Source organism: Serratia sp. UGAL515B_01 (assembly GCF_033095805.1).
Classification (GTDB): Bacteria; Pseudomonadota; Gammaproteobacteria; order Enterobacterales; family Enterobacteriaceae; genus Chania.
In genome coordinates this window covers 3,917,486-3,975,156 of the sequence record NZ_CP109901.1, presented here as the reverse complement: position 1 = coordinate 3,975,156, position 57,671 = coordinate 3,917,486, and the positions used below count along the sequence as shown (strand labels likewise).

The window sequence follows — 57,671 nt, the reverse complement described above, 5'->3', positions numbered from 1 at the left end:
AACCAGATGAAGCTAATAACTAAAAACTTCCGTCTTAATGCGCTGGCTAATCAGTATGCAGCGGCGCTATACAACCGCATAACGCAGCAGAGCGGCGGCGAGTTCTTTACCATGAAAGCCGGTGAGCAGGCGATAAGTGTGAATATCCTCGGCGGTGTGTCTGGGGTTCGTATGCTGGTGGATAGCTACTATCTGGAAGCACTACAGCAGAATTACCCGCAGTGGGAGCGATTGGCGATCCATCTGTTTGATCAATACCTGGATGGCAATGATCTGACGCCTGCCGGGTGGCACATCTGGCAGAGCATGGTTAACGACATGAGCGCAACCCTGGCAAGGAATGGAGGGGGGCTTGATGCGTAACATCGACCTGATCCGCGAGGTCACCAAGGCGGCGGCGGGGCGCTGGCCTGATGTACTGCCGATGGTGGGGATTGACGTTCCCGCCAGCCCACGCGCACAGGTAGCCTGTCCTGCATGTGGTGGACGTGATCGTTTCCGGTTCGATGATAACGGGCGCGGTTCTCATTTCTGTAATCAATGCGGCGCGGGTGACGGCTTAGATCTCGTTCGGAAGGTGAACCAGTGTAACGCCACCGAAGCTGCACGGTTGGTTGCTGACGTGCTGGGTATTGATTACCGGGCAGCAGAAAACGGCAACAATGCCACCAGCCAGAATAGCGCCACCGTGGACGCAGACCGGCAGCACCGGGAGGCAGAGCGCCAGCAGGCAGAAGCCGCCGAGCAGGAGCAGAAACGCCAGAAGTTTACCCGCCGTTATACAGCGTTATACAACAGCGCTTCACCGGGTGAATCGGTCTATCTCACCGCCAAAGGGCTGACCGGGTTCACCTTCCCCATGCTGGCAGATGGGCGCTTGCTGGTGGTTCTCACCGATGAAACCGGCACCGTAACGGCAGCGCAGACCATTAGCGCCACCGGGGAAAAGCGGCAGGTAACGGACGGGGCCAAACGTGGAGCATTCCATACCCTGGCAGGCGCACCAGAGCAGCCGCTCACGATCATTATTGCCGAAGGTCTAGCAACCACCTTAACCGCTCACTTGATGCGCCCTGATGCGCTGACGGTGTCCGCTATCGATGCCGGGAACCTGGTACACGTTGCGGAGGCGATGCGCCGTAAGTATCCAGCCGCGCAGATCATCATTGCTGGTGATAATGACTGGCACCTACCGGGCGAACTGGACGAGCACGGCAAGCCGAAGAAGAACAGCGGAAAGATAGGCGCAGAGAAGGCCGCTGCCGCTGTCTCTGGCTGGGTATCACTGCCACCGACAGAGCATAAAGCCGATTGGGACGACTACCGGCAGGAAAACGGCCTGGAAGCCGCTACAGGCGTTTTTAATGAATTCATGTATCAACCAGAGGGGGAGAGCGTGACCGCTGAACTGAAAGCCATTGATGGCGGTAAACAGGACGATACCAAGCGCGATCCGTTAAAGCCTCACGTAGTCAGCCGGAAAGATGGCGTTTTCTGGGTGACACCGAAGGTGGATACAGAGAGCGGGGAAGTGATTAACCATGAAAGCTGGTTATGTTCGCCGCTGGAAGTGATCGGCACTGGACGTGACGACAAAGACCAATATCTTGTTATTCGCTGGCTACCGGCGGGGGAAAGCAACCCCACTACCGCCGCGATCCCCCTTGCTGATATTGGTGAGCGGGAAGGCTGGCGCACGTTGAAAGCGGGCGGCGTGAACGTAACCACAAAGAACACTCTCAGGGCCATCCTGGCCGATTGGCTACAGTGTGGCGGCTCCCGTGATATTTGGCGCGTGGCGCAGGCTACGGGCTGGCAGTGCGGGGCATACATCATGCCAGACGGGGAAATCATCGGCACACCTGAAAGGCCGGTACTGTTCAATGGCCGCAGCGCCGCCGCTGCCGGGTACACCGTCAAGGGAACGCCGGAAAGCTGGCGTGATTCGGTGGCCCAGTTGGCGCGGGGCAATCCCTCCATGATGGCCGGGATCGGTGCGGCACTGGCTGCCCCCCTTATCGGGCTGGCAGGTGTTGACGGTTTCGGCATTCACTTTTACGAGCAATCAAGCGCCGGCAAGACGACCACCGCCAATCTGGCCAGCAGCTTGTACGGTGAACCGGACGCCTTACGGCTAACGTGGTTCGGTACCGCGCTGGGGATTGCCAACGAAGCCGCCGCGCACAATGACGGGCTAATGCCGCTCGATGAGGTAGGCCAAGGGGCTGATCCTGACAGCGTGGCGAAATCGGCCTACACCCTTTTTAACGGCGTGGGAAAACTCCAGGGAGCCAAAGAGGGCGGAAACCGGGATTTGAAGCGCTGGCGAACCGTGGCCCTCAGTACCGGGGAAATGGACATTGAAACCTTCATTGCTACCGCTGGCCGGAAGGTGAAGGCGGGGCAACTGGTGCGCCTGCTTAATATCCCACTGGAGAAGGCGCACCAGTTCCACGGCACGGCAAACGGTAAGGCCCACGCCGACGCCTTGAAAGATGCCTACCAAAGCCACTACGGAGCCGCTGGGCGTTTCTGGATCAAATACCTTGCCGACCACCAGCAACAGGCTATCGCCGCCGTGAGGGAGGCGGAGAGCCGTTGGCGCTCACTGATACCGGCAGACTACGGCGAACAGGTTCACCGGGTAGCCGCTCGTTTTGCCGTATTGGAAGCCGCCCTGGTGCTGGGCAATGTGGTGACTGGCTGGGATGTGCAGGAGTGCCGTGACGCGATACAGCACAACTTCAACGCCTGGATCAAAGAGTTTGGCACCGGCAACAAGGAGCACCAGCAGATTATCGAGGCTACCGAAGCATTCCTAAATGCCCACGGCTTGAGCCGGTTCGCGCCCCTTCCCTATGACCCCCAGAGCTTACCTATTCGTGACTTGGCCGGGTACCGGGACAAGGGGAAAAGTGATTGTGACGCCATGGTGTTCTACACGTTTCCGGCAGCGTTTGAGGATGAGATAGCGCGAGGGTTCAACTCGAAGCATTTTGCCAAGGCACTGGCAGAAGCCGGGATGCTGACACCGCCAGCCAGTGGGAGAGGCTTTCAACGGAAATCACCGCGCATTGATGGGCGGCAGATCAACGTTTATGTGATCCACCACCTACCGGAGAGCGACCCTCCAGAGGAATAACTTTTCTTACACACGAGAAAATCATGTTGGTTCAGTTGGTTCAGTTGGTTCAATTTGTAAAGATGTCTGTTTTTAAAGGATATTATTTTTCAAAAGTGCCGATTTTGAACCAACATTGAACCAACAAATGCCCGTTTTGAACCAACAAACGAAGGTGATTAACCCGATTTTTAAGGACATACACCGATGAACACCATGCAAGAACAGTTACAGCAGGTTAAGCAGCAGATGAGCCAGCAGGGCAAAAAAGCCGGGGCGGCAGCACCTGCCGGTAACCACAAGAAATCAGTAGCACCGCAGAAGACCACCAGCGCCACGGAGAAAGACGCAGCGGCTAACCCTTGGAATGTCACAGCCAAACACACGGAGGCACCGCAGCAGCCCGGAGAGGTGGGAAAAAACACCAAGGAAGCAGGCAAGGTAAGCCAAAACAAAAAGAAGATCGGGAAGCTGGCGGAGCACTGGCCGAAAGGTTTTACCCTGGCTGGCGTTCGTCCGTTGAGTATTGGCATCCAGGGGGCGCTGATTAACGACGCCAAAGCGCGGGACTTACCGATCACTGAGAACCAAATTCGTTATTGCTTGAGCGCCTACACTAAGCGCCCGGCCTACATGAAAGCCCTGGCCGCTGGTGGCCCACGCTATGACCTGAACGGCCAGCCATGCGGCGAGGTATCGACAGAGCACAAGGAGGAAGCACGGCAGAGATCAAACAACCAGCAGAAAACGAGAAACCTTGAAAAAGGGGAATAAATTTGTACTTAAAAGATAAATATTTTTGTTTTTTCATGATTATGAGAAGAGGTAAAAAAGATGATTGTTGAGAAACTAGCCTACAAAGTTACATTGAGAGCCGAAGATTTCCTCTCCGGCAAAAAGAAGGTTGAGGAAGGGGTAAAGGGCTTAACTGGCAAAATCTCCGAAGGAATGGAGGGAGCCAGTGAAAGCGCAACAGCGGTAGGAACGGCAGTAAAAAAAACCGGGCAGCAATTAACAAAGACAGCTAATGATACGCGCCGACCTTTTAGCATTATGAAGGATGGTTTTTCGTGGGCAAAGAAGGAGGCTAAAGAATTCCGCAAGGAAAGCAACAGTGCTTTTGGTGACATTCAGGTGGGAATGGCTAAATATTTGGGGTTATCACTAGGGGTAGAAGTAGCAAGAAGAACATTTGCTTCATCAACAGGCGATCTGGTGAATCTTGGGAATGCGGCTAGTTTTCTGGGTATGGAAGCCAAGCAAGTAGATGGATTCACAAAGGCAGCCGAGTCGGCTGGAAGCTCAGCCGAAAATATGTTGTCAGTTTTGGGAAGAGTGAAAGACTCACAAAACTGGAAAAAAAGCCCGATAGGTGACCCAAGTTCATTTACGGCGGGGATCTACAAGATACAAGGTGAAGCCAAGGCGCTAGGGAAAGTAATAGATATACTTAACGCCCCAGACCCTGGCGAGGGGGTAAAGCGTTTAAGCGAGGCATTAAGTATTTTGCCCAAATCAAAAGCTCAGCAACTAGCAGGATCCCTTGGGGGTCTTGATACTGGAATGTTTGAACTTTTGTACTCTCGCAACCTAGACAAGCTGCAGGAAAAAATGGCGTCACAATCAGATAAAACGCCCGAGATGATCCAGAGAGCCAAAGAGGTTAACGCTACCATGGTTCAATTGAGCGCTGCCGTTAAGGGGGTTGGCGATTCTATGGTTGAGTCTTTTGGTAAAGATGCTGTCAGAGGGATGGAAACCTTTAGCCAATATATCAAGGATAATAAAGGGGAAATACTTGGATTTTTCAGTGATGTTAAGGATGGAATTAAGGGTTTTTCTGATTTTGTCGGTGGGGCAGGTAATGCCGCGTCAACTGTAGGGGCTGCGTATGCACTGAAAAAGGGGGTAGGAGCAAAAAGCTTTTTAGGAAGAGCGGGGATGTATGGGCTTGCTGGCACACTGCTTTATGATCCGATCGACAGTGTCGCAAATGATTATTTAGGAGATACTGACGCAGGTAAATTCGCTAAAAATCACGGTGTTTTCTTCTCTTCAGACTACAAGGTTTTTTTTAATAAAGAATCTTATGAGAAATACCAATCAGCACTTGATGCTAGCAAGGGGAAATCAGAACAAAAATCCAAATCATCAAATATAAAATCTAGGGGCGTACGTAATAACAACCCTGGCAATTTAGATTATGTTGGGCAATCTGGAGCTTCGCTAGAGCGTGTCGGTGGTCGTTTTGCGAAATTTGACACGCCAGAGGCTGGGCTAAACGCAATGTCTAACCAGCTCATGAGGTACTTTGAAGGCAAGACAACAGGTAGGCAGCTTAAGACAATAAGTGACATTGTATCTACTTGGGCACCTAGAAAAGAAAATGATACAGCAGCTTATATTGATGCGATCTCCAAACGAACAGGAATACCTGCAAACAAAGAGTTAAACCTAAGGGACCCCAGCCAGATAGCAGCATTGATGAACGCAATGATTCATCATGAGAATGGGGGTAACCCCTACAGCCAAGAACAAATAACAAGGGCTTCGCTGTATCCTATGTTACGGAGAGGTATCCCCGACTATAAAGAATTTGCTAACCATCACCAAGATTTAGCAAGGAATGCCTCTATTTATGGTTCGCCGCAGCAGCCTGGGAATATAGACAATAGTGAAACCAATTCTACACATATTAATTCAGTGTATGTAACCACTCCTGCCTCAAGCATGGATGAGTTATCCGAGGATATAAAAACGCAAGTAAGAAGAAGTAAAACTAATGACGTTTTCAGGTCGGCCAACCGTTAGCGGGCTACAAAACATGCCTTATAGGACGGTTCACGCCGTCCTTTCAATTTTCATATTGACCTAGTTAATTAGGCTTTAATAGCAAATAACTCACTATGTATGAGCGGAGGTACAATTTGTACAGCAAGAAAAACATTAAATATGTGTTCACTAATACAAGAAAATCATTTGACGCCGAAGGCAGCAATAAACTTGAAGTCAGCAATGCCAAATCATCGTGTAGGATCGATGTTGCAGGCATGGAGGGGGGGGTGCGTGCTGAAATTGTTCTTTATGGGTTAGGTTATGATCTGCTAGCTAAACTATCAGCCGACGGGGTAGGGGTTTTTTTTGACACCGAAACCGTTAATGTTGAAGTTTTTGCGGACAATAACAAAGTATTTGCAGGAAATATCTACGCTAGTTTCGCTAATTTAAACGATCTCCCAGACTCCTCACTCATTCTTAGCGCCGCATCTGGCGGAGATCTTCAGGATAAGCCTTCCGCCGCATTTTCTAGACCTGGTGCCGTTCCTGTTTTTGACATCTTAGAATCAATCTGCAGAGCCAACGGATACGGGCTAATAGGTCGCGGAATAAAAGGAATAATACACAACAACCCGCATTTTGATGGATGCGCACTAGATCAGATCCGGGGGATTTGTAAAGCTCACGAACTACTATTTAATATTTATGACAATACAGTTTTTGTATGGACTGAAAAAGGAACCATAGACGATGTTGTGCCGCTTGTATCACCGGAACACGGCCTAATTGGTTACCCTGTTTTTAGTCAGTACGGGATCACCTTTCAAACACAGTTCTCTACATTATTGGTTCAAGGTCGGGCCATTGAATTACAAACATCATTACCGCATGGTAGCGGACGTTATAAGCTGGCAAACGTTCAACATTTCCTAAGTTCTTGGACAGAGGGGGGCAGGTGGCATAGCGTGTGCATGGCGTACAGAGATTAAAATTTGTCGCTACCATAATGAATTGTATCTAGGGGCATTGTTGCCCCATTAATTATTGCCACCAGCGATAGCAAGTGCAGGTCAGCAGCGGTTTATCGAAGCAGCCGGACGGACACCATGTTTTATCTATAAGAACGCATATTATTTCGTATTCAAAAAATCCGGGAATTTGGCTGATGAGAGAGCAGACCAGGAGCTACACGGAGGCGCTACCCTGCATCGGGTTAACGTACCTGGGTAATATGCGCCGGGGGCTGGCAGATGTGCCAGACGGTTACGCAACCCACACCACAACCGAAAGCGGGGTATTGTGGATCACCAGGAATGGCGACAGATACGTGGCCACTATCAACGGGCATTCGCTCACGCTATCACTGACAACCACACAGGCCGGTTACGGTGTACGGCACTGGTACTTATGCCCGCACTGCCACCAGCGATGTGCGAAGCTCTATATCGGGCGTAAAGATATAGCTTGCCGTAAGTGCTGGGGTATCCACTACGCTAGCCAGAGCGAGGACAGGTTAGCCAGAATGCGCCGGTTAATCAGAAGCAAGCGCCTTGCCATCTGGCCCCATGACGCACCGGAGCTAATGAACCTGTTCAAGGCTCCTTTCCAGTTCTACAAACCAAAGGGCATGAGGTGGGAAACGTTCGAGCGTAAGCGAACGGAACTGTCCAGGCTTGAGGAAAGGTACTGGAAAGCATTTGCGCCGATAATCGACCAGATGACTGTTAGAATTAGCGGGCTTTGATTTGTGAGTGACCAATAGTCACGCTCAAACGGGTAAATCCGATCACCATCTGGAGGCAATGCCATGTTAGACCGCCAAACCATAGAGCAGGCGCTAATCAGCGCAGCACAACAGCAAGGCTTCACCCTGAACGGCAAAGATATGTTGGATGTCCGAACCAGTGTAGCGGCATCACTAGCCGCCAAGGAGCGCCACCAGCAGAGGATGAATACACCGGCCTACCAGTGGAAGAAGCCAGCGCCGAGGCGGTAAAAGCGCCATAACTCATTGATTTATCAGAGACCGTCACTTTGGTTTTCATGCTTTCTAGGGTGTGTTGTGTAGTTTCATAGAAAGCGTCATTGTGCGCCCTAGTGCTATCTACTGCGTTATTCTTGCATCTACTGATACTTACTTATATCTAGTGACGTTTACCGCTGTTTGTGCAAAGATTGTATTGTGCAATACAGAGCATAATTCACCCAATCGTAAACCAACCAGAGGAGGAAAAGTTATGCCACGTACAACCGCAAACGCCCTCTTAAACAACGTCTGGGGTGATCGAGGGTTCCCTGTAGATCCTGTGTGGATTGCTAATGAATTAGGCTTGGATGTTGTTGAAACTCAGATTAGTAATGAAGTTTCTGGCGCTTTACTGAAAGAAGCGGAACAAGACCCTGTTATCATCTTGAATCAGAACGATAGTAATGTTCGCAAACGCTTTACATGTGCACATGAGTTAGGGCATTACATTCGGCGCACAGAAAACGGCACATCTTTGGAATATCAATTCATCGACTATCGCGGCAAGCTTTCATCTAAGGGGATTGATCCAGAGGAAATATTCGCTAATCAGTTCGCCGCCTGCCTGCTAATGCCAGAAAAAGAGGTTCGGCGATTAGCAGAGGCCAAGTATTCCCCTGTAATGATGTCATCCTATTTTGGTGTTTCTGACGATGCGATAAGGTTCAGGCTCAGCAAGTTAGGGCTGCGCTAAATCCCTATGTCATCCAGCGATAATAGTGTAATCATTAAGATACTCCAACAAGCGGCAAGGCAAGCCAGAGGTGAGCCTGCCGAAGTTTCCTCCCCGAAGGTTACTCAGCTTTCTTACATCAACGACGAAGATCCAGCCAAAGCCCACCAGCGAGCAAAAACCAAAGACTTAAAAACAGATATAAAGCTTAAAAAGCTTTTCGCCAAATGGTTCATCGGGATTTTGATTGGTCAGCTTTTTGTGATGAACGGTATTTTCATTTTCATTGGTGCAGGGCTGCTTCATTTCAGTGATTTTGTTATTAATCTCTTTATGGGCGGTACTCTAGCAGAGGTTTTTGGGATCGTTTTAGTGATGGCACGATACTTGTTTTCAAAGCATGAGTAATTCGCCCGGTTAGTATCACAACAACACCATAACTCATTGATTTTCTCGATAGCGCAAAAATGCGCTTGGCATACGTGACTATAAAGCCAGCGCGGCATTAATCAGACTGGCGTTATTCCCCTGCCGCTTCCAGGCACTATAAATATCCTTATCCCATGCCTTAGCGCCTTTGGTCTGATAACCAGCATCATTCAACCGTTCAGCGATGATCCGTCCATTGTCTAAACCTTCCCTGATAGTTTGGGCCACGATAGCAATCACGGCCTTTTCGTTGTATGGGTGCGGAGGAATGCCAGACTTACCGACAATCAGCGCCGCCGCTGCCGTTTCCATTCGCTCCACCAGCGCCAACATACGCTTATCAGAATCAGCCACAGGGCGATTTAGTTTGCTTCTGATGGCATCGACCAGCCAAGACGACTTATCGCCACCTGATGCCGCCACGGCCTGATTAAAGTCATCCTGTAAATCTGCCGGAACCCGGAACGCCACTAAGTTGGATTTGCTCACGGTCACACCTTGATAGCCAGTTGATAGGCATACAGTGTACTACTGTATAACAGCGTTATACATAGCTGATGTTGGCAATTTACCGAGAGCCATAACCGGGCCAGCGTGTGAAATCAGCGCGTGAAAGTTTCTTTCCTGGCTGGTGGAGTTTCGCGCCCAATACGCGCCCGTGAAGATTTTAATTACGTCACTACGCGAGAGAAAATGGACTTTATGCAACAGTACGCGCACGCGCTTGAGGAAAGGAAGATTTATCGGTGATCACCACGCGAGCAGAGGAAAGGAGTTTCACGACAAGTACAAGCGCAAGGCACTGAACCAACACGAAAACCCCCTTTGTTGGTTCAAAACGGCCTTGTGTTGGTTCACTTTTTGAAAATAAAGTCATATAAAACAACAATCTTTACAAATTGAACCAACTGAACCAACTGAACCAACATACTTTTGTTTATATATAGAGAAATATCAGGGAAGAAAAAACGCTTTCAAACGGTGGAATGCGGCTTTGCGGGGAGCGCACCCCTTAAATCTGTGATGTTTGTCACAAAGTGGTTTTTGCCGCTTTTGGGGATTGGTGGAATTCACGCCTGTAATGTTGGTTCGCAGAAGAGAGGTTCGCACACAGGTTCGCACCGAAAACGCACTTTCATGATGCGAACCAAGCATAGTGTTTCAAGGGGTGATATCGGTTGCTACCAATATCAGATCTTCCGCCCTTCCAGATGACACCTGTAAGCAATTCCGCCATGCTCGCCAATAAGCCAATCCACCGCTTGTCCTGAGAGTCGATTAATTGACACATTTGATACCAATCCCCACACCTTATTATCTCTTGACCCTTCCACCTTGTACTCGATTTTTTTGTCTGTAATAGCCGGGCTTAAGACTCGGAACCAGGTATCATCCCGGCCCTGTGGCTCACCATCAATATCAACAATCACGGCTTCGACAAACCAAGTAGCTGACTGGCCATTACCAACACACGAGTCGCCTGAGGCAATGCGCATATCAAAACATAACTTATTCTGTGACAAGTAAGGGGGCGGCCAAATTCCGGCGGCAGTTTGATCACTTTTATTCTGCGGTTCACATATTATCAGGGATGGTTCTGAAGCAATCGCCGACAGACTCATTAGTAAGGTAAGCGCGAGGTATTTATAGTTCATATGGTTATTTATTCATATCCGTAGTTAGTATTGTAAGGTTATAAAATGGGGTAATGGCTTAGGTCAAGTCTTACGCTGCGCTAAATAAGGTTGGTATTGGTCAGCTTTTTGGTGGTTGCCAAGCGACAGGTTGCCAAGTCGGTTGCCACCGAAAAGGCTATTTCAGAGCGGCAACCATTAGCCGGTAAATTTGATACTGCTTAATACGGAATGAATCACGACTAGTTTCCAAATGCGAGGTTTCCAAACAGGTTTCCACCGAAAAAGGGTTTCGAATTAGCAGCCTGGAGGTAATAAATTTTGGAATACTTTGGAAGAATGAAGTTAGGGCACAGCAGCATCAATAGCACCTAACCCGCCTACTGTCTTACATTGGATGGCTTCTCCAGCCTCTAAAGTGATTGATCGCGTCCAAATTAAATTTTGCCTATTTTGTTTTATTAAGATTGTCATTTTTGGGTATGTGCAAGCACTACCGGCAGAGAGAAATCCTTTACGTGACGGGCCTCTCAGCTGTTTTTATGTGCCATTTATGCGTTGAGCGTGTAAAACTAAAATCTAGCCGGTGACGATGAGTCTACAGGGCATCACGACCGATACATTGGTACGCACAACAGAGGTACGCAGGTAGGTACGCAGCGAAAAGGCATGTTTTAAAGCGCATACCGCTGCCGGTCTAGTTTTGATGTGACGCATCACCAGGGCAATTACTGAACATTTGCCGGTTACTCTATTGGTATTTATTCTGCAGGTATCCACCGAAATGATGTATTTTGGCAACCAAACATCGATCTTGATGCGTAGCCAACTACTGGATGTTATCTATCTCCATTCCAGAACATCCGAATCAAAAACTATCGTAACCGAGGAAATATGATGGATGAAAATAACGGATTTCAGCTTGTGCCTAACAAGTGGGTTTCTGAACGGCTTCTGATAACACTTACCGGCCTAACGACACACATGATCCAGTATGCCAGGCGTACATCATGGATGGAGGGCCGCGAGTATCGGCATATATCAGCGGATATGCAGCCGAAGCAAAACAGCACAATCATGTATAACAGGATAGAGATTGATAATTGGGTAGAGAGACAAAAGCCAGCGACCCGCAGGAAAATCAATAAGTGAATCGCTACCCGGCCTTATCAAGCCTATGAGGAATTACTATTACTGCTGTAGTAGTATTAGTTGATTCGGATTGCCTCACCATCAATCGCGTCTAGCTTACCCCCCTCATCACGCAGCACCTTACAAGAACCCGGCAAGCCATAACGGGAGCAATTACACCAAACACCCGCACCGTCACCTGATTGTGTAGTGTCCTGCCGCCGTTCGTAGCTGATTACCTTTTCTAACAGGCCGTCTTTAGTCATTGCCTCCAGCGTTCGCCGGGTAGATTCGATCTGATGGCGGTTATCATGCGAGGTTATACCGTGGAGCAGATAGGCCAAGCCAGACACGTCGAAAGGTGGGAGCCCAATCTCACCCGTCACCCATTTGGCGTTGTCCGGTTCAAAGTAGCTAAGTATTTCTTTTTTGCGGCTGGTCACTCTCATGGCTGGTGGGTTCCTTAATGTAGGTTACATCTATCCTACAATAAGAAATCACAACCGGGGAATTCTTCACCATGATGCGGGATTATCCCGTATGTACCCAAATGGACGATGACGGATCTCAGGGGTGGGATTGGTTGATGAGGATAAGCAGGTTTACCCTGGAAGGTTGCGGTGTTGGTGAGAGGGTGAAAAGTAGGCTAAAGTGATGGTGATTTTTGCCTATGGGACTACATAAGGGACTATGAAACGCTTGTGGCAATATTAAAATCATTAAATAACATGGTTTTGATAGTTTATTTCAAATACGGTGATGGTATCTGAACGACCTATATGTCGCTATCTCTGCATATCGCTTAAACTCCAAAGACCTTGTAAACCGGTGTGCGGAGCCAAAAACACATTACGTTTTCCGAGCCATTAAAGCATTGCCCCCGCATAGTCAAGCTGACGCCAAGCCTCATAGACCACCACTGACACCGCGTTTGACAGGTTCATGCTTCGGCTCTGAACCTGCATGGGAATGCGGATTTTATGCTGTGTGGGCAATGCATCCAGAATGCTGGCCGGTAGACCTCGTGTTTCCGGGCCAAACAGCAGGTAATCGCCGGCCTGATAGCTAACTGCGCTATGCGCTGGAGTTCCTTTGGTCGTTAAGGCAAACAGACGCTGTGGATTTTCACTGGTGAGGAATGCAGCATAATTTGTATGGCGCCGGATACTGGCAAATTCATGATAGTCCAAACCAGCCCGCCGTAGACGTTTGTCGTCCCAAGGGAAGCCCATCGGCTCGATCAAGTGCAACTGGAAACCAGTATTGGCGCACAAGCGAATGATATTGCCGGTATTGGGTGGAATTTCGGGTTCAAATAAAACAATATTCAGCATGTCTTGGCCCATCATCAAGAAGAACGCAGGATAGCAAAATATTTTCTTGCTGGCGATTAGCGCTGATGCAGCGGCAACCACACGATCAGTCGCAGCCCCCCCAATGGACTGTCATCTGCCCTCACCCACCCGCGATGTTGGGTAACAGCAGCCTCTACAATAGCCAACCCCAACCCAGTGCCACCGGATTGACGATCGCGTGCTTCATCAGTACGGTAAAACGGCCTGAAAATCTGCTCACGATCCACGGGACTAACGCCTGGGCCATCGTCATCTACCACAATCGTTATCCCTTGATTATCTGCGTTAAACGATACCGCTATACGCTTATGCGAGTAGCGTAGAGCATTACGCACGATATTCTCCAGAGCACTATCCAAAGCGCCTGAGTTGCCATAAATCGCCCAAGGGGCCGGAGGAGAGGTAATCTCCAACTGCTTACCCATTTGTTCCGCTTCAAAACGAGCGTTATCCAGAACATCGGCCCACAGCTCATCAGCCTTCAACAGTTCCCGTATTAACTCGCTTTTTTGTTGCCCGCGAGACAATACCAGCAGATCGTTGATCATCGAATCTAGCCGCTGAGCCTCGGTTTCAATCCTTGCCAGCTCATGGCCTTCGCCGTGACGACGGCGCATAAGAGCTGTAGCCAATTGTAAGCGTGTCAGCGGGGTACGTAACTCGTGGGAAATATCGGAAATCAACCGCTGCTGGGCGGTCACCATCCTTTCTAGAGCGCTCACCATCTGGTTGAAACTGGCACCCGTAGCCAGAAACTCCTGCGGCCCGGACTCCAGTTCTGGATGTTGCTTCAGATTGCCGCGCGCGACATCATCAGCCGCATTTTTCAGTTTACGGGCCGGTTTGGCCAAGCTCCAAGACAGCCATAGCAACAGCGGAGCACTGATCAACATGGTGACGATCAGTAGCAACAATGGCCGGTCGAACATTAAGTTAATAAAATCGGACTGTAGGCTATTGGCTGGACGGATCAGGTACAACTGATAATTATCTTCACCATCGCGAACTGAAAAGGGGCCGACTAATTCGAGGCGGCCATATTTTTTCTTTTTCGGATAGTCCGAGTTATCAGACTGACCGATGAAGTTGCGTACAATTTGCATTTCGTGGCGCTGTGCACCGATCACTCGCCCTTCACTGGTTACCAACAGCAGACGCTGTCCTGGCGGTGCCCATTTTTCGATGGCGCGAAATAGGCGGCGCCACCACATCAGATCGTTAGCAGGGTCATTCTGCAGTTCGGCTTCTACGTGTTGCTCCAGCATCAGCCCCTGACGCTGTTCGCTGTCTAGCAGTGAGGTCATTTGGCGAGAGTCAAGCTTGGGCACCATCAGCACCAACATCAGCACCAGGGCCAATGTAAACCAGAAAATGGCGAAGATCCGTGCCGTCAAGCTGTTAATCATGTTGCAGATACCATCAGGTAACCTCGCCCACGCAGTGTTTTGAACCATGGGTGACCATCTTTACGATCCGGCAATTTACGCCGAAGGTTGGAGATATGCATATCAATCGCACGATCAAACGGCGTTAGGCGTTTGCCAAGTACTTCTTGGCTCAGCAATTCACGTGAGACTACCTGACCCAGATGCTGTGCCAGTAGATACAATAAAGTAAATTCGGTACCTGTCAGATCGAGTACTTGTCCGTCAAAACTGGCTTCCTGGCGACCAGGATTTAGTTGCAAACCGTCTACATCGAGACTTGGAATGCTGTTGTCTGCGCTCTGTTGTTGCTCACTCCAGTTTGAACGGCGCAGAATGGCCCGGATACGCGCAATCAGTTCGCGATCATTAAAGGGTTTCGGCAAATAATCGTCAGCACCCAGTTCCAAACCAAGTACCCGGTCCAGTTCACTACCTCTAGCCGTCAGCATAATAACGGGCGTCTGGTGATGTTGACGTAATTCTTTCAACGTATCTATGCCATTTTTCTTTGGCATCATGACATCAAGCAAGAGTAGGTCGATGGAACTGTCCAGCAGCGACAGCGCCTGTTCACCATCGTACGCTACAACGATCTGAAAGCCTTCCATTTCAAGCAGTTCTTTCAGAAGCGAAGTCAGCTCGCGGTCGTCGTCAACTAACAGAATTTTATTCATTATGATTTACCTCCTGACGCAAAATACGCCATCAACTGTTGGCATTCCATGACTTTACGTAGTTTTACATGCACTGACGCAGGTTTGCAGGTGCAGCAGTACACTGCTCCTCGTTGATTCGTAAAGTGAGCAAGCACGAGGAGTAAAAATGCTTAAGGTAGCCATGGTAGTTATAGCATCAGTGCTCGCAATGGGTTATTCCTCCGCTTTTGCTGCCAATACTACACCGGAAACTGTCCAATCTCCCGCTCTTGATCCTTTGCGTGAAATGCAAGCCCAACAGCACATGTTTGATGGTGTTACCCTCACTGAACAGCAACGTCAGCAAATGAGAGATTTAATGCGCCGGGCACGTCACCATCTGCCAGGTGTCAATGTAGCTGAAATAGAAGCCATGCATAAGCTGGTAACCGCAGACGAATTTAATGAAGCCGCCGTCTATGCTCAGGCGGAAAAGATGGCCCAGGAACAGGTTAAACTCCAGGTCGAAATGGCCCGAGTTCGCAATCAAATGTATAACCTGCTGACGCCGGAGCAAAAAAATGTTTTAGACCATAAACATCAGCAGCGTATGCAGCAGATGGAGCAACAAACTTCCGCCCAGAAGTTTAGTATCACTGAGTAGTCCCCTGTTTTTTCCTTGCCATAGACACCATCCTTGTCTTCCCCCTCATTACGAGGGTTTTTTTTGTCGGGTACGTTATTAAATCAAACCATCCTGTAGCAGTTACAGAAAGCATTTAACTTTACGGGTGTAGATACACAACCCACCACTGGGCGGGTTTAAAGTTGCATAGGCAGAATTGAATATACCCTTCATTCTTCAAGTTGCATGGGTGTTGCCTTCGTCCGTTCGCACCCGTCACAGAGTGAGCTATGCTCCTGGCGACTTTCAGACTTGCCGCCGACATGCAACTCGAATTATTTTGGGTATATAGGGTCGCCAGTTACTACAAATCAACACCCGTTGCACCAAGAATATGTCACTTCATCCCAGTGCGAATTCGTCCACCGATAATGTATAAAGACAGGCCAATCCCCCTCATAATCAGTTTTTTTCAACCCGTTATAATCTGGACCTAAAAAAACAGCCAACCGAGAGGTTAGCTGTTCACTTATCCTTAAATGCGATAGGGCTAGAGCAATATCGGCGTTATTCTCCAGGGAACAGGAAGGGGTTAATGCTGCTGCGGGCAAAGCCTTCGTCTTCCATCTTGGCATCGAGAATCAACGAAGCCAGATCATCGGCGACCGCCTCAACCTGCGGGTCTTTTTCCTGATAGAGGATTTTCAAATAAGTACCACAGTCGCCACAACTTTCTGCTTTTACCGCCGCTTGTTCACTTTCCAATGACCAATAGTTGAGATCGCGTGTTTGCTCGCAGTTGCTGCATTTAATCCGAACTACATGCCATTCGCTCTCGCACAGGTTGCAGTGAAGATAACGTAAGCCACTCACAGTACCAATATGTACTGTGCTAGAGACGGGCATACTACCGCAGACCGGACAAAACTGACGGTGCTCACCATATTCCGCACGCGCCTTACCGGGGACCTGGCTGGCCATCTGAGCCCAATACAGTGAAAGTGCCGCCCAAAGGAACGGGGCTTTATCACTACCTACTTTGGCAAACTCACCGTTAAGCAAGGCACTGGCCATAAGCTCCAGCTCGTGTTCTGATGACTTCTCAAGATTATCCAGCACTGCCAACACATGTTCCGGCGCCTGCGGACGAAGTTCGGCGATCAGGGAAGCCAACAGCTTACGCCAATGCTCGCTACGCGGATAGACGCTGGCATCCAACGGTGGCTTGCCACTGGCGGCGCTCTGACTCAAGACTACCCCCAAATCCAACACTAACGGATTATCGTGGCATGCGTTGTTTTGTGCCTGCGCAATGCTAGCTGCAAAATTCAGGTAATCGCCCAGTGGATGATCCGTCGCCAATTTGCGCAAACGCTCGGCGCGACGGATATAAAGGCTTTTCAGATTAGCGAAGAGTAACGGCGGGATGGTTTCCGCCGTTGTTGACTTCTCGCTCCGTGCCCCTAACTGCTCTTTAGGTACGATGCGAATACTCATCAGGATTTATCTTCCCGTTGTTTCTCGCGAACCTCACGGTACCAGCGAGGATGATGCTTCTTGGCCCAGGCAGCTGGCACCCAACCTTCCACCATCGCGGTAATGGTGCCTTTGACCCACAAAGCGGCATAAATATGCACCATAATCACGATAATCAACACCACTGCTGCCAACGAATGCACCAACAACGCAATGCGGATCAGCGGGATAGGGAATGACGGAGCAAAGTACGGCCGCCAGATAACGACACCACTGGCCAGTAACAATACTAGGCTGATGATCGCCGCCCAGAATACGCACTTCTGACCGAAATTATAGCGCCCGGTATCACCCACTTCCTCGTTCATGGCGATTTTGTGGATATTCTTAGCCCAGGTAATATCTTCCCGATTGATCAGGTTATGCTTCCAGTAACGCAGGAACATCAGCATAAACGCAACAAACATAATCACCCCAACGAAGGGGTGTAGAATGCGTGCCAATTGCGGCGTACCCAAAATGCCCATCAACCAGTTGAAGGAAGGGAATAAAAATCCCAATCCACTGACAGCTGCAAGAATAAAGCAGAACGCCACAATCCAGTGGTTAATCCGCTCCGGCGCACTGTAGCGCTGAATTGGCTTTTCCTTTCTCATTTGCGCGTCTCCTCATCATGTGGCTCCTCTTGCTCCTCCTCTTCGCTGACGCGGTTAGGACCAACGCCAACGTAATGGAAGACACTCGCTGCAAAGGTAGCTGCAAATCCGATGGCAGCCAGCGGTTTCCAGATGCCTTTCCAGAAGGTTACCGCAGGGCTGATGGTCGGATTGTCCGGTAAACCGTGGTAAAGCTGCGGTTTGTCGGCATGATGTAATACATACATTACGTGGGTGCCGCCCACGCCCGCTGGATCATAAAGACCCGCATTCTGGTAACCACGGGTTTTCAACTCGCTGACACGTTCCGCAGCAACATCTTTCATTGCCTCTTTGGTGCCGAATTGGATTGCCCCGGTTGGACAGGTTTTCACACAGGCCGGCTCCTGACCCACTTCAACACGGTCAACGCACAGGGTACACTTGTAGACCCGGTTGTCTTCCTTGTTCATACGCGGCACATCGAATGGACAACCCGCGATGCAGTAACCACAACCGATACAGTGTTCTGACTGGAAATCCACGATACCGTTAGCGTACTGGATGATCGCCCCTTCCGCCGGGCAAGCCTTCAGGCAACCCGGATCGGCACAGTGCATACAGCCATCTTTGCGGATCAGCCACTCCAGCTTGCCGTGTTCCTCTGTTTCAGAGAAACGCATCACCGTCCACGATTTAGCCGTCAGATCGGCGGGGTTATCGTAAACCCCAACGTTGTGACCCACTTCGTCGCGAATATCGTTCCATTCAGAACAGGCCACCTGGCAGGCTTTACAGCCGATGCAGGTAGTGACATCGATCAGTTTGGCCACTTCTTCATGGTGGTCACGGGCACGTGGGGCCGGTGTAAAACCATTGGTTGCGGATTTACGAATGATGTCTTGAGATTGCATTGTCATAACTCGTCTCCGTTACACCTTTTCCACGTTAACCAGGAACGCCTTGAATTCTGGCGTTTGCGTGTTGGCATCGCCAACAAACGGTGTCAATGTATTGGCAATAAAGCCTTTCTTCGCCACCCCTTCGTAACCCCAGTGGATCGGGATACCGATGGTATCCACATCCTGCCCATTCACCTGCAGCGTACGAATACGTTTGGTCACCACCGCCTTGGCCTTGATATAGCCACGGTTGGAGCTGACTTTTACCATATCCCCCTGCTTGATGCCTTTTTTCTCAGCCAGCTTTTCACCAATCTCTACAAACTGCTCCGGTTGTGCGATGGCATTGAGCAATGCGTGCTTAGTCCAATAGTGGAAATGCTCGGTCAAACGGTAAGTCGTACCGACATAAGGGAACTTGTCGGATTTGCCCATCGCGGCCAGATCGTCTTTAAACACACGCGCCGCCGGGTTTGACACCACGTTCGGGTGCAATGGGTTGGTTCCGAGCGGTGTTTCAAACGGTTCATAGTGTTCAGGGAACGGCCCTTCCGCCATTTTATCAATGGCAAACAGACGGCCCATACCTTCTGGCTGCATGATAAACGGCCCGACATCACTGCCCGGTGCCGCAGCACTGTAGTCAGGAATATCCACACCGCTCCACTTGGCACCATCCCACTCCAGCAACTGACGTTTGGCATCCCAAGGTTTACCCGCTGGGTCAGCAGAAGCACGGTTGTAAAGAATACGGCGGTTGAGCGGCCAAGCCCACGCCCAACCCAGCGTATTGCCAAGGCCAGAAGGATCGGCATTGTCACGACGTGCCATCTGGTTACCCGCCGGCGTCCAACTGCCTGCAAACAGCCAGCAACCACTCGCCGTCGTCCCATCATCACGCAGATGAGCGAAGGTACTGAGCAGTTCGCCCCTTTTCACCAACACGTTGCCTTCAGAGTCCAGGACATCTGCCAATGCTCGACCATTGTTTTCCATTGCCACTTCTTCTGGCGCAGGATTATGAGGGTTACGGTAATTCCAGGTCATATTCAGGACTTGTTCAGGAACCGCACCGCCATCACGCGCGTACATTTCACGCAAACGTAAAAACACCCCCGCCAGGATCTCACCGTCATTTAGTGCTTCTCCAGGCGCATCGGCTCCTTTCCAGTGCCATTGTAGCCAACGACCGGAGTTGACGACCGAACCATTTTCTTCAGCAAAGCAGGTGGATGGAAGGCGGAAGACTTCTGTCTGGATCTTCGATGGGTCAACATCGTTCGATTCACCGTGATTCTGCCAGAAGGTAGCCGTCTCGGTATTAAGCGGATCGATCGTGACCAAGAACTTCAGTTTGGATAGTGAAGCTACCACTTTATTCTTGTCCGGGAACGAAGCTACCGGGTTGAAGCCCTGGCAGATATAACCGTTAACCTTGCCTTGCGACATCATTTCGAAGTACTGCAAAACGTCGTAGCCTTTGTCCCACTTCGGCAACCAGTCATAGCCCCAGTTGTTATCTTTCTGGGCGTTATCGCCGTAGAAACTCTTCATCATGCTGACGAAGAATTTAGGGTAGTTGCTCCAATAGTTCACCTGACCAGGCAGCAGCGCCTTCGGCGTGTTAGCTGTTAAATAGGTTTCCAGATCCGGTTGTTTTTCGGAAGGCAACGTCATATAGGCAGGCAGGCTTTGTGACAACAGACCAAGGTCGGTTAGCCCCTGGATATTGGAGTGACCGCGTAGGGCATTGATGCCACCACCCGCCATACCCATATTACCCAGCAGCAATTGGATCATCGCCATAGTACGGATGTTCTGTGCCCCTACTGAGTGCTGTGTCCAGCCCAAAGCGTAAAGGAACGAGGCTGTCTTGTCGTTAACACTGGTTTCGGCAATATATTCGCAAACCTTGAGGAAATCCTCGGTTGGCGTACCACAGATATTAGTGACCACCTCTGGCGTATAACGACTGACGTGCTGCTTCAGCATGTTCCATACACAACGCGGATCCTGCAGCGTAACGTCACGCTTGGCAAAACCGTTCTCGTCGAGTTGGTAGTTCCAGGTGGTTTTATCATACTTGCGATTTTCCGCGTCATAGCCGGTAAACAGGCCGTCGTCAAAACCAAAGTCTTCCCGCACCAGCAGGCTGGCGTTGGTATAGGCATTAACGTATTCACGGTTAATCTTGTTGTTATTAATCAGGTACAGCAGTACGCCCGACAGGAAGGCGATGTCGGTACCAGAGCGGATAGGCGTATAGAAATCCGCCACCGATGCGGTACGGGTAAAACGTGGATCGATAACGATCAACTTGGCTTTATTATGGATTTTGGCTTCCATCGCCCAGCGGAAACCCACTGGATGCGCTTCTGCCGCATTACCGCCCATGACGATAATTAAGTCTGCGTTCTTGATATCAACCCAGTGGTTGGTCATCGCACCGCGACCAAATGTTGGAGCAAGACTTGCTACCGTTGGTCCGTGTCAGACACGCGCCTGGTTATCTACGGCAAGCATGCCGAGAGCGCGACTAAATTTTTGTGTCAGCATACCGGTTTCGTTGCTGGAAGCCGAAGCACACAGCATGCCGGTAGTCAGCCAACGGTTAACGGTAACGCCCTGTTGGTTGGTTTCGACAAAGTTGGCATCACGATCTTCTTTCATCAGTTTAGCGATGCGGGTAAAAGCATCATCCCAGCTGATTCTCTGCCATTTATCAGAACCAGGAGCGCGATACTCCGGATATTCAAGACGGCTTTCGCTGTGGATAAAATCCACCAAGCCAGCACCTTTCGGGCAAAGTGCACCACGGTTTACCGGATGATCGGGATCCCCCTCAATGTGGAAAATACTCTCTTTAGCGTTTTTGGCGCCATCACCAAGGCTGTACATCAACAGCCCACAGCCGACGGAACAATACGTACAGGTATTACGGGTTTCACGAGCACGCAGCAGTTTGTACTGTCGGGTTTTCGCTAACGCCACTGCCGGGCTAAAGCCCAGCGCGGCAACCGTCGTTCCTGCCATACCGCCAGCGCAGATCTTAAAGAACTGCCTTCTGCTGACCTGCATGGGGTCTCCTTTCACTCGTGTTGTCACATTGTTTCAAATGACACTTTCCCCCACAAAGCGGAAAGCGCTAGAATTGCTATTCTTATGTTGGTTTGGCCGCTAGGCCCACAACGACTCCGCGATAATATCACAGCGTGCATGAGGTTGTTACAAACAGGTGCTACTTAAGTGAACAATTTAAACCCAAAGCAGCACGTAGATGAAAACGGGTGCGCAGGAGTGATCCAAGCCCCGATATATCAACGTGGGCAATTGAACACAGTTCAACAAGACTGGCTGGCTGAAGAGGTCCCGGTCGCTCTGGTCTACAACGGCATTTCTCACGTGGTGATGATGTGTACGCCAAAGGATCTAGAAGCGTTTGCACTGGGCTTTTCCCTGTCAGAAGGCATTATTGAATCGCCACATGATATCTACAGTATAGAAACAAATCCGACATGCAACGGCTTGGAGGTTCATATCGAACTTTCAAGCCGACGTTTTGCCGGATTGAAAGAACGTCGGCGTGCGATGGCAGGCCGTACGGGATGCGGCGTCTGCGGTATCGAACAGCTGGCAGATATTTTCCGACCACTCACTCCTCTCCCCTTCACACAAACTTTCTCACTAACCCATCTTGATCATGCGCTCAACCAGCTACGGCAAATACAAAACGTCGGTCAACTCACTGGTTGTACCCACGCTGCCAGTTGGATATCGCCACAGGGCGAACTTCAAGGAGGATGCGAAGACGTTGGCCGCCACGTCGCGCTGGACAAAATGCTCGGTATGCGCGCCAAACAGGGTTGGCAGCAAGGGGCAATCCTGGTATCCAGCCGTGCCAGCTATGAGATGGTACAAAAATCCGCCATGTGCGGAGCCGAGATCCTGTTTGTTGTCTCTGCTGCCACCTCTTTGGCGGTGGACATTGCCGAACGTAGCAATCTGACATTGGTCGGCTTCAGTAAACCTGGCCGGGCAACCGTATTTACTCACCCACAGCGGATCACTGACTAAACTTTACCCCTACAATTAACAAGGCATTGATAATCATTTTTATTATCATCTAATTAATTATAATGCATCATACTGCTTACGCGGTATTCACAATTTACGCCGCCTATAAAACCGGAGATGATGATTTATGAGCTATTCACTGCCATCCCTACCTTATGCTTACGACGCACTAGAACCGCATTTTGATAAGCAGACGATGGAAATCCATCACACTAAACACCATCAAACCTACGTCAATAACGCCAACACCGTGCTGGAAGCTTACCCTGAGCTGGCTTCGCTGAGCGTAGAAGCATTGATCCAGGATCTGGACAAAGTTCCTGCAGACAAACGCACCTTCATGCGCAACAACGCGGGCGGCCACGCCAACCACAGCCTGTTCTGGAAAGGCCTGAAAACCGGTACCACGCTGAGTGGCGAGCTGAAAGCCGCTATTGAGCGCGATTTCGGCAGCATCGAGAAATTCCAGGAAGAGTTCGAAAAGGCAGCAGCAACACGTTTCGGTTCAGGCTGGGCTTGGCTGGTACTGAAAGGTGATAAACTGGCCGTGGTTTCCACCGCCAATCAGGACAGCCCACTGATGGGCGAAGCAGTGTCTGGGGCTTCCGGGTTGCCGATTATTGGCCTGGACGTGTGGGAGCACGCTTACTATCTGAAATACCAAAACCGTCGCCCGGATTATATCAAGGCATTCTGGAACGTCGTGAACTGGGATGAAGCCGCCAGCCGCTTCGCTGAAGCCAGAAAGTAATTGTGACTATTGATGCCCGCAGTTGCGCTGGGGAATCCCCAGTAATGGGCGGGTAAAAAAGGACAGGCATAGAGTTTTGTGATCTACTGATTTGTGCAACCAATTCAATGAGATCACCTCTATGCCTGCTCGAAAAGTATGCCATAATTTTTTCCGCGATGTGTTAGCACCCTTTCACAAATACCGATAAAATGCTTTGCTGGATGCCACCATTGAACTCATCAACGGCGCATCACTGACGCTGACCAGTATCGGACGTTATTTACCCGGTACGGCTCAGGTCAAAAATAAAATCAAGCGCGTTGATCGCCTGTTGGGCAATGCTCCGTTATATCGTGATATTCCTCTGATTTTTGAAAGCATTATCTGGTCGCGACGCAGATTTATTGATAGTGATGAATAGTAAAATACCAACCGGTGATCTTATCGTGCATTTCCTCTGACTTCGAAAAGCAAAGGGTTCTGCGGGTCAGTCGTTTGATATGTGTGCGAAGATTAAGATTATACCGTTCTATCCTTTGGGTATATTTCTTGCTCACCACGTGGCTGGTTGCGCTCAACAGGACCGTATAAACCGGCCAGGCATCCGTCATATAAAAGGCAATATTAAATTTGCTTAGCAGGGTCAGCAATCGTTGCAGAGTCGAGGCATTTCTCGGGCCGAAGACGTGAGCCAGAGCCCGTTTGCGGATACGGTCATCAGCGTAGAACAACCACCGGGGATTGGCTTTACACCGTACGTAAGACCCCTGTTCATCGGCTTCACAGCAGATAACGACTTCCGCTTCGGCGTCGATATTATCAGCTACCTGTTTTGGCGAAATTTTTTTAAGTGCCGCAGAACCGTGTTGAGGCTGATGCCGAGAACCCGTGCGGTATCGCGACATCCGGAACCGTTCATCGCCATATTAACAATGGTTTGGTGTGTGTCTGGTTTGGCACCGGAATAGCTAAAGTTGAGCTGAAAGGTCTTTGAGCAGAGCTTGCAGATGTAACGTTGGGCACCAGATGCTGAATGTCCGTTACATCGTACACCATGGGTTTCATTGCACTGAGGGCAGACGACATCAACTTTTGCCATGAGTTTTATCCAAAGTGCGGAGCATACGCGGTCAGCAAGTCTGCGTCACGACCAGAAAAAGCTCGGAGAGAACTTGGCCTGATAGACCTTAAAGATATAGATAAATTAAAGGAAGTAAAGGAAATAAAAAAAGACTTTGCCAATATATTATCTTTAAAAATAAATAATATAGGAAAAGATACTTTGTCATCAGTAATTGGAGAAAGATGATGGGAAATAACAAACAATTCAAACTTATTTTTATAGCTTCTTTTTTAGCATCACTATCATATGGTGTTATGTTAACCCTGCCTGTTTATCTAACAAAAAACCTAAACTACCCAGTTTCATTTTCAGGTGAAGTTATATCGCTTGGTGTAATTGGCGTGCTGATATCCATAATAACATTACCTTCAACACTCAAAGTTTTTAGTAATAAAGTCTTATCGTCATTTGGCGCAATGGTATACTCTTTAGCTATCATATGTATTATTACTGGACTACAACCTCTTTTATTCCTTGCTGGTTTTCTCCTCGGTTTTGGATGGGGTGTGATATACACAATGGGACCCATAATGGTATCAGAGGCCAGTAATGAAAATAACAGAAGCAAAAACTTCAGTTTTATATCTGCATTTAACATGTTAGGTGCGGGTATTGCTCCAATATTAGTTAAAATATCTTTAGATGTTAACATTGATATGGGGACAATACTCTACTTAGCATCAAGTATAAGCATTTTATCTGGTTTGTTATTTATAATAACTAGGCTGTGTCCCGTAACTATTTTTTGTACAATTTAGCGATATTTAGCCGACAAGAGGCTTTTGAATTTGGCTCGTTATGATGTCCCTGATGAGGCTTGGGCGCTCATTTCCCCCCTGTTGCCGCCTGAACGTAATCGTGTTAGCGGCGGTCGTCCCTACCTTGAACATAGGCCTGTAATGAACGGGATCTTTTGGGTGCTTTGCTCTGGTGCTCCCTGGCGAGATCTTCCTGAAAGGTATGGCAATTGGAAAACGATTTACAACCGCTTTAATCGTTGGTCAAAATCTGGAGTAATAAATAGTATTTTCAATAAATTACTCCAAATTTTGGATGAGAATAAACTCATCGATTGGGATGCTATAGCACTGGACGGCAGCAATATCAGGGCATTAAAAGCGGCAGCAGGAGCTAAAAAAAGTACCCCGATGAACTCAAGGATCATGGACTTGGTCGCTCTCGAGGTGGTTTTGGCACCAAAGTCCATTTGGCGACAGACAGCTCAGGGTTGCCGTTAAGCTTTTGCCTGAGCGGTGGGCAAGCTCATGAGAGTCAATATGCTGAAACGTTGCTAAACCGAGTTGGTATTATCAGAAAAAGCGGACACCTAAAGTCCCGCCCTAACGCCGTGTTAGCTGATAAGGGCTATTCGAGCCAGAAGCTTCGTAATCACCTGAAAATAAAAGGTATAAAAGCGGTTATACCTTTTAAATCGAATGAAAAAGCCAGTCGAGATGGGCGCAGAAAACTGGATACTCAGCGGTACCAAAAACGCAATGTTGTTGAGCGGTGCTTTGGGATATTAAAAGAATATCGTCGTATTGCCATACGCTCGGAGAAAACAGCCAGAAATTACCTTTGCATGCTTAAATTAGGCTCTGTTCGGTTGTTTTTAAGGCGACTATTGGGTTAAGGGACACAGCCTAAAACAGAAATTAAAAAAAACCATCAACCTGAAAAAGAAAAAAACAAACCCCATAACTTACTATCAAAATTCGCAAGCATTCCGATGTTAATGGTGTTCTTGGGAGCCTGTATCTTTAGTTCAATGATGAACTTCCAGTCTATAATCGCAATCAACAAAGGGTTAGACTTCTCTTATTTCTATATTTCTTATACCATCTCAGTCATATTTGCCAGATTCCTCCTAACAGACGTTGTGCTCAATCTGTTTAGAGAAAAAACAATGATGGTTTTATTATTTGTAATGTGTGTATCCATAGCACTTTTTATGCTTATTGAGAGTAATTATCAGTATCTTATTCCATCGTCTCTTCTTGGCATTAGCTACGGTCTATTATACCCTCTAATACAAACATCAGCTGTTAAAGATGCACAAAATGATACAGAAAGAAAAACAATTCTTACTGCTTTTAGCTTTAGTTATTTCATCGGTGTTTATGGGTTCCCCTATTTCTTCTCACTAGTTTACTCTGAGTACGGGCACAACTTCGCCTTTCTTATTCTTCTTGCTGTATCAGTATTGGAGCTTGTGTCAGGGGTTGTTTTTTACTTGTTGTACCGCAATAAAGAAAAGATAGCCGCTTAACTAAAAAAACATAACCTAAAAGGGTTCTGTCGCATTAAGGAGTTGTCAGGTAACATACTGTTTTTTGATGTTACCTGACCATATCGCTGACCCGAAAAGCCTTCAAACGCCTGCATTATCCCGTCGATGTCATCGCGCAGTGTGTTCGCTGGTATCTGGCTTACTCGCTTAGCCTGCGAAATCTGGAAGAAATGATGGCCGAACGCGGTATTGTCATTGACCATTCCACACTTCACCGCTGGGTTATCCGCCTGGTACCACTTCTGGATAAGGCCTTCCGCCGGCATAAACGCAATGTGGGTCTACGATGGCGAATGGACGAAACCTGCATCAAAATCAACGGCCAATGGAAATATCTCTACCGGGCTGTCGATACCACCGGTCAGACCATCGACTTTCTGCTCACCGCTAAGCGGGATGCTGCTGCCGCACTGCGCTTCTTTCGCAAGGCAATTCGGCACCATGATCAGCCAGAAGTCGTGACCATCGATAAAAGTGGTGCCAACACGGCGGCTCTGGCCTCGCTCAACGCGGAAAAACCGGATGAGGAAACCATCACCATCAGGCAAAGTAAATACCTGAATAATCTGATTGAACAAGACCACCGAAATATAAAACGGCGAACACGACTGATGCTAGGATTTAAATCGTTTCGACGAGCGCAGACGGTACTGGCAGGCATTGAGTTAATCCACATGATACGCAAAGGGCAGTTTCAGCATCCGCAAGGGGATGGGTTGTCACCAGCAGAACAGTTTTATTGTTGGTTGCCTAAATAATCGACAACGCCACCTTTGCTGACTTGCCGTCGTTAACGCGACGGAACCGAGCCCACCACATAGACTCTCAATAATTCGAGTTGCATGTAGCGGCAAGTAACGTTCCCTAAGGGAACCGTCCCGTGGACGGCCGAGTAACGGCCGAAGCCAAAACCCGGGCAACTTGAAGTATGACAAATGTATCAGAAGGCCTTTTTGGCGTAACCGGTAACTACTTTAAGCCCCATCTCACGGCCTAATGCGGTCATTGGATGCACCACAATCAGGCCACGTGCACTTTTCTTCAGCGCACCCATATCTGCCTGCTCTTTCTTGGTGATCTCACGGCTAAACGGCAGTTGGCTCAATTTTTGCGCTTCCGCACTCAGTTTTTCTACACGCAGATTTTTCAGGCGCTCAATTTCTGCTGCCAGTTTCTCTTTTTCTTTGCCATGTTGCGCGATCAGTTCGGGGTTACCCTGCTGGATCACCGCAGTATCTTTATGGTTCAGTGCATCTAACTGGTCACTAAGGCGTTTGATTTCTGCCTTTTCTATCTCTTTCATCGGTATCTAGCCTGAATTTCGGGGAGGATTGCACTAGTGTACCAAAACACCTGCTTGGTTACTCGTCTTGCTCAATAACCCTTGGGCCAAAAGAAAAATTCTGCTGGAGTACGCCGTTACTCCTTTCCTTAACTGGGCGAGCATCATCCGTTTCCCAATGGCGGTAATGGGCTGCGCGTATCTATTATGGCTGTCGTGGAAGCTGTTCAAGGCCGCCTCTCCTGATGCTAAACAGCAGATACAACCCATGCGCTTTCTCGGTGTAGCCCTGTTTCAGGCTGTCGACCCGAAGGCCTGACTGATGGCAATTAACGTGGCAATCCTGTTTACTCCGCATAAAGGTATGCCTCTCTACGAGGCTCTGTTGATCATTGCGAGTTTCACCGCGTTGAATATTCCCTGCTTTTTGGTCTGGGCACAGATGGGCGATCGGCTGCGTCGAGCCCTGCGTGTTACCTGGAAACTGCGGCTATTTAATGGGGTAATGTCGGGTTTGATGGCAGCAACCGCGTATGGTTGCTGTTTGACGAATGGCGTGCGGTATTCGCTTAAGGCTTTTGTACGCCGAGCGGAGAGAGTCGGGAGGGCTGTTTGGAGCCAATCCCGGCCAGCAGTTCGGTAAGCGACAATACCATAGTAGAGCGCACCATTTGCTGGTAACGCTGGTGCTGCATGGCGATCATTGACTCATCGGCTTCGCCAGGTTGTAGAAAGGCTGGCAGTGGCGGGAGGGCTGGCACACAATGCAGTTCAGAAAAGGGGCCGAGTATTTCGTCATCAACGAAGCGATACTCAGAACCATCGTGATTCAACTCCTCGCGCATTGCCATCAGCAATTCAGCATCTTCATACTCGTGGCGGGAAATCACCCCCAGCCCATACATCAATTTCAAACGTACGGAGAGATCGCCAAGTGGCCCTGCGCCGGTTAACAACGGCTCGACAGCATATTTCACCGCATAATCGTCTTTGCGGAACACTTGCAACACCAATACGTTAAGCGCTTCAGTCAGCAGTTCAACCACTGCGATCAAAAAACTGCGTACTGTCTTACCAGCATTCAGTTTTTCCAGAACTTTATTTTCAAATGCCTGTTTCTCGATCATCGTCGCTTTTCGAATGGTGTTGGAAAGGGGGAGACAAACTCCTCCTTCCTTTTTTCGTTGCGGAACTGAGGGCTAAGACAGATAACCCCACCCTTTATTCGTGGGAAAATGGAGCGGATTTATACTGCACGTTTACTGCATGCTGTTATATACGGCTACAGTCTCTTCTACAACATCGCTGTCAGCAGGCAAACCAGAAACAAGCACCAACGCGGCTTTTGGCCCTTGTTTTTCCAGCAGTTCCCCCCACTCTTTCGCCTGTGGGTCCTGTTCACTGCGGTAACACATGGCTGCGGCAATCCCCTGTACCAGGTTGGCATGCGGCAAATTATATTCCAGCGTTCCCAGCAGCGGTTTGATCAAACGATCGCCAGCACCCAATTTACGCAACGGCTGGCGGCCAACGCGTTCCACATCATCATGCAGATACGGGTTTTCAAAACGGGTGAGGATTTTATTAATGTAGGCGGCATGTTTATCTGCCTCAAAGCCATAACGTTTGATCAAGACCGCGCCGCTTTCTTCCATTGCCCCCTTCACTACGCTACGGATCGCTGGATCAAGAATGGCATCGCGGATGGTCAGCAGGTTAGCACGTTGACCCAAATAGGCTGTTATGGCATGACCAGTATTCAAGGTAAACAGTTTACGCTCCACAAAGGCCATCAGGTTGTCGGTCAGCTCCATCCCAGGGATAACTGGCGGCTCACCCTTGAATTGCGTCTGGTCAACAATCCATTCACTGAAAGTTTCTACCGTCACTTCCAGCGGGTCGTTACTGCCTGCCTCTGCTGGCGGCACGATACGGTCCACTGCGGAATCGACAAAACCAATATGTTGCTCAACCCACGTTTGCTCATCCTGCGGCAAAGCGTCGAATATATGCTGTTTAAACTGACTGGTACCACGAACCATATTTTCACAAGCAATAATATTTAGCGGCTGGGTATTACCTTGCTGATGACGCTTGATTAAACCTTTAGCAATCGTCCCTGCAATCTTACCGAGTATTTGCGGACCCACAGCCGTCGTGACAATATCAGCTTCAGCAATCAAGGAGACGGCTTCTTCACTACCACTGTTGACAGCACTGACATTATTGACATGTTCAATACGCGCCTGCTCACCCACTACATGCACTTGGTAGCTTTTGCGTTGATTCAATGCATCCAGCACAGTCTGATTAACGTCAGCAAAAGTCAGTTCGGCATGTGCATCAGCAAGCAACTTGCCAATAAAACCTCGGCCAATATTTCCGGCTCCGAAATGTAATGCTTTCATATTCCTACCTTTATTAATGTCGAAGGGTGCAGCAAGCTGCACCCTTTAAAATGATCCTGTTATCAGGCTTTCTTGCCGCCAAGCAACTCCAACACTTCTTGCACACTTGTGGTATGCGCCAGCCGTTCGATGACGGTCTCATCATCCAACGCATTGGTCAGGCTAGTGATCACCTGGATATGTTCGTTATTGCGCGCCGCAATGCCTATAACCAAACGCGCAATTTCGTCATTATCTTCACCGAAACGGACACCTTTAGGGTACTGACAGAACACCACGCCGGTGCGCAATACACGATCTTTGGCTTCAATAGTTCCGTGTGGTACGGCAATCGACTCACCCAGATAAGTGGATACCAGCTTCTCACGTTCCAACATCGCTGGAACATACTCGGGTTCAACATATCCGCCCTTCACCAATTGCTCACCGGCAAAACGGATAGCGTCTTCTTTGTTGCCTGCTCGCAGATTGAGGAACACATTGCCTTCACCCAGTTTGAACAAGTTCTGTTCGCTGTCTTCAAAGCTATCGTCCAGCGTAGCAATCACCTTCTGTTCGATTTCGGTGGGTTTGTTAGCGGCAACCAAGCGTGCCGTCAAATCATTGTACAACTGGCTATCCAGGAAATTGGTCAGTGAAATGTGTTGGGCCTGAGGCGCATGGCGCATAGCACGTTCGGTCAGATCACGGTGGGTAATCACCAAATCCACATCTTCCGGCAGGTTATTGATTGCGCTGTTGGTTACAGAGATATTCTTCAACCCCGCATCAGCCACTTTTTTACGCAATACACCGGCACCCATCGCGCTAGAACCCATACCCGCATCACAAGCCACGATGATTTTACGCACAGTGTTCAGATCGCCGTCTGCCATTGTGTTAGACGCTTTGCCACCTTTAGCCTGGGCTTTCATTTCCTGGATACGGCGCGTTGCCTCTTCCAAATCGTCTTCCTCTTTCACTTTCGAGGTTTTCAGCAACAGAGCGGAAACCAGGAAAGAAACCAGGAAAGCGGCGAAAATTGCCGTCACGTTAGCGAAGTAGGCACCTTTTGGCGTCATTGCCAGCACAGCGAGAATAGAACCCGGAGAAGCAGGAGAGACCAGGCCACCATTCAGTACGGTCAGGGTGAATACACCGGTCATACCGCCCAGAATGACAGCAAGGATCAAGCGAGGGTTCATCAGCACGTATGGGAAATAAATTTCATGGATCCCACCCAGGAAGTGGATGATCGCTGCACCGCCTGCGGACTGTTTGGCACTGCCACGGCCAAAGAACATATAGGCCATCAGCACACCCATACCAGGGCCCGGGTTGGCTTCGATCAGGAAGAAGATCGATTTACCCGCTTCGGTGGCTTGCTGGATACCCAACGGCGAGAAGATACCGTGGTTAATGGCATTGTTCAGGAACAGGATTTTCGCTGGTTCAACGAAGATAGAAGTCAGTGGCAGCAGGTTGTTGACCACCATGATATGCACGCCGGCTGCCAAGCCCTTGGATATCGCTTCTACCAATGGGCCAATACCCAGAAAGGCGAGGATCGCCAGCAGCATACCGATAATACCGGCGGAGAAGTTGTTGACCAACATCTCAAAGCCACTCTTGATCTTGCCATCAACCCAGCGGTCGAAGTGTTTGATCGCCCAGCCACCGAGTGGGCCAGCAATCATGGCACCAAGGAACATCGGCATATCCGCACCGACGATCACTCCCATGGTAGTAATAGCACCAACAACGCCGCCGCGCTCGCCGCCCACCAACTTACCGCCAGTAAAACCAATCAGCAGAGGTAGCAGATAGGTGATCATTGGGCCGACGAGTTTGGCTAACGTCTCGTTTGGCAACCAGCCTGTGGGAATGAATAACGCGGTAATAATACCCCAGGCGATAAATGCGCCAATATTGGGCATTACCATATTACTGAGGAAGCGGCCAAAGTTTTGCACTTTAACCTTAATATCTGGTGAAAACATAAAACACACCCCTATTGTTACGCGCTTACAATAAGAGCGCGTGATAATTGTTGTAACTTTCCAGCCATGTTGTGCTGTTTGCGAAATGGACTCTACCACGCTCTTTTTACTACGCGAACCGCATAGATTTATTGTGATCTACATCACTAAAATGCACCCAGAAACCGGCCATTTATAGTGATTTAGATCACAAATAATGAGTATAACAAAGCAAAAGTTAGGGAAGGTTTGTAACTCCCCTCAAATAAATGTGATTAAAATCACACTTTATTACCCTGTCTTTCTTTTTAAATTGTGATTTAAGTCACAATTTATTTCACTCCCGATTAGCGGACTATTGCTCAGAGATGAGATCTCCTCTGCGAGCACCTACGGCACAGGCAACTCACCATGGTATGAATGAATAAAAAGACTTAATAGGCTCTAAGAGAAGTGATAATTGATTGAAGTGTAGTAGAAGTACGGTAGGAAAGAGGGATTAAGGTATGCGGAGCAGCAAATTGCCCACATACCTTTACCGTTATTGCATTACCGCCAGCACTGTCTTCTGTGCATTCAGCAGGTTCTGTTGTTTAGCCACCAAGCTGGACATCATAGTGTTGTACTGCGTTGCTTGTTGCTGGGTACGGAACTGCACACCACCATTATTGAAACTCACCTGATTACCCTGAGCCTTCAGGAAATCGCCTACCTGTACCAGTTCCTGTACAAAATCAGCAGTCGTTGGGATCGCTGGCATCAGCGCATTGGTCGGGGCGGTGACTATCTTGTCATATGCCTTGCTGTACACGGCTTTCAGATCGCCTGGCTGTTTCAACGCCGCACGTGAATTATCCGCCTGTGACTTCGCCAACTGGATCTGCTGGCCTAACAGGTTCAATCCCTCTATCGATTGTTGCAAGGAATCACGTTTAGTCATGTAGTCTCGCGCGGTGTGGATCTCGTTAATCTGCTCCAATGCGTGCGTTAGGCTAGCCTCCACGGATTTCGATAACTGCTGGGAAAAACCCACCAAGATGGCATAATCCCCCGTATAAGTGCCGAACTTCTGTTTCTGATCTTCGCTTAGCGTCGGGATATGTACGCCGCTGCGCATCACCGTATTCTGTAAGTAATCTACGAAAGCCTTGCGTTGTTCTGGTTCTTTATCACCGCAGGCGGTCAGTTGCATTACCACCAACAATGCGAGTACCGGCGCCAACCAACGCGTGAAAACTCTGTTGCGGATCTCAAACGCCATATGACAAACTCCTGTTATATAATTGCTTTTTTCAGGCTCCATGCCTTGTGCTGCACTCCATGCGGCCATTAGGCTGTGTCCCTTAACGGTACGCTGGCGTACCGTTAAGGGACACAGCCTAGAATAGATCAACTGAATGTGATGCGATACGCGATTTCACATTCAATCCCAAGATAGCTGTGTATTTCCTAACCAGGAACTGGATACCATCAGATACGAAAAAGCGCCCGCAGGCGCTTTCTCTAACTCTCTCACTATCACTGCAAAACGGAAATATCCGCTACCTGCAGGAACAGTTCACGCAGCTTACTCAACAGCGTCAGACGGTTAACACGCACCGCGTCATCCTCTGCCATCACCATCACGCTGTCGAAGAATGCATCGACGGTCTCACGCAGTGCAGCCAATTCAACCAGAGCTTCTTGATAACGACCTTCTGCAAACAACGGTTGAAGCTTATCGCGCAACACCACCAGATGCGTCGCCAATTTCAACTCGGCAGGTTCTTTCAACACCGAGGCATGAACCTGTTCCAACAGCGTATCGTTAGACTTGGCCAGAATGTTGGAAACACGTTTGTTGGCCGCTGCCAGCGCAGCTGCTTCTTCCAACGTACGGAAGTGAGTTACCGCTTTTACCCGTGCGTCGAAGTCTGCCGGTCTGGTTGGACGACGTGCCAATACGGCCTGGATAGTATCCACCGCGTGGCCTTCTTCTTGATACCAAGCACGGAAACGCCCCAGCATAAAATCAACAACGTCATCTACTGCGTTGCTATTGGTCAACTTGCTGCCATAAAGGCGCACGGCCTCTTCGGCCAGCGTTTGCAGATCCAACGGCAGATTTTTCTCAACGAGAATACGCAGAACGCCCAGTGCAGCGCGGCGCAGGGCAAACGGATCTTTATCGCCTTTCGGGTGTTGCCCAATGCCGAATATCCCGGCCAGCGTATCCATTTTGTCGGCGATCGCCAGTGAACAGGCTACCAGCGATTGTGGCAGTTCATCACCCGCAAAACGCGGCTGATACTGCTCGTTCAACGCCACAGCAACATCCTCAGACTCACCATCGTGGCGGGCATAGTGCATGCCCATCACACCCTGGGTGTCGGTGAACTCGAACACCATATTGGTCATCAGGTCACACTTCGACAGCAACCCCGCGCGAGTGGCGTGATTGACATCAGCGCCGATGCGACCGGCAATCCACCCTGCTAATGCCTGAATACGGTCGGTCTTGTCGCGTAATGTCCCCAATTGTTGTTGGAACAACACGGTTTCCAGGCGCGGCAGTTGGTCTTCCAGGCGTTTCTTGCGGTCGGTATTGAAGAAGAATTCGGCATCGGCCAAACGCGGACGCACCACTTTCTCGTTACCAGAGATGATTTGCTGCGGATCTGTCGATTCAATGTTGGCCACAAAGATAAAGTTTGGCAGCAGCTTGCCCGCTGCATCATACACCGGGAAATACTTCTGGTCGCCCTTCATGGTGTACACCAGCGCTTCCGCTGGTACCGCCAGGAATTTCTCTTCAAACTTCGCGGTCAGGACCACTGGCCACTCAACCAATGATGCCACTTCTTCCAGCAGGCTTTCACTCAGATCGGCTTGACCGCCAATCTTCTGCGCCGCCAGCTCTGCGTCACGCTTGATCATCGCCTTACGAGCTTCGTAATCGGCAACCACTTTGCCACGTTCAAGCAAGAGCTGTGGATACTGATCGGCGTTATCAATAGTGAACTCTGGCTCACCCATAAAGCGGTGGCCACGGATAGTACGGGCAGCGTCGATACCCAGTACCGTACCTGGGATCAGTTCTGCCCCCAGCAGCATTGTCACAGTATGTACCGGACGGACGAACTGGGTTTCTTTATCGCCCCAGCGCATCAGTTTCGGAATCGGTAATTTGGACAGCGCGGTGCTGACCATACCTGCCAGCAATTGCTGCGCGGATTGGCCTTTCACATGGGCGCGATACAACAACCACTCGCCTTTATCGGTGACCAAACGCTCGGCCTGATCGACAGTAATACCGCAACCGCGCGCCCAACCTTCGGCCGCTTTGCTCGGATTACCACTGGCATCGAATGCCTGAGCCAGCGCCGGGCCGCGTTTTTCAACTTCACGATCGGCCTGTGCAGCACTCAGTGCGGCTACTTTCAGCGCCAGACGGCGCGGCGCGGCGAACCAGCTCACTTCACCATGTTGCAGGCCTGCGTTATCCAGTTCAGCGGTAAAATTGGCGGCAAAAGCTTCTGCCAGTGAACGAAGAGCTTTCGGCGGCAGCTCTTCCGTGCCGATTTCCACCAGGAAAGTCTGTTGAGTCATAGCTGCCTCTTACTTCTTGTTGCACATTGGGAAACCCAGCGCTTCACGGGAAGCGTAATAGGCCTCGGCAACGGCTTTGGTCAATGTGCGAATACGCAGAATATAACGCTGACGCTCGGTCACCGAGATTGCTTTACGTGCATCCAGCAGGTTGAAGGTATGGGCAGCCTTGAGGATACGTTCGTAGGCCGGCAGCGGCAGCGGTTTTTCCAGTGCCAACAGCGTTTGTGCTTCCTTCTCGTACTGTTCGAAACAGGAGAACAAGAAGTCCACATCGGCGTATTCGAAGTTATAGGTCGATTGCTCTACTTCGTTCTGGTGGAATACATCACCGTAAGTGGTAATGCCCAGCGGGCCGTTGCTCCATACCAGATCGTAAACGCTATCTACGCCCTGGATGTACATTGCCAAACGCTCAAGACCGTAGGTGATCTCTCCGGTCACCGGTTTACACTCCAAACCGCCAACCTGTTGGAAATAGGTGAACTGCGTAACTTCCATGCCGTTCAACCACACTTCCCAACCCAGTCCCCAAGCACCGAGCGTTGGGTTCTCCCAGTTATCTTCCACAAAGCGAATGTCGTGAATAGTGGGGTCCATACCCAGTTCTTTCAATGAACCCAGGTACAGTTCCTGAATGTTCTCCGGCGAAGGTTTAATCACCACCTGGAACTGGTAATAATGTTGTAGACGGTTCGGGTTTTCCCCATAACGCCCGTCGGTTGGACGGCGTGAAGGTTGCACATAGGCGGTCGCCATTGGCTCCGGGCCCAGTGCACGCAAGCACGTCATAGGGTGGGAGGTTCCCGCGCCAACTTCCATGTCCAATGGTTGAACGATGGTACAGCCTTGGCGCGCCCAATAATCCTGCAGTGTCAGGATCAGGCCCTGAAAGGTCTTGGTATCAAACTTTTGCATGTTGAATTCGCACGCGATACAAGTGGATTTAATAGAGTGGGTCAGTATACCCGTAGACCGTGAGATATACAGCCAAAATCCCGCAACAAGTGCCAATCTTCGAGAAAAAGTCCCATTAATGGGCCACTTTCTTAAACGTTAAAAGCAAAGAGTAGCTCCACTATTCCGCACAGAGTTTTGAGTACTCCTGCCCAGAGTGGCGCCCCAAAAAAACCTTCCTCTATATTGTCGGGTTTGATAACAGGCTGTTGAGTCTACGACGGTTCTAAAGGCAATTAAGATACGGCCTAAATATTGCGTGCTCTCACATAACGCCGTGATTAAGAGATAATAAAACATGTACCTCCTTGTCAAAATAGAGGTATACGGCGATATTAACTGTAAATAAAAACAGTACAGGGAACATGATTATGATCGACGAACGTTGCGGTTGGGTGACAGCCGATCCGTTATATCTTGAGTACCACGACAAAGAATGGGGGGTGCCGACAACCAACGCACAAGAGCTGTTCGAAATGCTTTGTCTGGAAGGCCAACAGGCTGGTCTTTCCTGGATTACCGTGCTGAAAAAACGTGAAAATTATCGCCAGGCCTTTCACCATTTCGATCCGCAGCGTGTCGCCGCCATGACCGAGCAGGACGTGGAAATGCTGCTGCAAGACAGTGGGATTATCCGCCATCGTGGCAAGATCGAAGCGATCATTACTAATGCTAAGGCCTATCTGGCCATGGAGGCCGCAGGGGAAAACTTTGTCACATTTATCTGGCAATTCGTCGAGGGGACACCCCAACTGAACAAACGGCAGACACTGAACGAGGTGCCAGCCAAAACCGAGATTTCTGATGCCATGTCGAAGGCATTGAAGAAACGCGGCTTCAAATTTATCGGCTCTACCATCTGTTATGCCTTCATGCAGGCCAGCGGCCTGGTGAACGATCATCTTACCCATTGCCTCTGTTACCCAAAACAATGCAAGGGATGATCCGTGCTGCCAATCCGGCAGATCTTGAACCATTGATGTCATTGTGGCTGGAAAGTACTCTCCGTGCACATCCGTTTGTGTTTGAAGATTATTGGCAGCAAAGTGCCCAATTATTGCGCGAAAGTTATCTGCCACGCGCAGAAACCTGGGTCTACCTAGATAACGGGCAAATCGTCGGTTTTATCAGCGTTCTTGAAGGCCGGTTTGTTGGCGCTTTATTTGTTGAACATCATTTCTACGGTAAAGGCGTAGCCCATGCACTCATGGCCTACGTGCAACAGCGTCACCGTTGGCTCAGCCTGGAAGTTTACGAACAGAATCTACGAGCCTATACCTTTTACCGGAAGCTGGGTTTCCAGCAAACACAGCGCCTGTTCAATCAAGAAACCCAAGCCTATACGCTGATCATGAACTGGGCCGCTACAGATATCCGTTACCCCTGAACAGCAGCCAGTACCACAGGTTTTCCTGCAAATTTTAGCGACGTTGGCTGTTGCCTTTGTCTCCTCCAATCTCTTGGTTTATCAAGCCCCTGAAGTTAATTATCCTGCAAGCAGCGTTCAAATCTGCTCCAGGCAGATTTGTCGCACCAGTCACATAGTGGGTTATGTTCCTGGCGACTCGCAGTCTCGCCTACTAGCAACTCAAATTATTTTGGGTGTAAAACGAGCCACTAATCAATTGGTTAATAAATAATCATAATGATGGCGCAAAAAAAAGATTAAATACTAACCAAAGCCTGATTGTTTTTTAAACCACTCATGTATAGAATCGCGCCCTCTTATGCCCTATTGGGTAATTTTTAACCAACGATTATCACTGAGTTTTCCCAGACGTTATTATGCTAAAGATTGTTTTTTCATTTGTTTTGGCTTTGCTCTTTACCTTTTCCGTATCGGCAGCAACCCTACAAAATGCCTCTAATTCCTCTGCTTCACTTCAGGAATTAACCTCCCTTAATTTCGGACAGGGCAACACAAAGCAGCTTAAAAAAATTTTGACGCACTTCGTCGAATGGGAAGGCGTACGCTATAAACTCGGTGGCAATTCACAAAAAGGTATCGATTGCTCAGCCTACATACAGCGTATTTTTAAAGATGAGTTTTCCTTCATTTTGCCAAGAACTACGCACGAACAGATAAAATTAGGCACTCGAGTCGCTATCAACGAGTTAGATACGGGTGACCTGTTGTTTTTCAAAACCTCATCACGGGAACTGCATGTAGGCGTATACATCGGAGAAGGCCAGTTTATTCATGCTTCAACCAGCACAGGCGTCACGATTTCAGAACTGGACAATACATACTGGAAGGAAAGATACAAACAGGCAAGACGCATCAATAATGCTAATGTTTAGTCTCTGTTCCTGAATGAACAAAAAACAGGCCGTATTCTAAAATCTCCGATTCGTTCTCCCATCTACGCTTAATACAGCATAAAACATTAAAATCAGCACGTTATTGTGCTTTTTTAATCCCCCTACATTTTGTTGCAAACAGGCAAGCAGCCCTTTTAGGGCTGCTTGCTTTTGTTGAGATTTACCTCACATGTTTCCGGGCAGACAATATCCAGTTTGGGAGGTATAATTCGGAGAATTTTTCTTCCTCTTTGTTATGCCTGTGTGGAGCTATTTTTATGGCACAGTTTGCCGTTATTGGCCTTGGAAGGTTCGGTTCCACTGTTTCGCTTGAGTTAATCCGGCTTGGGCACCAAGTTCTCGGGGTAGACTCAGAGCCCAAATTTATTAATCGGCTGGCAGATAAACTCAGCTATGCCGTGATTGCTGATGCAACGGACGAACAAGCGCTTGCCGAGCTCGATTTACTCCGCTACGACGCGGTGGTGGTTGCGATTGGCGAAGATTTAGAAGCCAGTATTCTGTGCGTTCTGCATCTGAAGAATCTAGGAGTACAGCAACTTTGGGTCAAAGCCAGCTCCAAACCACACCATACTATTTTGTCTCGCCTTGGGGTCAGCCGTATCATCCACCCAGAAGAAGAAATGGGCCTGAAAGTTGCCCAGTCTCTGAACTACCCGATGATCAATCAATATCTTTCACTAGGGCATAACCAATATTTAGTTGAAATACTGGTGAACAAACACCTTGAAGGCGCATTACTGTCAACGCTGATGACAGGCTCTGGGGATGAAGTGAAAACTGTACTTGTAAAAAGGCATGGCAAATTGATCTCTCCAGTGCCCGATAATTTTATTTTAGAAACCGATGATAGCCTAGTACTCGCCGGGCCACGGTCAATGTTGAAATCGCTGGCACCACGGTTGGCCTGAAAATGAAGAATTGGTTACCGCAGCGTTTGCCTTATTCACGTATTAATAAGCAACAAGCACGCTCGCTGACACTCAGCCCGCCAGCCGTTTTAGCCATTGGTTTTCTGGTATTAGTCCTGGTCGGTTGCCTACTTTTACTGTTACCCGCCGCCACTCATAAACCCATAACGGTACTGCAAGCGCTTTTTACCGCTACCTCTGCCGTAACCGTTACCGGCCTGGTAGTACTGGATGTCGGTTCCCAATTTACCTTGTTTGGCCAAGTTGTTATCGCTTTACTTATTCAGGCCGGGGGACTGGGATTTATGACATTCGCTGTCGTAGCGGTAATCAGCCTTGGTGCCAAAATCGGTCTTTCCCAGCAAAAAGTTGCTCAAGAAGCGTTGAACCAAACTTCGCTGGCTCAGGTGGCTCAAACGGCTAAAGCGGTGTTGCTCTATTCAGTGGTCATTGAGCTGATAGGCCTGTTGCTGCTTACTATCGTGTGGTGGCCTGAATATGGTTTCACTAAAGCGCTATATCGCGGTTTTTTTTACACTGTCTCTGCTTTTAACAATGCGGGTTTTGCCTTAGATAGCGATAGCCTGACACGCTATGCAGGCAGTGTACCTGTGAATCTGGTGATCAGCGCCCTGCTCATTATTGGTGGTATTGGTTTCTCCGTACTGATAGACCTCAAAAAACACCGCGTCTGGCATAAACTGAATACCAACACGCGCGTTATTCTGCTGGCGACATTAATTATTAATGTCTTGGCTTTTTTCCTGATATGGCTGTTGGAAGCCAGAAACCCGGCCACCTTGGGGAATATGCCCGTTAAAGAACAAATACTTGCCGCCTGGTTTCAGGCCGTAACACCGCGAACAGCGGGCTTCAATACTATTGACTATAGTGCGATGACGGACGCCAGTAGTATATTAACCTTACTGCTGATGTTTATTGGTGGGGGCTCCTTAAGTACTGCCAGTGGGATCAAGTTAGGGACTTTTGTCATTCTGATTATGGCAACTTACACCTTTTTACGGCGACGGGATGAAGTCACCATAATGCAACGCACTGTGCCACATGCCCAAGTTCTAAAAGCGTTAGCGCTGGTTTTTATTTCAATGGGCTTTGTCTTTATCGGTACGTTCGTGCTTTCCATTACCGAGCATGCGCCATTAATGGATATTGCCTTTGAGGTGGTTTCCGCACTGAGTACCGTCGGTTTATCACGTGGGTTAACCGCGGATTTAAGCTCAACGGGACAACTGCTGATCATTATATTGATGATTACGGGCAGGCTTGGCCCACTGACGTTGGCCTATTTTCTCGCTACACCGAAGAAAAAGCGTATCCGCTATGCAGAAACCCAGATCCAGATTGGTTAATTGTCAGGCAATACCCCACTCTGGATCATCCAAGCGCTACAGTAGATTTTCTCTGCCGTACCCATATGCAGACGAGAAAGAAATGGGTATGGCCTGTTACATCTGTTGCTCCCGCTCTGATTTCACATCCTGTATTAACCAGTCGTAGAAGATTTTGACTTCTGGACGCATTACAGCATGTTGATGAGTGACAATATAGTACGACCATGCCAATGGCCAACGCTGCTCGGGTTGAAGCTGTTGCAACTGCCCTTGCATAATCAGTTGTTTTACCAATGCCAGTCGAACGATAGCAACACCACGTCCACTCAGCGCAGCCAGAATAACCGCCGACGTAGAATTAATATGAAGTGTACTTTCCAACGCTGGCGGGGCATTAGCTGCCGCTAACACATCGTCCCAGGTAGGAAAGTTAGCACCAGGATGTGGCGTATCATCATGAATAAGTTTCTGTGATGCCAGCCATTCACCACAGGCCCCCTTTGCCGGCGGCATAATCTGCGGGCTGCAAACCAGAACGGCTTCTTCGTCCATAAGCCAGGTTTTTGCCACCCCAGGCCAGTCACCTTTTCCGCAACGGATCCCAAGATCGGCCTCTCCATGTGGAACATCCATCAACTTTTCCGTTACGTTAAGGCGTAAGTCTATGTTCTCATGGATTTCCGAAAATCTATTCAACCGCTCCATCAACCAATTCATAACCAAGACTTGTGACGCTGTCAGCAAAACGACAGAGCGTGCGCGACGCCCACGCAGTTTATTCAACCCCCTTTCCAGGCAATCAAGCCCCTGTGAAATGTCCTGCAAAGCATCCTGAGCCTCCACGACCAAGGTCAGACGCTCTTTTCCTGAACGGGTGCGGTGAAGAAGCGGGTGCCCAACCCAGTCTTCTAATGCTCTGACCAATTGCCCGACAGCGGCCGGCGTAACCCCCAGCTCTTCAGCTGCTCCGGTAAAACTGCCATATCGAGCGGTAGCCTCAAAAGCGTGCAGCCATTTCAGTCTGTTTAACGATCGCATTGTGTCCCCACACTGGCTTTTCTTTCAGTATTGTTCCGTTTTAGTTTGACGAGAAAGCTTTTCTTTTCTGACTGGCAATTTCTTCTCATTCGTCGAAGAGAAACCACTGTGACATGATTTGTTCACTCGATAAGGCCGCGCAAGCTCCCCTTTGATAACAAACACCATTAAACAGAAGGCAACAATGAACACATTATTCTCCGGTAAAAAACTTTTGGTTGTTGGCGGTACAAGCGGTATGGGTTTTGAAACCGCAAAGCTGGTTCTCAAAAATGGCGGCAACGTGGTGCTGGTCGGTAACCGAGCAGACAAGGCTGAACAAGCGCGTCAGGCTCTGACGAGTATTGGCAAGGTTTCCATTATCGTTGCAGATCTGATGCAAGAAGCGGGGATGCGCCAGGTCATGGATACCATTAACGCAGAACATAGAGATATCAGCCTGATGGTCAACGCTGCTGGTGTATTCTTTCCTAAACCGTTTGTTGAGCATGAAACTTCAGACTACGACACGTACATGAACATCAACCGTGCATCATTCTTTATCACTCGCGATGTGGTGCGCAATATGGTTGAGGCCGGTATCCATGGCTCTATCGTAAATATCGGCTCGATGTGGGCACAGCAGGCCATCGGCGCCACGCCATCATCTGCATACTCTATGGCAAAATCAGGGCTACATGCATTGACGAAAAACCTGGCGATTGAATTAGGTAGCCATGGTATCCGCGTTAATGCCGTGTCACCGGCGGTGGTACATACTCCGATCTATGAAGGCTTTATTCCGAAGGCTGATGTCCAGGGGGTAATGAATAACTTTAACAATTTCCACCCGATTGGTCGTGTAGGTTCGCCGGTTGATGTGGCCGAGGCTGTGGCTTTCCTCCTTTCCGATAAAGCGGGTTGGGTAACCGGTGCTATCTGGGACGTAGATGGCGGTGTTATGGCGGGTCGTAACGCCTGATAAAAAGACCGCACGAGTCACAACCTGCTCGTGCGGCAATAGGTTTATACTCGTCATACTTCAAGTTGCTTGGGTGTTGACTGCCTTCGTTCACCCCAGCCACTTACCTGAGTAAGCTCTTGGGGCTTCGCTCAGTTGCCGCCTACAAGCAACTCGAATTATTTTGAGTATAGATTCAATACCTGCTGTATCAAACCTCTCCCCCTACGCCCTCCGCCCCCAATTTCCCACTATAGGATGAGGCGATTTTTTCTCCATTACGCAAACTAGGCTGTGTCCTTCCATTGCCAGCAGTGCTCGCGTGCAATTTGAGGAACACAGCCTAGACCTTAGCCTATTAAAAAAACGCTTCCTGCCATGCATAAGGAGAGCCATGAAACGCCTGACATTTCCCCTACTGATAATGCTTTCACCCACAGCGCTGGCCAACTGGACGTTAGAAGGCTTCCCGGCCTTCAGTGAATCCACCAGCGGTTTGTTTGTCAGCCAGGCAACGCTGACAAAGGGCCAACGGCCTTTGCAGCTCTATCAGGACAAGCAATGTTGGCAACCGAGCAGTGCCACAAAGCTGAACCAACCCCTGTCTTTGCAACCATGCCGTGATGCCACGCCTGTAAGTTGGCGGTTGTTCCGCGATGGTGACTATCAGGTCAGCGTTGATACTCGCAGTGGTACACCAACTTTGCAGCTGAGCATAAAAACCGAGCCTGAAAAAACCGTAACGGCAGTGGCTAAAACTTGTCAACGCTGGGACGGGCAACCAATAACGGTAGCGGTGAACGGAACATTCGCCGAAGGCGAAACGGTAAGAGATTTTTACTCCGGTCAGACGGCCGTCGTCATTAAGGGCAAGATCACCTTGCAACCTGCCGTTAACAGCGGTGGCCTGCTATTATTGGAGTCCGACAACACACCGCCGCAAGCCGCCTTCAACTGGCATAACGCCACGGTATATTTTGTACTGACCGATCGCTTTGCAAACGGTAATCCGACCAACGACCACAGCTATGGTCGCCACAGCGACGGTATGCAGGAGATCGGTACATTTCACGGTGGCGATCTCGCCGGGTTAACGCAAAAACTGGATTACTTACAAAAGTTGGGCGTCAACGCACTTTGGATCAGCTCGCCGCTGGAACAAATTCACGGCTGGGTCGGTGGAGGAACCAAAGGCGATTTCCCGCATTATGCCTATCACGGCTACTACCCTCTGGACTGGACAAAACTTGACGCCAATATGGGCAACGAGAGGGAGCTACATCATCTGATAGAACAGGCACACCAACGTGGTATCCGTATTCTGTTTGATGTGGTGGTCAATCACGTTGGCTATGCCACACTAACCGATATGCAGCAGTTTCAGTTCGGTTCGCTCTACCTGAAAGGCGACGAAATTAAAAAAAACCTGGGCGAAAACTGGGGCAATTGGCAACCAGGGCCTGGTCAGAACTGGCACAGCTTCAACGACTACATTAACTTCAGCGATAAAGCAGGCTGGAGCCATTGGTGGGGCAAGAGCTGGATACGTACCGATATCGGCGATTACGACTCACCGGGCTTTGACGATCTGACCATGTCATTAGCCTTCCTTCCAGACATCAAAACCGAAGCGCCCGGCCCAAGCGGTTTACCACCGTTCTTCCAGCATAAATCAGACACTGCGGCCCACGAAATTCCTGGTGCCGCCCCCCGTGACTATCTGACCATTTGGCTCAGCCAATGGGTACGCGACTATGGGATTGATGGTTTTCGCGTCGACACGGCCAAGCATGTTGAAAAACCCACGTTGGCACTGTTGAAACAACGCGCCGCCAAAGCGTTGGCTGAGTGGAAAGCGGCTAATCCCAAGCTGGCGTTGGATGATGCTCCATTTTGGATGACCGGCGAGGCCTGGGGACATGGGGTAATGGAAAGTGACTATTACCAACATGGCTTTGACGCAATGATTAACTTCGATTTTCAGGATCAGGCCTCTCAGGCACTGGGATGCTTCTCTAATATCGATACTACCTATCAACAGATGGCGGACAAGCTGCAAGGCTTCAACGTCCTGAGTTATCTTTCCTCGCACGATACACGGCTGTTCTTCACCAGCGACGCCAAAGGCGCTCTGCCTTTGCAGCAACGGGCGGCAGACTTGTTGCTATTAGCGCCAGGAGCAATACAGATTTATTACGGTGATGAAAGTGGCCGCACGTTTGGCCCAACCGGCTCCGACCCATATCAGGGCACGCGCTCAGATATGAACTGGAGTGAACTGCAAGGAAGCAAATCGCCGTTGCTGGCACATTGGCAGATATTAGGCCAGTTCCGCGCACGCCACCCAGCGATCGGTGCCGGTACACAACAATCACAGCAAACGCCACATTACTATGCTTTCAGTCGGCAACACGCAGGGGATAAACTCATGGTGGTATGGGTGGGTGAGCGGTAAGAATGGCTAAGAATATCACTCTTAAATATAACTAAAAATCGATATATTTAACTAAGTAAGGATTTAACTGGCGCATTGCACCGGTATTTATCTGGCGGTATGGTGAGGTCAACTTACCAATAACAAATCTGCTGCATCTATGACTTTTTCACTTTTCGGCGACAAATTTACCCATTATGCGGGTATCACCCGTTTAATGGACGACATGAATGAGGGGCTGCGTACCCCAGGTGCAATCATGCTTGGCGGGGGTAACCCTGCGCATATTCCAGAAATGGAAAGCTACTTTACCCAGTTATGTCAGGAGATGCTCGACAAAGGCAAACTGACCGAGGCGCTGTGTAACTACGATGGCCCTCAGGGCAAAGATACTCTGCTAAAAGCACTGGCTAATCTGTTGCGGGAAGAGCTTGGTTGGAAAATTGAACCACAGAATATTGCACTAACAAACGGCAGCCAAAGCGCGTTTTTCTACTTATTCAATCTGTTCGCTGGCCGCTACGCCGATGGCAGCCGCCGCCGTGTGTTGTTCCCACTGGCACCAGAATACATCGGTTATGCTGATGCCGGGCTGGACGAAGGGCTGTTTGTCTCTGCCAAGCCGAACATCGAGATGCTACCGGACGGTCAGTTCAAGTATCACGTCGATTTTGAAAATCTTAAAATCGGCGACGATATCGGTATGATTTGCGTTTCGCGCCCCACCAACCCAACCGGTAACGTGATCACCGATGAAGAGCTGATGAAGCTCGACTTTTTGGCGCAGCAGCGAGATATCCCGCTGGTGATCGACAACGCCTACGGCGTTCCTTTTCCCGGCATTATCTTCAGTGACGCCACGCCACTGTGGAACCCAAACACCATTTTATGCATGAGCCTGTCCAAACTCGGCTTGCCAGGTTCACGTTGCGGCATTGTGATTGCTGATGAAAAAATCATCACCGCGCTGACCAATATGAACGGCATTATCAGCCTTTCCCCTGGCAGCATTGGCCCTGCGTTAGCCACGGCAATGATTGAGCGGGGTGATCTGCTCCGCCTGTCTAACGAAGTGATCCGTCCATTTTACAAACAGCGTGTTGAACAGACCATTGGCATTCTTCGCCGTTATCTTTCGCCTGAACGCTGCCTGATCCACAAACCAGAAGGGGCTATCTTCCTGTGGCTTTGGTTTAAAGACCTGCCCATCACCACCGAACAGCTTTACCAGCGCCTGAAAAAACGTGGTGTGTTGATGGTACCCGGCCACTACTTCTTCCCTGGATTGGAACACGAATGGCCTCATACGCACCAATGCATGCGTATGAACTATGTTCCTGACCCTGAAAGTATTAAACGCGGCGTGATGATCCTGGCTGAAGAGATTGAACGCGCACATCAGGAAGCCGCTTAAGCGTTACCGGGGCTCTGTCACAGAGCCCCCTTGTCGTTATTACATCGCCCAGAACAGTACCGCCAGCAACTGCGGAGACATAATGCGCAGGAACATCGCCAGCGGATACACCGTGGCATAAGAGAGCGCAGCAGCACCGCTGGTGGGGTGTAAGCCGTTGGCGAAAGCCAATGCTGGGGGATCGGTCATAGAACCCGCCAACATACCGGAGAGCGTCAGATAGTTCATCTTGCCCACTACCCTAGCCAGGATCCCCACGGTAATCAGCGGAATAGAGGTGATTAACGCCCCATAGCCTATCCACGCCAGTCCTTCACCATGGAGCAAGGTATCAATAAAATTCCCCCCTGACTTCAGCCCTACCACTGCCAGAAACAATACGATACCCAGTTCACGCAATGCCAGGTTGGCACTCGGCGGCATAAACCAGTAAAGCTTGCCAATGCTGCCTATGCGCCCAAGGATCAATGCCACGACCAGCGGCCCCCCCGCCAGCCCCAAGCGCAACGCCGCCGGAAAACCGGGGATAAACAACGGAACGGAGCCCAACAAAACACCAAGACCAATACCAATAAAGACCGGCAACATTTGCACCTGTTGCAGTTTTTGTTTGGCATTACCAACAATCGCCGCCACTGCATCGATAGATTCAGGCCGTCCCACCAGGTTGAGAATATCCCCGAACTGCAGCGTAACATTGTTGCCAGCCACCAGTTCAACCCCAGCACGATTAAGACGTGAAACCACTACGTCATATTTTTGTTTAAAATCCAGATCGCGGATTTTTTTGCCTAGCACCTTCTCGTTGGTGACAACAGCACGTACCACTTGCAGCGCCGTCCCTTGCGTAGAGAGCGAAACGTCCACCTCCTCACCGATCATCAACCGAGCATTTTCCAACTCTTCCCGTTTACCCACCAAATGCAGAAAATCACCCAGTTCCAGTTTTTCCTGAGGAACGGGAACCATCAGTAGATCACCCCGCTTCAGGCGCGAACAGATAATTGTGTCGCTATTGAGTAGCGGCACGTTTTTGATCGCCATACCCTGCAAATTGGGATTACGTACTGCGACGTTCATAGTTTGCAGCAGTTCACGATTGTTACCCAGGCTGTTTTCAAATGCCTGCGCTTCCTGCTCAATATTGATACGGAAAAACAGCCGGATAAGCCACATCACTAACAGGATGCCGCAGATACCAAAAGGATAAGCCATCGCATAACCCATCCCCATGCGATTAACCAGTGCCGGATCGGAGCCCAGATCGGTGAGGATCTGCTGCCCAGCACCGAGCGCGGGTGTATTGGTTACCGCACCGGAAAACACGCCGAGAATGATCGGCAGCGGTACGGCAAACAGTTTGTGTACTATGGCTGCCACCACGCCCCCAACCAGCACTAATAGAATAGCAAAACCATTCAGCCGGAGACCGGAAACACGCAGAGATGAGAAGAAACCGGGGCCAACTTGAATACCGATGGTATAAACAAACAGGATAAGACCAAACTCCTGAATAAAGTGCAGCATGTCGGCGTTGAGGTTAATTTGGTTAGTCTGTGCAAAGTGTCCGACAATAATGCCGCCAAACAAGACACCACCAATCCCTAAACCCACGCCATACACTTTCCAGTTGCCAATCCATAACCCGAGAATAGCCACCAACGCCAACATGCTGACGGTCAGGGCAATATCACTCATACGTCACATCCTTACCAGAGGTTTAACAATCGCTATACCCATCGCCATTCAAGCTATAGCAGTGTTGACTGCATTACTCGGCCTATCCATGGGGCTCCGCCTACCTGCAGCTTGAATTAACTTGGGTATATACGCTTAAAAGCACACAATTATTAAGGATTTTGACATAAGCAGCGAGAGGGGAGTGTGGGTTGCACCACATAATGTAACGGGAGATTACCGAATTGCACTCTCCCGTTATATTTTCTTTTTTCAGCGAGTTATTTGACTTCCAGCTCCGGCGTGCTGCCGATGCTGATACGTTGCGGCTGCAAGGCTTCTGGAACATGGCGTACCAAATCAATATGCAGCAGGCCATTTTCAAATTTTGCCTCGGAAACCTGCAGGTGCTCTGCCAGAGTAAACGTCAGGCTAAACTCTTTATATACCAACCCTTGGTGCAGATACTCTACCTGTTTTTCAGGTGGTGTCGGTTTGCCACGCACGGTCAAGCGCGGGCCTTCCACTTCAATGTCCAGTTCGCTCTGTTTAAACCCAGCAAGAGCCAGAGAAATGCGATAGTGGTTGTCGTCACTTTTTTCAATGTTATAAGGCGGGAACCCTTGTGACTCCTGACTACCCATTGAGCTGGCCAGCTTGTCAAAACCGATCCATTGACGCAGAAGCGGGGATAAATCGTAATTACGCATGATATTAACTCCTTCCAAGAAGCGAGATGTTATACCCATCGTCTTTTAAGCTGCAGCGTAAACCTGACTGCAACTTGAAGTCACTTGGGTGTCAATGTTGCCCCCTGACGGCAGGCACACGTGAAACAAGGATTATTTAATTTCGATCCGACGCGGCTTTAACGTTTCCGGCACAATGCGTTCCAGATCGATGTACAGCAAACCGTTTTCCAATTTCGCGCCCTTAATTTGAATATGTTCGGCAAGTTGGAATTTACGCTCAAAATTACGCTCAGCAATGCCTTGATATAAATAAGTTTTTTCGGCAGGTTCATTATTATGGGCACCGCGCACAATCAGCAGATTATCGTGCGTGGTGATCTCTAATTCTTGTTCAGCGAACCCGGCTACCGCGATGGCAATGCGGTAATGATTCTCATCAACCAGTTCAACATTATAGGGAGGATAGCCACCGTTCCCTTGGCTTTGACCCGCTTCAAGGGCATTAAACAAACGATCAAAACCAATCGCAGAGCGGTATAGTGGGGAAAGATCAAAGTTACGCATAACACAGCCTCCTAAGGCAATTCAGCGAGGTTGAAAATAAACCTTCCATCATGGACAGGTTAAATAGCCAGAATTCCCTTGCGGCGAATTCTTCATTTGGCCTTGTCAAAAAAAGTGGGGGCCGATTTGCTTATTTCAACGGTGACTTTCAAAAAAAATTTCAATTGAGACAATGATAGTTTGTCTATTACACACGATAAATTAAGATAGCGGTAATAGGGTGAGGCTTTACGACTTTTTAAAGCATTTGCTGGATAAGATAAATCAGCGAGTTAAGGATAATTATGTCTCCAGATAGTTTGATGAAACTAACAAAAATCATAGCACCCCTTAGCTGGTTACTGCTCTCCACAAGCGGTTGTTCTAGCGTCATGAGCCGCACCGGTGCCGATCAGGGATATTATTCTGGTACGCGAGCCAATGTGGACATGATGAAAAGTAAAGATACCAGTTTTGTCATGATGCCACTGCTGGCGATCGATCTGCCTTTCTCAGCACTCATGGATACCTTCTTACTGCCTTATGACTACCTGTTCTCAGACAAGGATGGGACAACCGGTACCCTCAGAGCGCGCGTTATAAATGATGAAGAAAAAAATCTGGCCGCCAGCGGCAATCCAGGGCAGGGGATGCCAAAAACGCCTGCGCAGTGACGCAGGCTATTTCAGGATAGTTAAACGCTAACCACAAAGATCTGACTGAAACCTGCCACCTCACGCATAAAAGCCACATGTTTACCATCAGGTGAAAATACGACTGCGTCACCTAAAGGAGGTTGTATAGTGCGCTTGGTCAGGCGCTGCATTTTGCCGCTGCCCACTTCGCACAGCATCACACTGTTATCACAAACTAACGCAATTCGATCGCCCTGTGGGTGCCAACTGAATGCAGACTGGATACTGTGTTCCACCTGAGTAATCTGATGTGGCTCTTCCCCGTTAGGAGAAAGGGCCCATAACTGCACAATGCCTTGCTCATCCTTCATTAAAAAGGCAATCACACTGCCATCCGGGGCGCTTCGCAGCCAATGGCGTGGTGTGGTGACTACCCCCGGATAACGGCGTTCTCCGGTAAACGTCAGTCTTCGTTGCTGAACACCCAGCGGCGGCGCGGGTAAGGTACTCTCTGTGCCCTGCAACGGTTGATTGCCAGCCTTAGCATAATCGGCATCGTTTTCAGGCAGATCAACCACAAACACTTCTGGTAGTTTTTCCCCTTTCGCGGAGAGCGTATCGCCAATAAATGCCAGCGCCCAGCGCTGACGGCTGCCATCCGGTTTGTCGTAGCCTTGCTGACCAATCCATCCTTCTTCGTAAGCTCGGTTAATTTGGTCGCTGCCTGGTTGCGGCTGAGGCGTGGTTGTACTGACGAGCACGCAATAATAGCTACCATCATATTCACGCGGGTGTTGTTTGGGCGGATTAACACCATGAAGCGGCACAGCTACGCCAACATTACGTAAATCCAATGCGGGATCGCGTTCATGCATCACATGGTCGTTATAGGTAAAACTCAGGCGGCTACTGTCCGGGCTGAATACGTGAACATGAGTGCCACCACGCAGAGCGCCGGGAGTATAAGGTGCCGTAATGTCCAGCGCATCCAGAGTCACAGCCAACTCACGATCCGGCTCACTGACAATCACACCTCGCCGATGATGAAAATCGTAATGCCAGTGGCTATCCGGGTACTCAGGCCCATGGATAAATACATAGCGTGCGGGAGCGTCTGGACTTACCGTCACCACACCAACATGGGCACCGTGCTGCGCCCGGTACACGATCTCCACCTGCCTACTGACTACGTTGACTCGCTCAATAGTCAACCCGGTAAAAGAAGCCCCGTTGGGGCGCACATCATAGGCCAGCCATTGGCCGCAGGGTGTCCAGACATTGATGTTGGTGAGTTGGTGACCTCGCGGTTCAAAGGTCAGTTGTTGTTCCCGGTGATGCATGACGGCTCCTATACACAAACTGGCATTGAACCGCCATCTTAGCGGATCGGTCAGCACCTTGCAGCGCACCTCCGCGATACCGTTTATTGAGGGTCGCACATCTGCAACACAGCTGGATTTTAATTGCTCGGGATGAAACCCAGTCAACGAGAAAAGGCAGAAAAATTCCACTTACTCGTCGTTATGCTTGTTAGCCTGCAAAAACGCAAAGGAATAGAAAATCCTGTAACAATTACTTTGCTCATCCGTTACTATCACGCGACAGTTTTTATGTGTGGTCGTTAAGGTGCTATCGCTTTTCTCACTTTCCCGCCGCAAGTTCCCCATTTATTTGGCTTTGCTGGCAATACTGATACTGTTTGTGGCGCCAGTGATTTCCAAATCTCTGGAACACCAGCGTGCCGGCAAACCTTGTTCAGCCGAAATAACCACCACGCCCCCTGATAAGGTGGCCATGCTCAATACCATGCCAGACATGGAACATGGCTCGCACTCTTCCGGCAATACCTGTAGCACTCCGCACAGCCTGCCCCATCATCTGGTTGTAAAGCCGGGTAGTTCACCGATGGAGGATATCGCCTGCGGCTATTGTCAGTTGCTCATCCACCTACCGCTGATTCAGACCGTTTTTATTCCTTTTATCTGGCTGATACTGCTCGTTTCACAAGCACCGTTTTTGCCCGTCATTGTTTCTCCGCTGCTCTCGGCCTGTTACCCTGATAGTAGGCCACGCGCGCCCCCCAGCCTGTCTTACCTGCGTTAATTTTTGCTTTTCAGCAAAACGATAATTTCTTGATCGCGAAAAAGTGCCTGGCATCAGGTCACTGTTTTGTGACGTTTCATGCTTTGCCATCCAAAATGATGGCCAGCGAGCGCCTGCTCGGGAAAGTGCAGGCAGATAAAAACAGGCTATTACGATGAAAAATAATCGTTTCTCTTTATCACCTGTGGCAACAGTGATGACATTGATGTTCACCTTACCCACGTTTGCTCAGTCCGAGGGGAGTCATAAGACACACCCGAACAACGTGGCGGCCATAAACGATGAATCAGTGATGGTTGTCACCGCACCTGCGGTTTCTCCGCTAACGATCGTGACATCGCCCAAAACCCCGCGCCAGCCTGTTCCGGCCAGTGACGGCTCTGACTATCTGAAAACCATACCGGGATTTTCCCAAATCCGTAACGGCGGCACCAATGGCGATCCGGTTTTTCGCGGCATGTTCGGTTCGCGTTTGCGCATTTTAACCAATGGCGGCGAAATGCTTGGTGCCTGCCCAGCGCGTATGGATGCACCAAGTTCTTATATTTCACCTGAAAGCTTTGATCTACTGACGCTGACCAAGGGCCCGCAAACGGTACTTTGGGGGCCAGGTAACTCTGCAGGAACCGTGCACTTCGAACGCGAACGACCTTCTTTTGATAAAGCTGATATTCGGGGCGATGCCAGCATGCTCGCCGCCTCGAATCATCGCCGGGATGAAAATGCGGATATCAGCTTGGGAAATGAGCAAGGATACCTGCGCCTTATCGGCAACAAATCCCGTTCCGATGACTATAAGGATGGTAATAACGAGCGTGTTCCCTCTAAGTGGGATAAGTGGAACGCGGATATGGCCCTGGGGTGGACACCGGATAACGACACTTGGCTGGAGCTGAATGCGGGTAAAGGTGATGGCGAAGCGCGTTACGCCGGACGCAATATGGATGGTTCGCAGTTCAAACGCGAAAGCCTGGGTATGCGTTTTGAGAAATCCAATATCGGAGAAGTGTTCGATAAGTTCGAAGCCAGCACTTATTACAACTATGCCGATCACATTATGGATAACTTCTCGCTGAGAGCCCCCGGTAGCATGGGCTCGTCCATGGGATCAATGCACAACAATTTATCAATGAATATGGGGACATCATCGTCAATGACTATGTCATCTTCAATGCATGCCTCTAGCAACTCGAGCATGCATATGAGTATGCCCATGTCGATGCAACTCGATCGGCGCACCGTTGGGAGCCGCATGATGGGAACCTGGCTATGGAGTGATATGAAGCTCGAAAGCGGGGCAGATATGCAACAAAACACGCATCGTAATAAAAAGAACAATGGCTGGGTAAAAGATGCCCGCTTCCGTAACTATGGCATTTTCAGTGAACTGACCTGGACCGCGACCGAGCAGGATAAAATCATCAGTGGTGCGCGTCTAGACCGGGTAAGGGTAGATAACTTTACGGGGACGGCTCTTTCAGAGCGTGACGATGTGTTACACGCCGGGTTTGCCCGTATCGAACATTCACTGACAGATATGCCGCTGATGCTCTATGCCGGTGTGGGTTATACCGAGCGCTTCCCGGATTATTGGGAGCTTTTTTCTCCAACCTACGGGCCAGGCGGCAATGTCAGTGCGTTCGATAGCGTAAAAGCCGAGAAAACGACCCAATTGGATATCGGCGCGCAATACGCGAGCAAAAGGTTGAACGGTTGGGTATCTGCCTACGTCGGACATGTTAGCGACTTTATACTGTTCCGTTACGATCCTAACAATGTCCGCGTTAGTGAAGCTGATAACGTCAATGCCCGCATTATGGGAGGAGAGGCAGGTGTCAGTTACAAACTGACGGAAAATTGGAAAACCGAGACCAGCCTGGCCTACTCATGGGCTGAAAATACCAGTAACAGTAAACCGCTACCGCAAATCCCACCGCTTGAAGCACGCCTGGGATTATCATGGGAAAAAGGCAATTGGAGCAGTACCGGCCTATTGCGCTTGATCAGCAGCCAGCACAGGATCGCCGAAAATGAAGGGAACGTAGTAGGCAAAGATTTTGCAGCCAGCCCTGGGTTTGGTGTGTTCTCCGCCAACGCGGCGTACAAAGTTAATCAGCACATAAAAATCAGCACCGGCGTTGATAACCTGTTCAACAAAGATTATAGCGAACACCTTAATCTTGCTGGCAACAGCAGCTTTGGCTATTCCGCCGATACCTCGGTTAATGAGCCAGGCCGTACCTTCTGGGCCAAAGTTAACGTCAAGTTTTAACGCTATCTAAAACAGGGCCTTGGCACTCGTCAAGGCCTATCAAATGGTCAACGCATCTTCACCCATAAGCGCTTGGGATATCTCTGACAGTCAATTGTCTTATTATGACTTTGCTCGATTAACCCTCAAACTACTTTACCGACCGTCGCTTACAAATTAGAATAATTAGTATATTTTATATTTTTAAGTCTAAAAAATAGGCCTATGCTGACCCGCTATCACGCGATTGCCGATGCTATCGCACTGTTATTTGCGCCCTATGCGGAAATCGCTATCCACGATCTCACCAGCCAAACGCTGGTCTATATCGCCAACAACCGATCTCAGCGCGAACTGGGCGAAGATTCCAACCTAAGCGATCTTCAGGATGACTACGATTTGCAGGTGATTGGCCCCTATCTCAAACGTAACTGGGATGGTAGCCAACTCCGCTCGATCAGCGCGGTGCTGCGTGACGATCAGGGTGACCCCATCGGCCTGATGTGTATCAATCTGGATATTTCCGTACTAGAGAACGCTAAAGCAGCACTGGATTTATTTTTGGCAGGTAACGTTTTGCAATCACAACCCGACGTACTGTTTCACGACGACTGGCAGGAACGTATCAATTCGTTTATTCACCCTTGGTTACAACAAAGACAGCTAACCCTGAGTACGCTCAACGGCACGAGCCGCCGAGCATTAGTAGAAGCGCTGTATCAGGAGGGGGCGTTCAAAGGAAAGAATGCAGCGGGTTATGTCGCAAAAGTTCTCGGTATTGGCCGTGCTACGGTCTACAACTATCTAAAAAATCTAAAGGAGTCGGTATGAGCAACCTATTTGATGAGATCGTTTCCGCCCACCAACAATTACGTCCGCAAGTACGCGTTACCCCTTTAGAGCACAGCCTGTTGCTTTCGCAACAATTAGGATGCGAATTGTTTCTAAAGTGCGACCATCTGCAGCATACCGGCTCATTCAAGTTCCGTGGCGCGAGCAACAAACTGCGTCTGTTGAGCGATGAGCAACGCCAACGAGGGGTGATTGCCGCTTCCAGCGGTAACCACGGTCAGGCGATCGCCTTGGCAGGCAAGCAGATGGGGATTAATGTTACCGTCTATGCCCCTGAAAACGCCGCTGCCATCAAGTTAGAGACGATCTGCGCATTGGGTGGCAAAGTAGTACGGATACCGGGTGATGGCTTGAACGCAGAGTTGGCTGGGGAAAAAGCCGCTCGCGAGCAGAACAAAGTCTACATCTCCCCCTATAACGACGCTCAAGTGGTTGCTGGCCAAGGCACTTGTGGCATGGAAATCGTCGAACAGCAACCCGATTTGGATGCCGTATTCGTTGCCGTAGGCGGCGGTGGCTATATTGCCGGAATTGGCACCATATTGAAGCGATTGTCGCCAAAAACACAGGTTATTGCCTGTTGGCCAGAGAATGCTACCAGCATGTATAGCGCGTTGGAAGCTGGGCATATCTACCCTGTGGAAGAGCAAGAGACTTTGTCTGATGGAACGGCAGGCGGTGTTGAACCCGGTGCAATCACCTTCCCGCTTTGCCAGCAGGTGATCGACCGTAAAGTGTTGGTCAGTGAAGATGAGATCAAGCAGGCAATGCGCATGCTCGCCGCCAGCGATCGCTGGATTATTGAGGGAGCCGCCGGGGTGGCGTTGGCTTCCGCCTGCAAACTGGCGCCGGAGTTTCAGGGTAAAAAAGTGGCCGTGGTATTGTGCGGTAAAAATATCGTGCTGGAAAAATACCTGAAGGCAATCAGCTATGAGAATCATTAATAAGACGCAAATTCTTGCCGCTTTCGACGCCGAACGCATCACTGCGTTGCTGAAAACGGGATTTATCGCCTATTCAGCTTATCAGGTGCAGATGCCACCGGTACAACACTTTCTGTTCAACGCAGCGGAGGGTGACTGTTGCATTAAATCGGCGTGGTTAGAGGGAGATGACCAGTTTGTAGTGAAAGTCTCCTCCGGGTTTTATCGCAACTCTGAACAAGGGTTGCCCAGCAATCAAGGGCTGATGATGGCTTTCTCTGCGCTGACCGGTGAACCGCAAGCCCTGCTACTGGATGAAGGTTG

The 57,671-nt window shown here is 49.5% G+C and carries 55 protein-coding genes and 2 pseudogenes (2 of these 57 running past the window's edge); 34 read left to right on the top strand and 23 right to left on the bottom strand.

Translation table 11 applies throughout. From position 1 onward, the window contains the following. The 9 genes from OK023_RS17945 to OK023_RS17905 all read left to right on the top strand — a co-directional run. Window positions 1–10: the end of a hypothetical protein gene (locus OK023_RS17945; RefSeq protein ID WP_317693983.1), read on the top strand. 212 nt of this gene lie to the left of the window's left edge; only the last 10 of its 222 coding nucleotides appear in the window; its start codon lies beyond the left edge, outside the window; its stop codon occupies window positions 8–10. Continuing rightward, the gene (locus OK023_RS17940; protein ID WP_317693982.1) at window positions 7–363 is read left to right on the top strand and encodes a hypothetical protein; all 357 of its coding nucleotides are present in this window, start codon (window positions 7–9) and stop codon (window positions 361–363) included. The genes OK023_RS17945 and OK023_RS17940 overlap by 4 nt, the downstream gene beginning before the upstream one ends. Beyond that, a complete protein-coding gene (locus tag OK023_RS17935; protein WP_317693981.1) occupies window positions 356–3,142 on the top strand; it encodes a DUF927 domain-containing protein in 2,787 nt (928 codons plus the stop codon). The genes OK023_RS17940 and OK023_RS17935 overlap by 8 nt, the downstream gene beginning before the upstream one ends. A gap of 186 nt (window positions 3,143–3,328) precedes the next feature. Further along, window positions 3,329–3,895 carry a ProQ/FinO family protein gene (locus tag OK023_RS17930; RefSeq protein ID WP_317693980.1) on the top strand — a complete coding sequence of 189 codons (567 nt, stop codon included), beginning with the start codon at window positions 3,329–3,331 and terminating at the stop codon, window positions 3,893–3,895. A gap of 60 nt (window positions 3,896–3,955) precedes the next feature. Beyond that, entirely contained in the window at window positions 3,956–5,932 is a 1,977-nt protein-coding gene (locus tag OK023_RS17925) for a hypothetical protein (protein ID WP_317693979.1), read from the top strand. 116 nt (window positions 5,933–6,048) lie between these two features. Next, window positions 6,049–6,888 (top strand): hypothetical protein, encoded by an 840-nt coding sequence (locus OK023_RS17920; protein ID WP_317693978.1) that lies wholly within the window; start codon window positions 6,049–6,051, stop codon window positions 6,886–6,888. Between the two features lie 818 nt (window positions 6,889–7,706). Further along, the gene (locus tag OK023_RS17915; protein ID WP_317693977.1) at window positions 7,707–7,895 is read left to right on the top strand and encodes a hypothetical protein; all 189 of its coding nucleotides are present in this window, start codon (window positions 7,707–7,709) and stop codon (window positions 7,893–7,895) included. Window positions 7,896–8,136: 241 nt separating this feature from the next. Continuing rightward, window positions 8,137–8,619, top strand: a complete 483-nt coding sequence (locus OK023_RS17910; protein ID WP_317693976.1) for an ImmA/IrrE family metallo-endopeptidase — start codon at window positions 8,137–8,139, stop codon at window positions 8,617–8,619. Window positions 8,620–8,625: 6 nt separating this feature from the next. After that, complete coding sequence (locus OK023_RS17905) at window positions 8,626–9,006, top strand: hypothetical protein (RefSeq protein ID WP_317693975.1); 381 nt, start codon at window positions 8,626–8,628, stop codon at window positions 9,004–9,006. 78 nt (window positions 9,007–9,084) lie between these two features. Here OK023_RS17905 and OK023_RS17900 read toward each other — a convergent pair whose 3' ends face one another. Then, window positions 9,085–9,516 carry a hypothetical protein gene (locus OK023_RS17900; RefSeq protein WP_317693974.1) on the bottom strand — a complete coding sequence of 144 codons (432 nt, stop codon included), beginning with the start codon at window positions 9,514–9,516 and terminating at the stop codon, window positions 9,085–9,087. A 701-nt stretch (window positions 9,517–10,217) separates the two neighbouring features. Then, a complete protein-coding gene (locus OK023_RS17895) occupies window positions 10,218–10,682 on the bottom strand; it encodes a hypothetical protein (protein WP_317693973.1) in 465 nt (154 codons plus the stop codon). Between the two features lie 876 nt (window positions 10,683–11,558). Between OK023_RS17895 and xisR the strand changes: the two genes are divergently transcribed. Continuing rightward, entirely contained in the window at window positions 11,559–11,813 is a 255-nt protein-coding gene (gene xisR, locus OK023_RS17890) for an excisionase family protein (RefSeq protein ID WP_317697808.1), read from the top strand. A 56-nt stretch (window positions 11,814–11,869) separates the two neighbouring features. On the opposite strand, the gene OK023_RS17885 is transcribed toward xisR, so the two are convergent. From OK023_RS17885 to cpxR, 4 genes are all read right to left on the bottom strand, one after another. Further along, window positions 11,870–12,241, bottom strand: a complete 372-nt coding sequence (locus tag OK023_RS17885; RefSeq protein WP_317693972.1) for a hypothetical protein — start codon at window positions 12,239–12,241, stop codon at window positions 11,870–11,872. A gap of 417 nt (window positions 12,242–12,658) precedes the next feature. Continuing rightward, entirely contained in the window at window positions 12,659–13,126 is a 468-nt protein-coding gene (gene trmL, locus OK023_RS17880; protein WP_317693971.1) for a tRNA (uridine(34)/cytosine(34)/5-carboxymethylaminomethyluridine(34)-2'-O)-methyltransferase TrmL, read from the bottom strand. A 56-nt stretch (window positions 13,127–13,182) separates the two neighbouring features. Further along, window positions 13,183–14,553: an envelope stress sensor histidine kinase CpxA gene (cpxA, locus tag OK023_RS17875; RefSeq protein ID WP_317693970.1), complete on the bottom strand. Its 1,371-nt coding sequence runs from the start codon at window positions 14,551–14,553 to the stop codon at window positions 13,183–13,185. Next, window positions 14,550–15,248, bottom strand: coding sequence for an envelope stress response regulator transcription factor CpxR (gene cpxR / locus OK023_RS17870; protein WP_317693969.1), 699 nt, complete (start codon window positions 15,246–15,248; stop codon window positions 14,550–14,552). The genes cpxA and cpxR overlap by 4 nt, the downstream gene beginning before the upstream one ends. Before the next feature lie 148 nt (window positions 15,249–15,396). Here cpxR and cpxP point away from each other — a divergent pair, with 148 nt between their 5' ends. Then, a complete protein-coding gene (cpxP, locus tag OK023_RS17865; RefSeq protein ID WP_317693968.1) occupies window positions 15,397–15,873 on the top strand; it encodes a cell-envelope stress modulator CpxP in 477 nt (158 codons plus the stop codon). Window positions 15,874–16,401: 528 nt separating this feature from the next. On the opposite strand, the gene fdhE is transcribed toward cpxP, so the two are convergent. The 4 genes from fdhE to fdnG are packed head-to-tail and all read right to left on the bottom strand — an operon-like array spanning window position 16,402 to window position 21,925. After that, window positions 16,402–17,331 (bottom strand): formate dehydrogenase accessory protein FdhE, encoded by a 930-nt coding sequence (gene fdhE / locus OK023_RS17860; protein WP_317693967.1) that lies wholly within the window; start codon window positions 17,329–17,331, stop codon window positions 16,402–16,404. Further along, window positions 17,331–17,966 carry a formate dehydrogenase cytochrome b556 subunit gene (fdoI, locus tag OK023_RS17855; RefSeq protein ID WP_317693966.1) on the bottom strand — a complete coding sequence of 212 codons (636 nt, stop codon included), beginning with the start codon at window positions 17,964–17,966 and terminating at the stop codon, window positions 17,331–17,333. The genes fdhE and fdoI overlap by 1 nt, the downstream gene beginning before the upstream one ends. Beyond that, on the bottom strand, window positions 17,963–18,865 hold the full coding sequence (gene fdxH, locus OK023_RS17850; protein WP_317693965.1) for a formate dehydrogenase subunit beta: 903 nt from the start codon (window positions 18,863–18,865) through the stop codon (window positions 17,963–17,965). Before fdxH ends, fdoI begins: the two co-directional genes overlap by 4 nt. Window positions 18,866–18,877: 12 nt before the next feature. Then, complete coding sequence (gene fdnG, locus OK023_RS17845; protein WP_317693964.1) at window positions 18,878–21,925, bottom strand: formate dehydrogenase-N subunit alpha; 3,048 nt, start codon at window positions 21,923–21,925, stop codon at window positions 18,878–18,880. Between the two features lie 168 nt (window positions 21,926–22,093). On the opposite strand from fdnG, the gene fdhD reads away from it, so the two are divergent. From fdhD to OK023_RS17830, 3 genes and pseudogenes are all read left to right on the top strand, one after another. Continuing rightward, window positions 22,094–22,921 carry a formate dehydrogenase accessory sulfurtransferase FdhD gene (fdhD, locus tag OK023_RS17840; protein ID WP_317693963.1) on the top strand — a complete coding sequence of 276 codons (828 nt, stop codon included), beginning with the start codon at window positions 22,094–22,096 and terminating at the stop codon, window positions 22,919–22,921. Window positions 22,922–23,048: 127 nt separating this feature from the next. Next, window positions 23,049–23,672: a superoxide dismutase [Mn] gene (gene sodA / locus OK023_RS17835; RefSeq protein WP_317693962.1), complete on the top strand. Its 624-nt coding sequence runs from the start codon at window positions 23,049–23,051 to the stop codon at window positions 23,670–23,672. Window positions 23,673–23,793: 121 nt separating this feature from the next. Then, window positions 23,794–24,036 (top strand): annotated as a pseudogene (locus tag OK023_RS17830) (IS4/IS5 family transposase); the annotation flags it as partial. A gap of 19 nt (window positions 24,037–24,055) precedes the next feature. Here OK023_RS17830 and OK023_RS17825 read toward each other — a convergent pair. Further along, window positions 24,056–24,753 (bottom strand): IS1 family transposase gene (locus OK023_RS17825; protein ID WP_317693961.1). Its coding sequence is split into 2 segments (ribosomal slippage): window positions 24,056–24,492 and window positions 24,492–24,753, totalling 699 coding nucleotides; the frame shifts between segments, so codons are not numbered across the junction. Here OK023_RS17825 and OK023_RS17820 point away from each other — a divergent pair. The 5 genes from OK023_RS17820 (at window position 24,709) to OK023_RS17800 (ending at window position 27,825) form a co-directional block, all read left to right on the top strand. Further along, the gene (locus OK023_RS17820) at window positions 24,709–24,963 is read left to right on the top strand and encodes a hypothetical protein (protein WP_317697847.1); all 255 of its coding nucleotides are present in this window, start codon (window positions 24,709–24,711) and stop codon (window positions 24,961–24,963) included. The two genes, OK023_RS17825 and OK023_RS17820, sit on opposite strands and share 45 nt — an antisense overlap. Further along, window positions 24,960–25,535 carry an MFS transporter gene (locus tag OK023_RS17815; RefSeq protein WP_317693960.1) on the top strand — a complete coding sequence of 192 codons (576 nt, stop codon included), beginning with the start codon at window positions 24,960–24,962 and terminating at the stop codon, window positions 25,533–25,535. Before OK023_RS17820 ends, OK023_RS17815 begins: the two co-directional genes overlap by 4 nt. 30 nt (window positions 25,536–25,565) lie before the next feature. Next, a protein-coding gene (locus OK023_RS17810) for an IS5 family transposase (RefSeq protein WP_317693959.1) occupies window positions 25,566–26,410 on the top strand; the annotation gives its coding sequence in 2 pieces (ribosomal slippage) (window positions 25,566–25,911 and window positions 25,911–26,410; 846 coding nt in all). A 21-nt stretch (window positions 26,411–26,431) separates the two neighbouring features. Further along, on the top strand, window positions 26,432–27,046 hold the full coding sequence (locus OK023_RS17805) for an MFS transporter (RefSeq protein ID WP_317697805.1): 615 nt from the start codon (window positions 26,432–26,434) through the stop codon (window positions 27,044–27,046). A gap of 80 nt (window positions 27,047–27,126) precedes the next feature. Then, window positions 27,127–27,825, top strand: a complete 699-nt coding sequence (locus tag OK023_RS17800) for an IS6 family transposase (protein WP_317697803.1) — start codon at window positions 27,127–27,129, stop codon at window positions 27,823–27,825. Between the two features lie 182 nt (window positions 27,826–28,007). On the opposite strand, the gene OK023_RS17795 is transcribed toward OK023_RS17800, so the two are convergent. Then, window positions 28,008–28,370, bottom strand: a complete 363-nt coding sequence (locus OK023_RS17795) for a YibL family ribosome-associated protein (protein WP_317693958.1) — start codon at window positions 28,368–28,370, stop codon at window positions 28,008–28,010. Between the two features lie 127 nt (window positions 28,371–28,497). Here OK023_RS17795 and OK023_RS17790 point away from each other — a divergent pair. Beyond that, window positions 28,498–28,922: pseudogene (locus tag OK023_RS17790) on the top strand (LysE family translocator); the annotation flags it as partial. On the opposite strand, the gene OK023_RS17785 reads toward OK023_RS17790, so the two are convergent. The 6 genes from OK023_RS17785 to glyQ all read right to left on the bottom strand — a co-directional run bounded on the left by OK023_RS17785 (window position 28,919) and on the right by glyQ (window position 37,221). Next, on the bottom strand, window positions 28,919–29,476 hold the full coding sequence (locus OK023_RS17785; RefSeq protein WP_317693957.1) for an MltR family transcriptional regulator: 558 nt from the start codon (window positions 29,474–29,476) through the stop codon (window positions 28,919–28,921). The pseudogene OK023_RS17790 and the gene OK023_RS17785 overlap by 4 nt on opposite strands. A gap of 132 nt (window positions 29,477–29,608) precedes the next feature. Then, complete coding sequence (locus OK023_RS17780) at window positions 29,609–30,757, bottom strand: mannitol-1-phosphate 5-dehydrogenase (RefSeq protein WP_317693956.1); 1,149 nt, start codon at window positions 30,755–30,757, stop codon at window positions 29,609–29,611. A gap of 62 nt (window positions 30,758–30,819) precedes the next feature. Further along, window positions 30,820–32,736, bottom strand: a complete 1,917-nt coding sequence (locus OK023_RS17775) for a PTS mannitol transporter subunit IICBA (RefSeq protein WP_317693955.1) — start codon at window positions 32,734–32,736, stop codon at window positions 30,820–30,822. Window positions 32,737–33,256: 520 nt separating this feature from the next. After that, the gene (locus OK023_RS17770) at window positions 33,257–33,976 is read right to left on the bottom strand and encodes a DUF3053 domain-containing protein (RefSeq protein ID WP_317693954.1); all 720 of its coding nucleotides are present in this window, start codon (window positions 33,974–33,976) and stop codon (window positions 33,257–33,259) included. Between the two features lie 257 nt (window positions 33,977–34,233). Next, complete coding sequence (gene glyS / locus OK023_RS17765; protein ID WP_317693953.1) at window positions 34,234–36,303, bottom strand: glycine--tRNA ligase subunit beta; 2,070 nt, start codon at window positions 36,301–36,303, stop codon at window positions 34,234–34,236. Between the two features lie 9 nt (window positions 36,304–36,312). Beyond that, window positions 36,313–37,221, bottom strand: coding sequence for a glycine--tRNA ligase subunit alpha (glyQ, locus tag OK023_RS17760; protein WP_142008735.1), 909 nt, complete (start codon window positions 37,219–37,221; stop codon window positions 36,313–36,315). Window positions 37,222–37,631: 410 nt separating this feature from the next. On the opposite strand from glyQ, the gene OK023_RS17755 reads away from it, so the two are divergent. The 5 genes from OK023_RS17755 (at window position 37,632) to OK023_RS17735 (ending at window position 41,863) form a co-directional block, all read left to right on the top strand. Continuing rightward, window positions 37,632–38,204, top strand: coding sequence for a DNA-3-methyladenine glycosylase I (locus OK023_RS17755; RefSeq protein ID WP_317693952.1), 573 nt, complete (start codon window positions 37,632–37,634; stop codon window positions 38,202–38,204). After that, on the top strand, window positions 38,201–38,647 hold the full coding sequence (locus tag OK023_RS17750) for an N-acetyltransferase (protein ID WP_317693951.1): 447 nt from the start codon (window positions 38,201–38,203) through the stop codon (window positions 38,645–38,647). Before OK023_RS17755 ends, OK023_RS17750 begins: the two co-directional genes overlap by 4 nt. A 398-nt stretch (window positions 38,648–39,045) precedes the next feature. Continuing rightward, a complete protein-coding gene (locus OK023_RS17745) occupies window positions 39,046–39,561 on the top strand; it encodes an NlpC/P60 family protein (protein WP_317693950.1) in 516 nt (171 codons plus the stop codon). 278 nt (window positions 39,562–39,839) lie between these two features. Further along, the gene (locus tag OK023_RS17740; protein WP_317693949.1) at window positions 39,840–40,493 is read left to right on the top strand and encodes a TrkA family potassium uptake protein; all 654 of its coding nucleotides are present in this window, start codon (window positions 39,840–39,842) and stop codon (window positions 40,491–40,493) included. A gap of 2 nt (window positions 40,494–40,495) precedes the next feature. Next, window positions 40,496–41,863, top strand: a complete 1,368-nt coding sequence (locus tag OK023_RS17735) for a TrkH family potassium uptake protein (RefSeq protein ID WP_317693948.1) — start codon at window positions 40,496–40,498, stop codon at window positions 41,861–41,863. 96 nt (window positions 41,864–41,959) lie between these two features. Here the strand turns inward: OK023_RS17735 and OK023_RS17730 are convergent, their stop codons facing one another. Next, window positions 41,960–42,883 carry a LysR substrate-binding domain-containing protein gene (locus OK023_RS17730; RefSeq protein ID WP_317693947.1) on the bottom strand — a complete coding sequence of 308 codons (924 nt, stop codon included), beginning with the start codon at window positions 42,881–42,883 and terminating at the stop codon, window positions 41,960–41,962. A gap of 184 nt (window positions 42,884–43,067) precedes the next feature. Here OK023_RS17730 and OK023_RS17725 point away from each other — a divergent pair, with 184 nt between their 5' ends. The 3 genes from OK023_RS17725 (at window position 43,068) to OK023_RS17715 (ending at window position 47,671) form a co-directional block, all read left to right on the top strand. Further along, on the top strand, window positions 43,068–43,844 hold the full coding sequence (locus OK023_RS17725; protein ID WP_317693946.1) for an SDR family oxidoreductase: 777 nt from the start codon (window positions 43,068–43,070) through the stop codon (window positions 43,842–43,844). Between the two features lie 373 nt (window positions 43,845–44,217). After that, window positions 44,218–46,278 carry an alpha-amylase gene (locus OK023_RS17720; protein ID WP_317693945.1) on the top strand — a complete coding sequence of 687 codons (2,061 nt, stop codon included), beginning with the start codon at window positions 44,218–44,220 and terminating at the stop codon, window positions 46,276–46,278. A 139-nt stretch (window positions 46,279–46,417) separates the two neighbouring features. Beyond that, window positions 46,418–47,671: a valine--pyruvate transaminase gene (locus tag OK023_RS17715; protein WP_317693944.1), complete on the top strand. Its 1,254-nt coding sequence runs from the start codon at window positions 46,418–46,420 to the stop codon at window positions 47,669–47,671. A 39-nt stretch (window positions 47,672–47,710) separates the two neighbouring features. On the opposite strand, the gene OK023_RS17710 is transcribed toward OK023_RS17715, so the two are convergent. The 3 genes from OK023_RS17710 to ibpA all read right to left on the bottom strand — a co-directional run bounded on the left by OK023_RS17710 (window position 47,711) and on the right by ibpA (window position 50,604). Then, entirely contained in the window at window positions 47,711–49,369 is a 1,659-nt protein-coding gene (locus tag OK023_RS17710; RefSeq protein ID WP_317693943.1) for a putative transporter, read from the bottom strand. A gap of 260 nt (window positions 49,370–49,629) precedes the next feature. Beyond that, window positions 49,630–50,058, bottom strand: a complete 429-nt coding sequence (gene ibpB, locus OK023_RS17705) for a small heat shock chaperone IbpB (protein ID WP_317693942.1) — start codon at window positions 50,056–50,058, stop codon at window positions 49,630–49,632. 132 nt (window positions 50,059–50,190) lie between these two features. After that, a complete protein-coding gene (ibpA, locus tag OK023_RS17700; protein WP_317693941.1) occupies window positions 50,191–50,604 on the bottom strand; it encodes a small heat shock chaperone IbpA in 414 nt (137 codons plus the stop codon). 302 nt (window positions 50,605–50,906) lie between these two features. On the opposite strand from ibpA, the gene OK023_RS17695 reads away from it, so the two are divergent. Then, the gene (locus OK023_RS17695) at window positions 50,907–51,257 is read left to right on the top strand and encodes a YceK/YidQ family lipoprotein (protein ID WP_317693940.1); all 351 of its coding nucleotides are present in this window, start codon (window positions 50,907–50,909) and stop codon (window positions 51,255–51,257) included. Window positions 51,258–51,277: 20 nt separating this feature from the next. On the opposite strand, the gene OK023_RS17690 is transcribed toward OK023_RS17695, so the two are convergent. Continuing rightward, window positions 51,278–52,558, bottom strand: coding sequence for a DUF3748 domain-containing protein (locus tag OK023_RS17690; RefSeq protein WP_317693939.1), 1,281 nt, complete (start codon window positions 52,556–52,558; stop codon window positions 51,278–51,280). A 286-nt stretch (window positions 52,559–52,844) separates the two neighbouring features. Between OK023_RS17690 and OK023_RS17685 the strand changes: the two genes are divergently transcribed. The 5 genes from OK023_RS17685 to OK023_RS17665 form a co-directional block, all read left to right on the top strand. After that, the gene (locus tag OK023_RS17685) at window positions 52,845–53,321 is read left to right on the top strand and encodes a DUF2946 domain-containing protein (RefSeq protein WP_317693938.1); all 477 of its coding nucleotides are present in this window, start codon (window positions 52,845–52,847) and stop codon (window positions 53,319–53,321) included. A 154-nt stretch (window positions 53,322–53,475) separates the two neighbouring features. Continuing rightward, complete coding sequence (locus tag OK023_RS17680; RefSeq protein ID WP_317693937.1) at window positions 53,476–55,593, top strand: TonB-dependent receptor domain-containing protein; 2,118 nt, start codon at window positions 53,476–53,478, stop codon at window positions 55,591–55,593. Window positions 55,594–55,797: 204 nt separating this feature from the next. Further along, complete coding sequence (locus OK023_RS17675; RefSeq protein ID WP_317693936.1) at window positions 55,798–56,403, top strand: transcriptional regulator; 606 nt, start codon at window positions 55,798–55,800, stop codon at window positions 56,401–56,403. After that, window positions 56,400–57,368 (top strand): threonine/serine dehydratase, encoded by a 969-nt coding sequence (locus OK023_RS17670; protein WP_317693935.1) that lies wholly within the window; start codon window positions 56,400–56,402, stop codon window positions 57,366–57,368. Before OK023_RS17675 ends, OK023_RS17670 begins: the two co-directional genes overlap by 4 nt. Beyond that, a protein-coding gene (locus OK023_RS17665) for an ornithine cyclodeaminase family protein (RefSeq protein ID WP_317693934.1) crosses the window boundary here: on the top strand, window positions 57,355–57,671 show its 5' end (the start). It continues 625 nt past the right edge of the window; the window shows 317 of its 942 coding nt (coding positions 1–317); its start codon is at window positions 57,355–57,357; its stop codon lies beyond the right edge, outside the window. Before OK023_RS17670 ends, OK023_RS17665 begins: the two co-directional genes overlap by 14 nt.

Bases quoted from the DNA above. Each gene is read 5' to 3' on its own strand.
- OK023_RS17940 (WP_317693982.1), top strand. From the start codon at position 7: ATGAAGCTAATAACTAAAAACTTCCGTCTTAATGCGCTGGCTAATCAG.
- OK023_RS17935 (WP_317693981.1), top strand. From the start codon at position 356: ATGCGTAACATCGACCTGATCCGCGAGGTCACCAAGGCGGCGGCGGGG.
- OK023_RS17930 (WP_317693980.1), top strand. From the start codon at position 3,329: ATGAACACCATGCAAGAACAGTTACAGCAGGTTAAGCAGCAGATGAGC.
- OK023_RS17925 (WP_317693979.1), top strand. From the start codon at position 3,956: ATGATTGTTGAGAAACTAGCCTACAAAGTTACATTGAGAGCCGAAGAT.
- OK023_RS17915 (WP_317693977.1), top strand. From the start codon at position 7,707: ATGTTAGACCGCCAAACCATAGAGCAGGCGCTAATCAGCGCAGCACAA.
- OK023_RS17910 (WP_317693976.1), top strand. From the start codon at position 8,137: ATGCCACGTACAACCGCAAACGCCCTCTTAAACAACGTCTGGGGTGAT.
- OK023_RS17905 (WP_317693975.1), top strand. From the start codon at position 8,626: ATGTCATCCAGCGATAATAGTGTAATCATTAAGATACTCCAACAAGCG.
- OK023_RS17895 (WP_317693973.1), bottom strand. From the start codon at position 10,682: ATGAACTATAAATACCTCGCGCTTACCTTACTAATGAGTCTGTCGGCG.
- xisR (WP_317697808.1), top strand. From the start codon at position 11,559: ATGGATGAAAATAACGGATTTCAGCTTGTGCCTAACAAGTGGGTTTCT.
- OK023_RS17885 (WP_317693972.1), bottom strand. From the start codon at position 12,241: ATGAGAGTGACCAGCCGCAAAAAAGAAATACTTAGCTACTTTGAACCG.
- trmL (WP_317693971.1), bottom strand. From the start codon at position 13,126: ATGCTGAATATTGTTTTATTTGAACCCGAAATTCCACCCAATACCGGC.
- cpxA (WP_317693970.1), bottom strand. From the start codon at position 14,553: ATGATTAACAGCTTGACGGCACGGATCTTCGCCATTTTCTGGTTTACA.
- cpxR (WP_317693969.1), bottom strand. From the start codon at position 15,248: ATGAATAAAATTCTGTTAGTTGACGACGACCGCGAGCTGACTTCGCTT.
- cpxP (WP_317693968.1), top strand. From the start codon at position 15,397: ATGCTTAAGGTAGCCATGGTAGTTATAGCATCAGTGCTCGCAATGGGT.
- fdhE (WP_317693967.1), bottom strand. From the start codon at position 17,331: ATGAGTATTCGCATCGTACCTAAAGAGCAGTTAGGGGCACGGAGCGAG.
- fdoI (WP_317693966.1), bottom strand. From the start codon at position 17,966: ATGAGAAAGGAAAAGCCAATTCAGCGCTACAGTGCGCCGGAGCGGATT.
- fdxH (WP_317693965.1), bottom strand. From the start codon at position 18,865: ATGACAATGCAATCTCAAGACATCATTCGTAAATCCGCAACCAATGGT.
- sodA (WP_317693962.1), top strand. From the start codon at position 23,049: ATGAGCTATTCACTGCCATCCCTACCTTATGCTTACGACGCACTAGAA.
- OK023_RS17820 (WP_317697847.1), top strand. From the start codon at position 24,709: ATGGGTTTCATTGCACTGAGGGCAGACGACATCAACTTTTGCCATGAG.
- OK023_RS17815 (WP_317693960.1), top strand. From the start codon at position 24,960: ATGATGGGAAATAACAAACAATTCAAACTTATTTTTATAGCTTCTTTT.
- OK023_RS17795 (WP_317693958.1), bottom strand. From the start codon at position 28,370: ATGAAAGAGATAGAAAAGGCAGAAATCAAACGCCTTAGTGACCAGTTA.
- OK023_RS17785 (WP_317693957.1), bottom strand. From the start codon at position 29,476: ATGATCGAGAAACAGGCATTTGAAAATAAAGTTCTGGAAAAACTGAAT.
- OK023_RS17780 (WP_317693956.1), bottom strand. From the start codon at position 30,757: ATGAAAGCATTACATTTCGGAGCCGGAAATATTGGCCGAGGTTTTATT.
- OK023_RS17775 (WP_317693955.1), bottom strand. From the start codon at position 32,736: ATGTTTTCACCAGATATTAAGGTTAAAGTGCAAAACTTTGGCCGCTTC.
- OK023_RS17770 (WP_317693954.1), bottom strand. From the start codon at position 33,976: ATGGCGTTTGAGATCCGCAACAGAGTTTTCACGCGTTGGTTGGCGCCG.
- glyS (WP_317693953.1), bottom strand. From the start codon at position 36,303: ATGACTCAACAGACTTTCCTGGTGGAAATCGGCACGGAAGAGCTGCCG.
- glyQ (WP_142008735.1), bottom strand. From the start codon at position 37,221: ATGCAAAAGTTTGATACCAAGACCTTTCAGGGCCTGATCCTGACACTG.
- OK023_RS17755 (WP_317693952.1), top strand. From the start codon at position 37,632: ATGATCGACGAACGTTGCGGTTGGGTGACAGCCGATCCGTTATATCTT.
- OK023_RS17750 (WP_317693951.1), top strand. From the start codon at position 38,201: ATGATCCGTGCTGCCAATCCGGCAGATCTTGAACCATTGATGTCATTG.
- OK023_RS17745 (WP_317693950.1), top strand. From the start codon at position 39,046: ATGCTAAAGATTGTTTTTTCATTTGTTTTGGCTTTGCTCTTTACCTTT.
- OK023_RS17740 (WP_317693949.1), top strand. From the start codon at position 39,840: ATGGCACAGTTTGCCGTTATTGGCCTTGGAAGGTTCGGTTCCACTGTT.
- OK023_RS17735 (WP_317693948.1), top strand. From the start codon at position 40,496: ATGAAGAATTGGTTACCGCAGCGTTTGCCTTATTCACGTATTAATAAG.
- OK023_RS17730 (WP_317693947.1), bottom strand. From the start codon at position 42,883: ATGCGATCGTTAAACAGACTGAAATGGCTGCACGCTTTTGAGGCTACC.
- OK023_RS17725 (WP_317693946.1), top strand. From the start codon at position 43,068: ATGAACACATTATTCTCCGGTAAAAAACTTTTGGTTGTTGGCGGTACA.
- OK023_RS17720 (WP_317693945.1), top strand. From the start codon at position 44,218: ATGAAACGCCTGACATTTCCCCTACTGATAATGCTTTCACCCACAGCG.
- OK023_RS17715 (WP_317693944.1), top strand. From the start codon at position 46,418: ATGACTTTTTCACTTTTCGGCGACAAATTTACCCATTATGCGGGTATC.
- OK023_RS17710 (WP_317693943.1), bottom strand. From the start codon at position 49,369: ATGAGTGATATTGCCCTGACCGTCAGCATGTTGGCGTTGGTGGCTATT.
- ibpB (WP_317693942.1), bottom strand. From the start codon at position 50,058: ATGCGTAATTACGATTTATCCCCGCTTCTGCGTCAATGGATCGGTTTT.
- ibpA (WP_317693941.1), bottom strand. From the start codon at position 50,604: ATGCGTAACTTTGATCTTTCCCCACTATACCGCTCTGCGATTGGTTTT.
- OK023_RS17695 (WP_317693940.1), top strand. From the start codon at position 50,907: ATGAAACTAACAAAAATCATAGCACCCCTTAGCTGGTTACTGCTCTCC.
- OK023_RS17690 (WP_317693939.1), bottom strand. From the start codon at position 52,558: ATGCATCACCGGGAACAACAACTGACCTTTGAACCGCGAGGTCACCAA.
- OK023_RS17680 (WP_317693937.1), top strand. From the start codon at position 53,476: ATGAAAAATAATCGTTTCTCTTTATCACCTGTGGCAACAGTGATGACA.
- OK023_RS17675 (WP_317693936.1), top strand. From the start codon at position 55,798: ATGCTGACCCGCTATCACGCGATTGCCGATGCTATCGCACTGTTATTT.
- OK023_RS17670 (WP_317693935.1), top strand. From the start codon at position 56,400: ATGAGCAACCTATTTGATGAGATCGTTTCCGCCCACCAACAATTACGT.